The organism is Pelosinus propionicus DSM 13327 (assembly GCF_900114615.1).
Taxonomy (GTDB): Bacteria; Bacillota; Negativicutes; order DSM-13327; family DSM-13327; genus Pelosinus; species Pelosinus propionicus.
Genome location: NZ_FOTS01000034.1, coordinates 1 through 56,051, shown reverse-complemented (window position 1 = coordinate 56,051; position 56,051 = coordinate 1). Strand labels below are relative to the sequence as shown.

Genomic DNA, 56,051 nt, shown 5'->3' with positions numbered 1-56,051 from the left:
GATTCTTGCTGCGTGGCAAGCAAAGCGTTAGGACTGAATTCTTGTTCTTGGCGATGGGCTATAACTTAAATAAACTACATAACAAAATACAGCAACAACGGTGCGGAAAAATGCTACACGAAAAAAAGACCGCCTAAAAGGTTGCAGGCACAGCAATTTATGAGGGGCATAATGCTCCTCTAGCTTTGCTATGCCTACTTTACTCCACTTAATTCGCAAAAAAGAGAAAATACCCTATTCGGTTAGGGATACAAAGAAAGAGCTATCTCAAATAGGTTTTAAAAACCTATTTTGAGACAGCTCCCTTTTCCTTTACTTCGCATTAAAAATAACGTCAACTACTTTTCAGTATTAGTCTTTATAGCAGCTTCTTCAACCATTCAGGCACTAAAAGACCATTATCAATATCTTGGATTCGCTGCTCTTCAGAAGCAAGCTTAGCCTTTGCTGCCAATAAAACATCATACATTGCATGAGAAGGTACTACTACCACTCCATCGTCATCGCCCACAATCAAATCACCCGGTTTGACAGAAATACCACCACATACTATAGGACTATTTAATTCACCATGACCGTTTTTCTTTGCTGCTGACGGTACTGCACCTATCGCAAACAACGGCATGTCCATGTCACGCAACACACTAACATCTCGTACTAAGCCATCCACTACAATACCTGAGATGCCACTCTTTAAAGCTGTTTTCACTAGCATATCTCCAATAACTGCATTACTAGCTTCGCCCTTACCGCTTATAACTAGGATGTGCCCCTGCTGGGCAAGCGCAACAGCAGCTATCACTGCTAATGCGCTTCCCTCCTTTGTGTCTACCGTAAAAGCTGTTCCTGCCAATTTAACACCAGGCTTAATTGACTTGATTTTATAATCCATAACACCAGTACCTGCCATGGCATCACTGATCAAGGTAGTACTAAGTTGACTGAATTCCTCTATCATCTCAGATGATAATAGTAATGGCATTGCATGAGTCTTAAGCTCCATAGAAACCTCCATTCTGGGATGAAATATAACTCGATATAAACGCAGCATATTTTAATGATAAACCGCTGAATGACCTGCCCCTGGATCTTTCCAAAAGCCTTGTTGGTTAAACTTAAAAGCTCATTGTTTCACTGGTAATGTCTTCATCTAACCAGACCAGTAAGACAATAAAAATTTCATTTTAATGTACTATCAACATGAACTTAAATCCATATTTCTAACTACTATTGTGCTAAGTATTTTCGCTACTATAATGCATCACTCTTATTGACCTATAGCGTCACATTTGGGAGCTCCCCATTTTCGAATCGTCCATGCAGTTAACATAGGGCATAAAATTGCTGTAACAATAACAGCTGCTGCAATTTGCACAGATGCAATTACTGCTTCACCTTGCAAGCTAGGAACTACTCCCGCTACAATAGCCGGGGTTGCTACTGCGCTGCCTGCAGTACATGACAAAGCTGCCCCTGCGTACCCTGGCCGTCTCAAGACAAGTTTATCTACAGAAATTAATATTAACCCACTAATCATCATAACGATACATCCTAATAAAATCCCGCTAGCTCCTGCCTGAAACATCAGTTTAACGTCTAATGAAGCACCGATTGAGAAGCCAATCAGAGGAATCAGTGCATGTGCTCCGGCTTTAAAATATTTTTGCACTTCTTCGTATAAATTCCCTAAAATAATACCAACTATCATAGGAAATACAGCTGCAAGTAATTGATGAACCGGGATACTAGAAGCGCCTGAAGCCCCTAATGCTAATAAGGTTAAAAAAGGACCATCTTTAATCGAAAGCATACTGTATGCTCCTAAATCAGCCTGATCTCCATATTCACCAGTGATTGCAAGATAGATTGCACCATTAGAACTCAAAATCGCTGCAAACATTGCTAGCGTTGAAATTCCGAATAATCCTCCATGCCCGAATATGCCCGTTATTACCATAACTCCTATATATCCTGCTGCAAATTTTGCAGCCAGCAACACCCCACCACGTTTAATAGCTGCTGGAGCTTCTTTTATTTTTAATTGTGTACCTGCAAAAAATAGAATGGCTCCTGTTAACGGAACTACAGCTGACTTCGAAAAAAGAGCCGTCGTAAGACTTCCCATATTCACTAAATTTGGGAACAACGTGTTAATGATTACGGAAACAAACATTGGTATAATCATGATGGCCGCCGGTACTTTTCTGAATAAAAATTTCATTTTATTTTCCCCTCTCACTTCTTTAAAATTTAAAAACTCTCGGATCGGTGATTTTCCCTGTGATGGCAGAAGCTGCTGCTACCGCAGGTGAACTTAAATACGTTTTAGCCTTAGCACTCCCCATACGGCCTAAGAAATTTCGATTATTCGTTCCTAACAGAACTTCGTTTTCAGCCATAAGCCCGCTGCTTCTCCCTTGACATAACGAACAATAGGGATGCGTCACCATTGCTCCGGCTTTTACTAAGATTTCAATATAGCCCGCGTCTATTGCATCTTTAAAGATTTTTATTGAAGCAGGTGTTACAATAAACTTTACAAATTTACTGACTTTTTTGTCCTTCAGGATGTTAGCAGCTATCGCTAAATCTTCCAGTCTGCCATTCGTGCAGGAGCCGATAAATACTTCATGTACCTCTACATCCTGCACCTCTGTAATAGGATGTACATTGTCAACATAAGGAGGACAAGCGATATAAGGAACAAAATCTTCCGCCGTATAATGCATTATGCTCTCATATTCTGCATCTTCATCAAAGCAAATCCATTTTACATCTTCATAATTTACACCACTGTATTCTGCCGTTTTTTGATCAACTGCAAATAATCCGGCTTTAGCACCACATTCAACAGCCATATTGGAAATCGTAAGTCTAGAATCGATACTAAGCTCATCAACAGTTGTCCCGCAAAACTCCAAAGATTTATAAGTTCCCCCATCGGCTTTGAGATCACCTAAAATCCGTAAAATAATGTCCTTTGCATAAACGCCTTGCGGCAGTGTTCCATCAATTTGAATTTTGATGGCGCTAGGAATTCTAGCCCATAATTCCCCAGTACCTAGAATAGATGCCATTTCAGTATAGCCAATTCCCGTTGAAAAACAGCTAACGGCACCGTAGGTTGTGGTATGAGAATCTGTCACATACACAACATTTCCCGGTTTCGCATACCGTAGTTCAGGAATTAACTGGTGGCTAATTCCTTCTGCTGCGTGGAAGTTGTCAATATCAAATTCTTCAGCAAATTTGTAACCATACCTCAAATGCCTCGGATCATCCTTTAAGCAGGTAGGCAATAAATGGTCTAACATAATCGCAATCTTACTTTTGTCCCATACCCTAGTAAAGCCCATTTCCTTAAATTTATCATAAACAAATGGTGTATAAATATCGTGAAACATAACCATATCGGGCTTAGTTATTACAATATCTCCTGGTCTACAAGATTTTATTTTTGCATTACGCATAAGAATTTTTTCTGCTAATGTATATCCCATATCACACCTCCTACACTAGGATTTGATTTCTTTTTTTCATACTTTTAACTAAACCGCCATCTTCAATAATCGTGAATAAATTTTCGGGCATTGCAGGAATTGCAAATTCTTTCCCATTACAAATCAACTTATTATTAATGTCTACCATCACCATATCGCCTTCTTCACAATGATCCGCCAAATCTGCACTCTCAATTAAAAGCAGTCCATTATTGATTGCATTTCTAAAAAAGATTCTTGCAAAAGATTTTGCAATAATACACTTTATTTTGAGGGCGCACAGTACTTCCGGCGCTTGTTCCCTCGAAGAGCCACAGCCGAAATTTTTACCTGCTACAATGATGTCACCAGGCGCAATTAAATCTGCTAACTCAGGCCTTAAAGGTTCAAAAGTATATTTTTTCATTTCTTCCATAGTCGGTAAGGAAAGATGTTGGGTCGGTATGATAATATCTGTATCAATATCATTTCCAAACTTCCATATTTTACCTTCAAAATTTCGTTGCATACTTCCACCTCCTTTTTATCTGATTCTGGCCTGAGAAATTATGCCTGTAATGGAGCTTTCTGCTGCTGTTACCGCTGATGAAATATATATTTTTGCATTTTTTGCTCCCGCACATCCCATGCAATTAAAGGATCCAGCTGAAACCAGAACTTCATCAGCATCAATAATTCCTTGGGATTTTCCCCAGCATACACTGCAGCCTTGGTTCATGATAACAGCACCAGCATCGATAAATTCAGTAATTAGTCCTTCTCTAAGTGCTTGAACATAAACACTGCTTGTTATTGGTGCCACCATCAAGCGGATACCTTTTGACACCTTGCGCCCCTTAATTATTTTTGCTGCAAGCCGCAAATCTTCAATTCGTCCTCCTGAGCAACCGCCTATAAATACTTCGTTTACCTTAATATTCCCTACTTGATCAACTTCAAGAATATTATCATAGCTTCCCGGGGTCGCAATAGACGGTTTAACCAAGCCTAAATCATATTGATAAGTTGCTCCATATTCATCACCGTTAGAAGACTCACTAAGATTTACAACTGCACTGGCCGCATTTGTTTTTCCTGCCAAATTGCAAATGGTAATTCTGTCATTAAGCGTAAGCGCTTGTAAAGCCTCTCCTGTAAACTCAAGTATTTTTCCAGCTAATTTTGTTGTTCCTACATCTTTAATAACATGTAAGATAAGATCTTTTGCATACACACCTGGAGACAAATTTCCGGAAAATTCAATTTTTATAAATTCTGGAACTTTCATTTCCAATATTCCGCTTTTTACTACTTCTGCTAATCTCCTCGGACTAACTTTAAAAGCGATAGCCCCTACAGCACCCAAAACAGAAATATGTTCACCACAGCCCGCGATAATTTGTCCATCTTTCACATAGTGGTCGAGCATCAATTGATAGCCAACGCCTTCACCCTCATGATAGATAGTGTCATATTTCTTTGCAAAGTTAATCAGCTTTCTTTGTATGATAGAGACGGCTTCTGATCCACTGGGAGTATCATGATCAATAATCACTGCTACTTTGTTTTTATCAAAAATACTATCCTCATCACAAAGGTAGTCAATACTCAAATTTGATACAGCATCATTAATAATGCAATAATCAATTGCGACTTGAATGGTTTCCTTACTTTTCACGTTCATTGCATTAGCTGCCCGAGCTAATATTTCTTTACCTATTACCATTTGTTTCACCTCTACCACAAGTATTTCACCAATATGGCACATTCTACTATAACGTACAATTTTACTTATATTCTTTGGCTTGTTCTTCCCCTCTTAGGACTCGCAGTGCCCCCTCTGTAAGAGCAATCATTTCGTGTTCTCCTGGAACTATTTTGACTTCAGCAATAAATCGTACGCGTTCAGAAATCATTTTTACAAGCATTTTGTCATACGCCAGTCCGCCAGTTAAGACAATAGCATCGACTCTACCGCATAAAACCGCAGCATCAGCCGCTATTTCTTTTGCAATCTGGTATGCCATTGCTTCATATACCAGTTTTGCTTTCGCATCGCCAGCTTCCACCATTTTTCCAACTTCTCTGCCATCATTTGTCCCCAGATATGCTACTAATCCACCCTTACCAGCAATGATTTTCTTAACCTCACTAAGGGTATATTTCCCGGAAAAACAAAGGGCAAGCATATGTCCTGTTGGTAACCCCCCTGTCCTTTCGGGAGAAAAAGGCCCTTCACCATACAAACCATCATTCACGTCAATAACTTGTCCGCCTTGATGCACTCCGACAGTAATCCCCCCACCCATGTGTGCAATAATTAAATTTGCTGCTTCATAGGATTTACCTATTTCTTTTGAAATTTTCCTTGCAACCGCTTTTTGATTTAAAGCATGGAATGTGCTTAATCGATCATAGCCAGGCAAACCAGAGATTCTTGCGATATCAGCAAGTTCATCAACAACAACAGGATCTACTATGTAGGAAGGAATATTCTGTTTGTTTGCAATTTCCTTGGCAATAACACCACCTAAATTGGATGCATGCTCACCTCGTTCTGCCAGGCGCAAAGCTGTCAGCATGGCATCATTAACTGCATAGGTACCGCCTGCAATAGGCTTTAAAAGTCCACCGCGCCCTACTACAGCATCAAGACTCTCGATGGATACATCTCTTTCGTGCAACATTTGAAGAATTCCGTTTTTTCTAAATTCATATTGCTCAATTACACTCGAAAATGGTGCAAGTTCTTCATTGGAATATCGCACTACCTGCTCAAAAAGAAGTTCTTCGTTGTCATAAACTGCAATTTTAGTAGATGTTGATCCAGGGTTAATAGCTAGCACTCTAAACTTATTTTTCATGGCATTTCTCCTCATAGCGACTTGCCATTAAAATGCCGATGGCAATCGAATTTAGTTTTGCAATATCCGAGTCAGCTCTGGAGGTTAAGACAATAGGGGCTTTTGCACCTACAATAATCCCTGCCAAATTACCTCTGGCAAAAAAAACAATGGATTTATAAAGCATATTACCCGCTTCAATAAAGGGCATGAGCAAGATATCAGCATGTCCTGCCACGGGATTTGTAATCCCTTTATGTCTGGAAGCCTCAATTGATATTGCATTATCCAATGCCAGAGGACCTCCAACCACACAGCCCTTTAACTCATCAGTTTTATTCATTCTTACCAATTCTGCCGCATCAGCAGTAGCTTGCATTTTAGAATTTACTTTCTCAACAGCACAAATGCATGCTACCTTAGGATTTTCATTACCTAACGCATTGGCAACTTGAACCGAATTTTCAACAATTTGTTTTTTTGTATTCAGGTCTGGTGCAATATTCATTGCTGCATCTGTAATATAAAATAATCGGTCATAGCCATCTATATCGGCTACAGCAACATGCGAAAGTACATTATCAGTTCTAAGACCAATTTCTTTATCAAGTACAGACTTAAGAATAATAGCTGTATCAACCAACCCTTTCATCAGAACCTGAGCGTCACCTCTTGAAACAAGCTGCACTGCCGTTCGGCATGCTTCAATATTATCCTTTTGTCCTATAATGGTAAAACCATTCAGGTCGATATGATTATCTTGAGCTATTTGCCTAATTTCTGCTTCATTTCCAACTAATATAGCATTAGCAATTCCTAATTCTTTTGCATTTTTTACTGCAAGCAGTACTTCCAGGTCTTGAGCTACTGCTACTGCAATCGTTTTCGGTCCCTTTAGCTTTGCTGCTTTGATAATTTCTTCAAAATTTTTTATCATTGAGTTACCTCATACTATTCTTTATTTCTATGAGGATGTAGGTTTCTACATCCTCATAGCTTATTTATTTCTTTGCTGCCAATTCTTTATAAACTTCGTATTTTTCTTTCGCAGCTTTTTCAGCGGCTGTAAATAATTCTTCCGCTTCTAAAGGAAAACTTCTCACTAAGGATGAATATCGTACTTCTCCCATCAAGAAATCTCTAAAGCTTGCTTTTGGCTCTTTTGAATCCAGTATAAATGGATTTTTGCCTTCTTTTTTAAGTACAGGGTTATATCGGTATAAATGCCAATAACCAGATTCAACAGCATTTTTTGATTCTAGTTGGGCACACCCCATTCCCTTCGTCAAACCATGGCTAATACATGGCGCGTAGGCAATAACAAGAGACGGTCCTTTGAATTGTTCCGCTTCTTGCAATGCTTTGACTAATTGTGATTGATTAGCCCCCATTGCTACCTGTGCCACATAGACGTAACCATAAGTCATAGCCAGCATTCCAAGATCCTTTTTCTGAATCTTTTTCCCTGATGAAGCAAATTGCGCTACCGCACCAATTGGAGTAGCCTTTGAGGATTGTCCGCCAGTATTAGAATATACTTCCGTATCAACCACTAGAATATTAACGTCTTCTCCAGATGCCAGAACATGATCTAAGCCGCCGTAGCCAATATCATAAGCCCAGCCATCGCCCCCATACATCCACAGGGATTTTTTTACAAGATGTTCTTTGTTGTTTAATACATATTCTTTTAAGGCTAATTCTTCGTCACTAAGATCTGCTGACTCCAAAGCTTTCACCAATGAATCACTTACGACTTTACTTACGCTACCCTCGTCAATATGCTCCAGCCATTTACTAATTGCTGCTTTGAGTGCCTCATTCTTCGTAAGCATTGACAACTCTTCTAACTTCATAGCAAGTCTTTGTCTTTGCTGTTGAACTGCTAGGCACATCCCTAAACTAAATTCTGCATTGTTTTCAAATAAAGAGTTTGACCATGCAGGACCATGCCCATCTTTATTGACGGTATACGGGAAACATGGTGCAGCTGCACCCCAGGCTTGTGTACAGCCAGTTGCATTTGCCACATACATTCGATCTCCATAAAGCTGTGTCATCAGTTTCATATAGGGTGTTTCGCCGCAACCGGCACATGCACCGGAAAACTCAAGAAGCGGCTGTTCAAATTGACTTCCCTTTACACTAAACTTATCTAACGGATTTTCTTTGTGAGAAAGTCTTAACGAATAATTCCAGTTTTCAATTTCTGCTTTTTGACTTTCCAACGGTCTCATCATAAGTGCTTTTTCTTTTGCAGGACAAACTTGTACGCAACTTCCACAGCCATAACAATCTAATACATCCACTTGCATTCTATAGTTATATTTTGCAAAGTTAGGTCCGCCATTGGCCTTTTTATACTTATATCCCTGGGGTGCTGCTTCTGCTTCTTCTTCAGTAACTAAGAAAGGTCTGATAGCCGCATGCGGACATACATAGGAACACTGATTACATTGAATGCAATTTTCGGCAATCCACTCTGGTACATCTACAGCAATCCCTCGCTTATCATACGCAGATGTCCCTAAGGGGAATGTACCATCTGCCATTGCAGCAAATGCACTAACAGGAATATCATCCCCCTTTTGGGCATTGATCGGAATCATGATATTCTTAACAAAATCAGGCAGGTTCTCATTTGCAGTTACAACTGTATCTACGGTATCAAGCCAAGATGCAGGAACTTCAACTTTTTCTGCACCAATTACGCCTTGATCAACAGCAGCATAATTCATATGAATCACTTTATCGCCTTTTTGACCATAGGACTTTAGGATTGCTGCCTTCATATATTCAATAGCCTGAGGCACAGGAATAACATTTGCTAATTTAAAGAAAGCGGCTTGTAATATCGTATTGGTACGATTCCCTAAACCAATTTCTTTTGCAATATGGGTTGCATCAATAATGTAAAACTGAATATTCTTTTTTGCCAAAGCTCTCTTTAAACTTGCTGGCAGGTTTTCTTCTAAGTCCTTGCCCTTCCAGCTACAATTTAATAGGAAGATACCATTCTTCTTGATATCACTTACGATGTCGTATTTATCAATATAAGAAGGATTATGACAGGCTACAAAATCTGCAGTTTTTACATAGTAGCTAGACCGAATGGGTGTATTACCAAAGCGCAAATGTGATTTTGTAACACCTCCTGATTTTTTTGTATCATACTCAAAATAAGCCTGAACATACTTATCTGTATGATCACCAATGATTTTAATCGAGTTTTTATTGGCACCAACAGTACCATCTGAACCAAGTCCCCAGAACTTACAGCTAATGGTTCCTTCTGCGGCAAGATCGATTTCTTCTCCTACTGCTAACGATAAGTATGTAAGATCATCCTGAATACCTACTGTAAAATGATTTTTCGGCTCATCTTTTGTCATATTGTTATAAACAGCGATAATTTGAGCTGGGGTAACATCTTTTGAAGATAGCCCATAGCGTCCTGCAAAAATTTGTGGTCTTGAAGCCTTATCAATAAATGCCGAACAAACATCAAGATACAACGGCTCGCCCAGTGCTCCCGGCTCCTTGGTTCTATCCAATACAGTCACTCTCTTTACTGTACTTGGCAAATCTTTTAAGAAATGCTCTAAGGAAAATGGTCTATACAGATGAACTTGCAGATACCCTGTTTTTTGTCCCTGTTTATTTAACGTATCAACCGTTTCTTGAACGGCTCCACTAACAGAACCCATAGCAACAATTACATATTCGGCATCTTCTGCACCATAATAATTAAATAATTTATAATTTCTGCCTGTCAGCTCATTAATTTTATTCATGTAATTTTCTACAATACCAGGTAGTTTATCATAATAAGGATTGGACGCTTCTCTTGCCTGAAAGAAAATATCTGGATTTTCTACACCGCTTCTCATCACAGGTCTTTCTGGATTCAAGGAATTTTTACGGAATTCTTCCAGAGCTTCTTCATTTAACATACCGTTCAAGTCTTTATAATCAATACATTCTACTTTTTGAATTTCATGAGATGTTCTAAATCCGTCAAAGAAATGCATAAAAGGAACACTGCTCTCAATCGATGCAAGATGGGCAATACCTGATAAATCCATAACTTCTTGAACACTGCCTGTAGATAACATAGCAAAGCCCGTTTGTCTGCAAGCCATCACATCAGAATGATCACCAAAAATGGAAAAAGCATGCGTTCCTACTGTACGTGCCGTTACATGAAGTACGCCCGGCTTCAATTGTCCCGACAATCTATACATGGTTGGTATCATTAAAAGCAGACCTTGGGATGCGGTGTAAGAAGTTGTCAACGTTCCTGCTTCTAATGAACCGTGCATAGCACCAATTGCCCCTGCTTCCGATTGCATTTCTACCAATCTTACTGTTTGACCAAATAAATTCTTCTTACCTTTTGCCGACCATAAATCTACATGTTCTGCCATTGGAGATGACGGCGTGATTGGATAAATGGTTGCTACTTCAGTGAACGCATAAGAAATATACGCTGCTGCTTCATTACCATCCATTGTTTTCATTACTTTCCCCATAAAACTTACCCCTTTCACCTAATCATAATCCATTAAGTATATCGATATACTAACGACACCAGTATATAAGTATATCGATATACTGTCAACCATTTTCTAAATATTCTACTTTATAAAGGCATGTTTTTATCGATCTCACATTGGAAGTCTCATTACATACTCCTATAGAAGAAATAAGTATAAGGAGCTTATCATAGAGTGCTATCATATATCACTCTATGATCTTAGTTTCCATTTATTCAGCACATCGATTTATCAAAGGAAATATTAAAATAAATCACGAATAATTATATAATTTATGTTATAGAGAGGTATTACGCTCTTGAATGTTTAACATCTTGCAGAATAGAGAATATATAATAGTTTTATAAAGAAAGAGGTAATTTAAAATGGCTACGATTAAAGACGTTGCAGCCCTCTCCGGAGTGTCGGTCTCCACGGTTTCAATCATATTAAACGGAAAAGCCAAAGATCGAAAAATATCGGTTGAGACGCAAGACAAGATCATGGAGGCAATTAAGGCACTTAACTATAGACCAAGTGTTTCTGCTAAAAAGCTTAGAAGCCCTAACGCTAAGGAGTATACAATAGCCTTGTACTGGGCATCTGACTTTCGTACTAACTATTTAGCGAGACTGATATCTGGATTCCAATCTGAAATTTCAAACTATCAATACCCCATTAACATTGTGATCTGCCCCTATAGAAGTGGCTCTTTATTTTTGGAAAAAGGACTTCAAAGCGATCACACTTTTAATGCTGCAATTATTGCAAATACATCTATATCAGACATGGAATATTTAAATAATAATTTGCCGAAAATACCAACTGTGCTTTATAATCGTTATTCAGAGCAATACAATACTGTTACCATAGACAATTTTGAGGTCGGTAGAAAAGCAGCTATGTTATTGATAAACAAGGGTATTAAAGATAACATCGGACTGGTGCATTTTAAAGCTCCCTACCTGGCAATGACGCTAAGAAGTCAGGGATTCATTGATACATGTATAAAACATAGTATTCAATTCTCGGATGAAAATGTTATAAATACTGAAGGCTCTATTCAAGGTGGTGTTTTGGCTGCTGAAATTTTTTTAAAGCGTAAACATCTTCCTAAAGCTATTTTTTGTGATTCAGATTCTCTTGCGCAAGGTCTGCTGCATGTTTTTAATAAAAAAAATATAAAAATACCTGAAGACTCTCAAATTATAGCTGTAGGTCTTGGAAGTCCCGAAGCTAGTCAATACAGTACACCACCTCTTACTGTCGTAGAGATACCTCTTGAAAAAATGGCGGCTGAATGTCTTCGGCTTATAATCAACGTATTGGAACATAGAACAGATACATCATTTCATGTCAATTATGAGTCTAAATTAATAATACGAGATTCATGCAGTTAGAGATAACTACTCCTGCTTTTTAAACTACTTAAATTTCCTAGACATACGATTTATTTCGGCTAATACTAAAAAAAGATACTGCTTGCTCATAATGAACAAGTAGTATCTTTTTTAGTAGCTTATTAACGTAAATGACTCGTGAGTACTCCAGGTTTAATAATACTTACGATCTGCCAATCAAGGCTCCCAAAATCGTCTTGCTGCTGGTTAGCACCATATCGCCAAAGCTCTTATTATTAGCAAAAACGTCTTCCAATGCTGCCAGTAATGTATCAAGCTGCTCATAAGAGACAATGAGAGGCGGTTCTAAGCGTATTACATTCGGGTTATTCAGCGTATAAGCCGTAATAATCCGATGCTTATTTAAAAGCTCTCCTGCTACCATAGCGCCTAAATATTCACTGGCTAGTTTTTCTAAAGCTCCCCCAGTCAATCGATTGAGCAGTCCCTTGCCTGGCTGAGCAAATTCTAGCCCAATCAAAAGTCCTCTGCCGCGAACCTCTTTTAAAAAAGGATATTTCTGCTGCAGCTCCCGCAATTTGCCCATGAGATATTTTCCTTTTTCCGCAGCCTGACGAGATACATCATCTCTATACAGAATTTCTAAGGTAGCAATTCCGGCTGCTGCCGCCCTAGAATTTCCACCAAAAGTCGACGTATGCAGTGTTCCTTTTTCTACGCTGCCATAGGCTTTTTTCCATATTTCTTCTGTTGTGGTATAAGCAGCTAATGACGTTGAGCCGCCCCCAAATGATTTGGATAGACATAAAATATCTGGAGCAATGTTATCCTCCTCACAGGCAAACAACCTTCCTGTACGTCCAAACCCAGTTTGGATTTCATCCAAAATCAGCAGTGTATTATAAGTATTGCAAATATCCCTAACTTTTTTCAAATATCCTTCTGGTGGAACGATAATTCCTGCTTCGCCTTGAATCGGCTCTACAATAAAAGCCGCTATATCATTGTGGCATAATGCGTTTTCCAGAGCCTCGGCATCTCCATAAGGAATAAACTCTACACCTGGCAGTAGAGGCTCAAAGGGCTTCCTATACTTCTCCCGACCTGTTACCGACAAAGCCCCGAAGGATTTTCCATGAAAAGAATTCTCACAAGAAATAAATTTAATTCGTCCAGTTGCGGCTCTAGCTAGCTTTAAGGCCCCTTCCACTGCTTCTGCCCCGCTGTTGCAGAAAAATGAGTACTGCAATTCTCCAGGAGTGAATAAAGCTAAATTTCGTCCTAATGCTCCTGCTAAGGGGTTTAAAGATGCTTGCAGCAGATTAGGAAGTCCCTGCACTGCTTCGAGTGCTGCATTAATTTCAGGATGATTGTGCCCCAGATTTAATGCTCCATATCCCCCTAAAAAATCTAAGTATTCGTAGCCTTCTCTATCCCATATCGATACCCCTTGTGCTTTCACAAAGGACTTGTCAAAATTCAAAAGCCCCATGAGATTGACTAACTCTGGATTGATAAATTTCCGATGATTATCCCGATTTTCCTCCCGGGATAATTCCATCGCTTCCCTAAGTCCTAAAAACTCGGGCATTACCTCTCTGATTTGTCTTTCCACTGCTATTCCTCCTTATCTAAAACATGTGCACATATTGTACACATTCATTCATTAAAATATTCTCCATGCTAGCAGTTATTCCCTCTAAATCATACCATCTTCAACTGAAAGAATGATATAGTCCTATCCAACAAATTTAAGTTAACCTTATTAATTTACATGGTTGACTAGATGATCTGATTCATTTATACTTTTTCTTAAGTTATGAATATTAGAACGGCTAAAACGTGTTTTTACGCTGATCATGGAGGAAAAGAATGCCTAGAAGAAATAACGTAACTGATTTTGTTTATTCAGCACTTTTTGCAGCTTTAATCGCAGTACTCGGACTAATCGCCATACCACTGCCAATTAGTCCTGTTCCTATCACAGGACAGTCGCTGGCCATTATGCTGGCAGGCAGCATACTAACAGTAAGACAAGCCGCTTACAGCGTATTAACCTTTCTACTGCTTGGTGCCGTAGGCGTGCCTGTCTTTGCAGGAATGACGGGGGGAATTGGTATTATTGCCGGTCCAAGAGGCGGCTATCTCCTTGGCTACTTAGTGGGAGCCATTGTGATTGCCCTGTTAAAGGGTCAAACCAATAACAAATGGCGTCTAGCTCTCGTAAATGTACTGGGTGGTATCATTATTGTCTATACTTTCGGAGTACTATGGCTGGGTTTTGTTACTGGCATGGGATTGGAAAAGGCTTTCACAGTCGGTGCTCTTCCCTATATACCTGGAGATTTATTTAAAGCCTTTATCGCAACCGTTGTGGGCACAGCTGTGAATCGGCAACTCCAAAAAGCCAGGTTGCGCTGATGAATCCAGTATATATGATTGGCGGGCTGAGAACCCCCATAGGAAAAACGGATGGATTTTTAAAAGATCTGCTGCCTGAGCAACTCGCATCTATTATCTTAAATGAAATAGTTCATAAATACAGACTATCACCAAATGACATTGATCAAGTCATCTTGGGAAATGCGGTAGGTCCAGGCGGTAATATTGCCAGGGTTTCGGTACTTGCAGCAAGCTGGCCGTATAGTATTCCTGCCATTACTGTTGATACCCAGTGTGGTTCCGGATTAAGTGCTATTAATTGGGCCGTTAGCCAAATCCAATCGGGCCAAACGGAACTAGTACTCGCAGGAGGCGTCGAAAGCACCAGTCTCGCTCCTAGACGACAGTTCAATCCCGCTGACCCGCGCTTTCAAGGAGAGCATGTGTATTACGAAAGGGCTCCCTTCTCCACTCCCGCAGTCGGTGATCCAGAAATCGGGGATGCAGCAGAATATCTTGCAGAATCTCTGTCCATTTCACGTGAAGATATGGATGCATTAGCTCTTGAAAGCCATAGAAGAGCCTCTATGACAAAAGAAAAAAAGATATTTAAGGATATCATCGTTCCTATCGAAACAGCAGGAAAACACGTTGATTCTGATGAATGTATCAGAAACCGCATGAGTCTGAAACTCTTAGAGCGAATGCAGCCGGTTTTTAAGGCAGAAGGCAAAATCACAGCGGGAAATACCTGTTTAAAACATGATGGAGCCGCCATAATTCTCCTAGCCTCTTCAAATGCCTTAAAAAAATATAATTTAAAACCACAAGCAATGATCACTGGTACCGCAAGCTGTGGCTGTGACCCCAACCTTTTCCCCTTAGGACCCATTGCCCCTATTCAAAAACTTCTGCACCAAAGCAATTTACGGATGAAAGATATCGATGCCCTTGAAATTAATGAAGCGTTTGCCGTAAAAATCCTGGCCTGCTGCCGTCAGTTAGATTTCAGTCTAGATAAGACCAACATGCTGGGAGGTGCCTTAGCCTATGGTCATCCCTATGGGGCCTCTGGAGCAATTATCTTACTGCACCTAGTAAAAGCCTTGCAGCAAGTAAACGGGCATCACGGAATTGCTGCGATCGGAGCCGTAGGAGGCATGGGAATTGCAACCCTGATTGAAAGGTGTTAAAAAATGCTGATTTATAGTGGTTTATATGAAAAGCCAGAAAATAAAGTTTGTCTCATATATAACAACATGCGTCTTACCTATGGGCAATTTACACAACATGTTGATGATCTTGCCCACCGCCTTGCCATGCACATAAAAAAAGGGGATAAAGTTCTTCTTAAACTTGCTGACCCTCTTTCTCAGCTATGTTATTTTTTAGGAATCGTCAAAGCAGGAGGTACTTGTGTTTTCATCGATCCCGCCACCTCGGAAGAAGTATGTGCAAGTCTTATGAGCAATCACCAGTTAACACTTTCTATCGATGGAAGCTTTCAGCTTTCAGCCGCCTCTGCTCCATTTCTGCCAGAGATTCACCCGGAAGATCTCTTTTTAGGGGCCTTGAGCTCGGGAAGTACTGGAACTCCTAAGTTAATATGGCGAGATCACCAAAGCTGGACTAGGGCTTTTCCAAGTCAAAGCATGGTTTTTCAGCTTTCAAGTGCAGATACTCTCTATGTAGTGAGTTCCCTTGTATATACTGCAAACTTGAATGCCTGCCTGCATATTCTATTTGAAGGCGGCACTGTGATGTTTGCCAGTACTCACATGCCTCGCACCTGGGTGCGAGAAATCGAGTCTTGCGGTATAAGTGCTATTTTTATGGTGCCTGCAAATTATAAAATCTTGCTTAAACATATTAAAGTGCCACTGCCAAAGCTGCACTCACTAGTAACCTGCGGGGCAAAGATGGATCTTTTGACTCTTAAATCCCTTTTATCATTCTTTCCGTCAGCTAAAATCTTTGAATACTATGGTGCGAGCGAACTGGGTCATGTAAGCTACTGCACTGCCAATGATCTTTTAGAACGTCCAGATTCCGTAGGCCAGGCATTTCCTCACGTAATCATCTCAATTGAAGATGATATCATCTGGATTGAAAGTCCCTACATCGCTCCCGCCTACCGACCAAAAGCATCTGTAGAGGATTTAGGCCGGTTAGATGAGAAAGGCTATTTATATTTATTGGGTCGTAAGAATGGCATCATCAATACTGGGGGGATCAAGGTAATTCCAGAGCAGGTAGAAGCAGTTCTGCTCCAATGCCCTGGAATCGCTCAAGCCGTTGTCGGAGGAATTGAGGATTTAATTCGGGGACAAAAAGTCTGTGCATGGATTGTAAAAAATCAGCCTGCTCTCACATCTGGCGATGTTTTAGATTTTTGCCATAAGAAAATGCGTCCCCATTATTGCCCTCAAAAAATTATCTTCCTTGATGAAATACCCTTGAATTCGAATGGAAAAATTGATAGAATCAACGTGAAGAATCAAAACAGTTACATATCATAAAAAAGGTCAGAATCTCTCCCTAGAGAATCTGACCTTTTCATTCCCCAATAGACTGTCAGCAGCGAGTAGACAGATTCTTTTAGGAGGCTTATCGCATGAAAGCTATTGAAACATTGCTCCCACAGCGTTACCCATTTTTATTTGTTGACGAAATTATTTCTGCAAATCGAGATGAGATCATAGGAAGGAAAACCTATGATGCGGCCTTTTTATATTTTCAAGAATATTTCCCTGGCAAAAAAATCGTGCCCCAATCCATTCTGATTGAATCGATCGTGCAATGCGGAGGTGCAGGAGTCAATGACACGGGTCTATTTTCTAAAGCCCTATGGGGATTAGCATCTATCGAAACGGTTCATTTTTTCGATTTTGTTGCACCCGATGTCCCAGTTACCTTGATCGTGAAGAATCTTAAGATTACTGATAAAATACTCAAACAAACCGGATTTGCTTCCTGCGAAGGAAAGAAAATTCTAGAAGCAACTTGGATGTGTCTCAAGTTGTAAGCATAGTCTCTCTACTTTTTGCTGCCTCAAATAAATTCACTGCCTTATATTTGATAAATAGGTGTCACTTAAAAGTGCCTACTTGTGGAAATTCAAAATCGACTATATACTCAACATATAAATGGTATTCTTTAGTAGATATGTAACATGTATTAATAAAAATAGGAGGTCATCGTATTATGGCAAAGAATCTGCAAGACACAGTTACCTTAGCGAATGGAGTAAAAATTCCTTGGCTTGGTTTAGGAGTCTTTAAAGTAAAAGAAGGTTCTGAAGTTGTTGACGCTGTAAGAACTGCCATCAAATATGGTTATCGAAGTATTGATACAGCAGCTATTTACAAAAATGAGGAAGGTGTCGGACAAGGTATTAAAGAGGGTTTGCTGGAAGCTGGTATTGTGAGAGAAGACTTGTTTGTAACCTCAAAAGTCTGGAATGCAGATCAAGGATACGACACCACCTTAGAAGCGTATCAAAAAAGCTTACAAAAACTTGATTTAGAGTATCTGGATTTATATCTGATTCACTGGCCAGTAAAAGGAAAATATAAAGATACATGGAGAGCTTTAGAACGCATCTATCATGATGGGCGGGTCCGCGCCATTGGAGTGAGTAATTTCCATGTTCATCATTTAAAAGATGTATTTCAAGGTGCTACCATAAAACCAATGATCAATCAAGTGGAATTTCATCCCCGCCTCATACAAAAAGAGCTGCGAGCCTTTTGCAGAGAACAAGGTATCCTGTTTGAAGCATGGTCTCCCTTAATGCAGGGCAAACTGTTAGATAATCCTACATTACAAAAGATTGCTGACAAATACGGCAAGTCAATCGCTCAGGTAATCATACGCTGGGACTTGCAGAATGGTGTCGTAACCATTCCCAAATCAATAAAGGAGCATCGTATCATTGAAAATTCAAATGTGTTTGACTTCGAACTAACCAAAGACGATTTGGAACAAATCGATGCTTTAAATCAAAACCAGCGTGTTGGTTCGGATCCAGACAATTTTGATTTTTAATACAAACGATTAGATATAAAACACCACTACACTTTTTATACGGTGGAGCCCACTTCAAAAGAAAGGAATGATATGTATGGAACATCAAGAAAAAGAAAGTTCTCAAGAAAAACTGCAGGAAAGAATATTAAAAACCAGATCAATTATTATTTCCGGTGAAATTACACAAGCTGTCGCGGCAAAAGTTATGGCACAACTATTAATCTTAGAGGAAATGGGAGATCAGCCAATTAAGTTGTTTATCAACAGTCAAGGAGGACATGTTGAGGCTGGCGATACCATTCACGACATGATTAAATTTGTTAAGCCGCGTGTCATCGTAATTGGCACTGGCTGGGTTGCCAGCGCCGGCATCACGATTTACCTGGCAGCAGATAAAGAAAATCGTTATTCTCTGCCAAATACTCGCTATATGATACATCAGCCTCTGGGAGGAGTTCAGGGACAAGCCAGTGACATTCGGATTGAAGCTGATGAAATTATTAAAATGCGCTCTAGAATCAACAAGTTAATTAGTGATGGAACTGACCAGCCTCTGGAAAAAATAGAAAAAGACACACAGAGAAATTACTGGCTTGGCGCACAAGAAGCGATCGAGTACGGTATCGTAAATCAAATTATTACCGAATCGACGGAACTAAAAAATCTCTGATTACGAGAAAATTACAACTAAAAACAACACCTGCAAATTCTCATTTGAGTTCTTGCAGGTGTTGTTCTTTTTTTGGGGATACGCTTACTTCCTATTTTATATATACATCCACACTTGTTATCGTTGCTGTAACAGTTCCAGCTGGAGCAGAAGGATAGAATTCAAAGGTAGCATACTCATCCTTTAAAACATCCCGCAGTATGACAGTGCCGTGATCAAGCTGTACTCCATTAGCATCATAAAAACCGCACCTTAGCCCAATGAATTCGACATCTTTACCAGAAATATTCTTCAATGTTCCAACAAAAATATTCGCCCCTTTAGAATCAAAATTCCATCCTGTTCTTTGAAACTTTATTAAATCCGAACTAATTCTTTCGGAAGCGCTGCACATACCTAGCACTGCATTCAACATAAATAAAGCAGCTAGGAATAAATACAAATATTTTTTTCTATGTATCATGTTAGCCCCCTCTTAGGTAGGATTATTACCCGTATAATGATCATTTGAAACTCAAAAAACCCTGCTACATTCCATATTATCATTTTTTCTTTTATTATAAAAGCAGAAAACTCCCGAAAGATTCTTTAACCTTTCAGGAGTTCCCCTCTTTTAAGAATTCGATTTCGGCTTTACTTTAAACCAGGCAGCATACATAGTAGGCAATACTAATAGTGTTAAAATGGTCGCACCTAGCAATCCGCCGGCAATTGCTACTGCCATCGGTCCCCAGAAAGTGCTGGGAATCAAAGGAACCATACCTAATATGGCAGCTGCTGCAGTAAGCATAATGGGACGGAATCTCAATATAGCAGAGTCTATGATAGCATCCCAAGGGCTTTCACCCGCCTTGATATGCTGTTCAATCTGATCGATTAAGATAACCGAGTTTCGAATGATCATACCGCTAAGGGCAAGAATGCCAAGCTCAGCTACAAATCCCATTGGCCGCATGGTTAGCAGCATAGAAAGGCTGACTCCAATAATCCCTAAAGGTGCTGTGAGGACAGCGAGGATCATAAGTGAAACTTTCTGGAGCTGTATCATCAACAGCGTTACGATGATGAGTATCATTACTGGAACAGGTTTCAGCAGGAACTCCATGGATTCTTGACTGCGCTCTAATGAACCGCCAATCATAATACTATAACCAGGAGGCAGACTCTGACGCAGTGCTGCAAGGTCTTGATACACGTTCTTGGTTGCATCATTTCCTGTTATTTCTGGTCTTACATCGGCTTGAACGGTAATTGTCGGTTTGAGATCGCGCCGCCAAATCATCCCGTCTTCTGCATCATAGCTGATTTTGGCAATTTGTTCGAGAGGAACAAATTTACCACTGCCAATATGAATAGGAAGATCTTTAATGGAAGATAGATCTTTGCGATTTTGCGAATCCATGCGAAAGACAATACCGATCGTTTTATCCTCCTCGTAAAACTCCGCAATGGATGCTCCTGATAACTGCGTCTGCAAGTCAAGGGCTAAGCTTTGGCTGTTAATCCCTAGCAGCCTTGCCTTATCCTGATCAACCGACAAATGCATAACTTTATTTTTTTCATTCCAATCAAAATTAATGTTATGCAGCTTTGGATTTGCATGCATCACATCACTGACCTCTTGGGCAATGTTTCTCACCTTTTCATGATCATAACCGCTAACTCTTAGCATGACAGGATAAGGTGAAGGCGGCCCTGTTTGAATGAATTTTACATGTCCTCGCACATTTGCAAAATCCTCTGCAAAGATCGTATTAATTTTACGATTCAACGCCTCCCGTGCTTCTAAATCCTTGGCAACAATGACAAACTGCGCATAGTTGGCTGCCGGCAGTTTAGGATCAGAAGTTAATACAAAACGCGGTGCTCCTTGCCCCACATAATAACTGTAATTGTTAATGTTAGGATCATCTTGAAGCTGTTCGGCAAGTTTTTGGGCTTCCTGCTGAGTCGCAAGTAAAGAAGATCCTTCCGGTAACGTCATCTCTACAATCAGTTCAGGGCGTACTGAGGGCGGAAAAAATTCTTGTTTTATAAGTGTAAGCAGACCAAGAGAGCCAATAAAACATGCTATAGTAATCCCCAGTACTAGTTTACGATGGTACAAGCACCAAGTAAGAATCTTGCGGAAGAACCGATAAAATCTAGAATCATATGGATCATGAGCTTTCTCTTCTTTACCTTTCAGGTTTATGAGCTTATATCCCAGCAAAGGTGTTACCAGAACGGATACAAACCATGATATCAAAAGTGCAATGGTTACTACCGTAAAAATACTGCTGGTAAATTCGGATGCAGCTCCTTTAGAAAATCCAATAGGAATAAAACCTGCACAAGTGATTAACGTTCCTGTAAGCATCGGAAATGCAGTAGCCGTATAGGCATAGCAAGCAGCATCAAATTTACTCCAGCCTTGCTCTAGCTTTACCGTCATCATCTCTACTGCAATAATGGCATCATCGACTAAGAGACCAAGAGCAATGATAAGCGCTCCTAAAGAAACTTTGTGAAGATCAATTCCAAAAACTTGCATACATGCAAATATCCCTGCTATTACCAAAGGAATACATAGAGCTACAACAATCCCCGCCCTAACACCAAGACTTAAAAAACTGACAACCAACACAATGATGATCGCTTCTTTGAGAGATTTCGTAAATTCGCCAATCGATTCTTTAACGACCTCTGGTTGATTCGAAACCTGATGTATCTCTAGGCCAAGAGGCAGCTCCTGTTTAATTTGTTTTAACGTTTTATCCAAATCTGTTCCTAATGTAAGTACATTGCCGCCCTTATCCATCGCAAGGGCAATACCGATTGCCGGCTGACCATTATAATACATCCTTGGTTCCATCGGCTCAGTATAACTGCGCTGAATCTTTGCTACATCTTCTAGCCGAAAGGTACGATCATTGGCGCGAATCGGCAGATTTTTAAGATTGTCTATATTTTCAAATATTCCGCTAACCCGCAAATACACATTATCTGTTGCCGTTTCTACCATTCCAGACGCCGCCATAGGACTTTGTGTCTTCACCGCATTAATAATCAAATTGGGGTCGACGCCAAGCTGGGCTAATTTGCTATTTTCCATCTCAATATAGATTTTTTCCGTTTGTACACCAATTAAGTCTGCCTTTTTAACATTTTTGACTCCAAGCAGAGTCCTACGCACTTGCTCCGCGTTTTCCCGCATTTCTTCATAACTGTACCCATCAGAAGTGAGGGCATAAATGCAGCCGAATACATCATCAAAGCGGTCATTAAAAGAAGGTCCCACAATGCCCTGAGGCAGTGTGCTTTTCATGTCGTTAACCATATTGCGCACTTCCAGCCAAGTCGGGCGGACGTCTTTTTCATTTACTGTATCTTTTAACGTAACGTAAATAACAGCTTTTCCCGGTTGTGAATAGCTTCTTAAATAGTAAATACCGGGCACATCCTGCAATTTTTTTTCAATTTTGTCAGTAACCTGTTCTTCTACTTGAAGAGCACTGGCTCCAGGCCAAGATACAGATACAATCATTTGGCGAATCACAAAATCAGGATCTTCCATTCTCCCTAGCTGCTGATAGGAAAAGATCCCCATGATAAACGTCACCATTACCAAAAAATAAACTAATTGTTTGTGATTCAGTGCCCACTGGGTTAAATTTAGGTTCTTCATTTGCGCACCTTCTCTCCTTCATGCAGCTTTTGCACCCCTGCCGTAACAATATTATCTCCATCCTGGAGTCCTTCCAGGACTTGAACCTTATTATCGCCGAAAGCACCTACTTTTACAGAACGCAGGGTTACCACATCATTAACAATGACCCATACATGCGGGGCATCTCCAGTCTGGTAAATGGCCGAAAGAGGAATATAGGTGGCCTGCTGACCGCCAGTTTGCGCAACAATCACATTGGCTGTCATACCTAAATTGATGCCAGGAGGAGGATTAACTAAACTAATACGTACTTTATAGGTTCGAGATACTTTATCGGCAATTGGTGAAATTTCTCTAATATTTCCTTGGACTGTCACATTCGGCAAAGCCCAAAAAGTAACCTGAATTTGCTCAGCCTTACGCAACCCATCTACCCGATTTTCAGGAACATTAATTTCAACTTCTCGTTCTCCATCCTTAACGAGTGTAAGCAACGCCTGGCCAGAGCTTACGACTTGCCCTGCTTCCGCACTGACACTGGAAATAACACCTTCGCTATCGGCAACTAGTGTACTGTAACCTAACTGGTTGCTGCCTTGAGTATATTGAGCAGAGGATTGTCGAACAGCTGCCTGAGCAACCTCATAATTATTTTGATATTGATCCAATTGGGCACGACTAACAGCCCCTTGCTCAAAAAGCGTACGATAACGCTCTAGATTTATTGCAGCCAATTGCAACTGAGACTGAGCGGAAGATACTTGAGCTGAAGAAATATTGACATTTTGCTGAATATCCTTAGCATCAATTTCCATTAGTACATCTCCAGGGATGACTTTGCTGCCAAGGTCAACATTTCTTTTTATAATCTTCCCACTGACTTGGAAAGCAAGCTGAGTTTCATAACGGCCGCGAACTTCACCAGAATAGTTTGCATTTTCTCCTAAACTGTTTATTTTTACCGTCTCAGAGCGAACCAGCGGTATTTCCTCTATCGTTGTGGCTGCCTTGGAACAACCAGCTACTAGCAATGATGTAGTACTTAAAATTGCAATGATAATTAAAAGACTTTTTTTCACTTAGATTACCTCCCAATTGTTACTAATAAACTATTTTAGTATTACGGTTTATTTAGGGTAAAATAGAATGCGATGAACCTAATCATAAAATAATATACAGCTTATTTCTTCACAAGTGCATGAACAATAAAATCAATTAATACATCCGTATAGTACCCTTGCTTATCTTGATCTGCAAGAAATTGGCCTGTTTGCATATAACTAAACGATTGAAAAAGCTTAATGCCAGCATAAGCTATCACCTTTTCATCCACTTCCCTAAAAATCCCTTGTTGTTTTCCTTCATTAATAATTTCAGCAATTCGAGAAATAATTTCTTGATCAATCAGTGTATGATATTTTCGGCTTAAAAATGCCGAAAACAAAGCATCGTCATTCTTTAGTATCCTGGTTACAAAGATATCTTCATTGAAGTAAGATATTGCATTCCTAATAAGGTGAATTAATCGCTCTAATGGATCGGCTATCTCACACACTTGGGAAAATATAATTTCTACAGTTTCATGGCATTCTCTTGTTATTAAACAAGTAAATAGATCTTCTTTATCTTTAAAATGTTCATAAATCGTTTTTTTAGAAATTTTACAATCTCTGCTGATTTCGTCCATTGTCGTTTTTTTAAAGCCAAAACGATCCAATCGTTCTTTTGCCTTATCAAGAATATTATTTTTTATATCATCCATAATGATCACCTGCTATTTTATTGATTTCTATAAGAAATTTTCCACAAATCTCCCTACTCATAAACTATTATAGTATTTTAGTTTCCAAAAAGCAATAAAAAAGTCCGAAATACCATTATTCGATTTTGAAGGCTGGTCGGCTATCGTAACTCTTGCCATTATAATGTTTCGTATGTCTTTTTCAATAATAAAGCATCATATTCAACTCTTGGCCCTTCACATATAACGCAGCCTTTTACATCGTAATCTTTTAGTGCTTGCAGGCAAGCTGTAAAGTTGAAATCACTTTCCTCTAGGGGAAGGTGATTTCTCTCACCTTTTTCACTGTACTGAATACCTCCCATATGAATATGAAGATCATGTAAAGCAGCCCGCCCTAATTGATCTGCTATATATTGAAGCAGCTTGGCAAAATCATCATACTTTTTTAAGATGCCATTGTTTCTCGCATGTATGTGAGCGAAATCAACACATAATTTGCAAGAACTGACTTCTTTACACAACGATACTAATTCTTCAAGTGTTCCGAATTGCGTCCCTTTTCCAGTAGTCTCTAGCCGATAATCAATTCCCTTATATGGAAGTTTGGATAAATTTTGTCGTATCGTTTCATACGTCATCTCTTTAGAATCCTTTAAATAAAATCCTGGATGGAAAATAAGGCTTCGCCCTTGGATTTTGGCTAGTGCTTCTGCCGCATTTATGATTCTTTGCATTGACTCCTCTTGTTTCTGCCGCTCATTTGCATTTAAATTTATATAATAGGACCCATGAGCCGATAAATAGAAATCATGTTTGAGTTTGTTTTCTAATATAGCATCTTTGTTCTTATCCGATACATTAACAGACCTGACAAAAAGTAGTTCCATGGCATCCAGACCAACCCCTTTCAAATAGGTTATCCCTGACGCATAGTTAAATTTTTGCCCCTTACCAATAGGAAGACCCGATATTCCAAAAAGAAGTCTATTTATCGTTCTCACCTTCCCAATAAAACATACTATTTCGAATGCCGCCTTAATCAAACACTTTATTCATTTCCGAGGAAATAGTAACTGCCTATATAAAATCACTGCTGCGGCTCTTCGTTAGTCTGATTCACAAATGTTTTTATTATACGTTTTATATCATTCAGCATATCTTCTTCTCGCTCATATTCTCCATCATACAGCAACAATGATAACCACATCTTTTGCAGAAAACCACATTTTCTAATACTTGCAGTACGAATGCCATTCCAGTTATAAAATTAAGCGATCGTATTTGGCCGTTTATCTCATGCTGCTGGTCTAACTTAATTTATAACACATATGCTATATAGATACTAAATTCCCATTTAATGGGGTGCAATTTATTGGAGAAATATAAAGAGGTACCAGATGATTCCTTATTTTATGACCTATCTCCAGAAGAAATAACTTTACTTTTTTATCTATTAGGAATTGCTCTCTCACAGCCCTTAACAGTCGACGAAATTAGTCTTTTAGCAAATGGCTTATTTGAAACCGCACAAGTGATGTTTGTCATTGCCGCCCAAAGATCCTTAGTGAATGACGCTATCAGCGAACAGCAGGACAAGGAAGAAAAAAAATCTACTGAAAAATTGGAGCTGGAAGTCAAGAAACTACAAGACAAAATTGAAAACTTACAAAAACAAATTAATGAATGGAAGAGATAATAGAATAGACCGTGCAAGCTTTTCTGTTCTTGCACGGTCTGTCCTATTTTTGTGCATATGATTACATGTATCGTCATTTAAGGCAACTGAGCGCAGGAAAGTAAACGAGAGAAATAGAATAAGAGCAAAAAAGGGGGGATATTATATGACATCCGAAAATCTATGGACAGCCTTTGGTCTTACTCTATTTGCAGGATTATGCACGGGAATTGGAAGCGCACTAGCATTTTTAACAAAACGAACGAACAAAAAATTTCTTTCACTCGCATTAGGATTTTCAGCAGGTGTAATGATTTATGTCTCCATGATAGAAATCTTTAGAAAAGCGCAGGATTCTCTTATACTAGGGCTTGGCGAGAAAATGGGCTCGTGGATTACTATAGTATCCTTTTTCGGAGGTATGTTATTTATTGCTGCAATTGATAAGCTTATTCCTTCTCATGAAAATCCACATGAAATGCACAGCGTTGAAGAAATTAGCGAATCGGAAAAAACAGCGTATCCCAACGCTGAAAAAAAATTACTTCGTATGGGAATTTTTACAGCATTAGCTGTGGCCATTCACAATTTTCCAGAAGGGTTTGCAACACTCATTGCCTCATTGCAAGACCCTGCCCTAGGAGTAAGCATCGCTATTGCTGTAGCCATTCACAATATTCCAGAAGGAATTGCAGTATCGATTCCTCTTTACTACGCAACAGGCAGTCATAAAAAAGCCTTCTATTACTCTTTTCTCTCCGGACTAGCAGAACCTGCTGGTGCCATTATTGGGTATCTGATCTTAGCGCCTTTTATGACAGATACCCTTTTTGGTATCGTTTTTGCAGGGGTGGGTGGCATCATGGTTTTTATTTCATTAGATCAATTATTACCTACTGCCCGAGAATATGGTGAGCATCATTTGTCCATTTACGGTTTGGTCTTAGGGATGCTGGTCATGGCTGTCAGTCTATTACTATTTATGTGATGAGAAAAATACTATGCATCACTAATTTTTACTTGCACCACTTAATAATGCTGGATGCCCAGGTTAAGCCTCCGCCAAATCCTGCTAACGCAACAATATCACCCGACTGAATTGCTCCTGATTTTACAGCCTCATCAAGAGCGATTGGTATTGAAGCTGCAGAAGTATTTCCATACTTATTAATGTTTACTACTACTTTTTCCATTGGCATACCGAGTCTTTTCGCTGCTGAGTGAATAATGCGAATATTAGCTTGGTGAGGCACAAGATATGTGATGTCACTTGCAGCAAGATTTGCATTCTTCAATGCCTTGAGAATGGTTTCCCCCATTACCTTGACAGCAAATTTAAAAACCTCGTTTCCATTCATATGAATGAAATGTTGTTTCTGCAATATCGTTTCATTTGTTGCAGGGTGACGTGAACCTCCTGCCGGTATTTTCAAAAGTTCTGCACCGCCGCCATCTGCTCCCAAATCCACTCCTAAAATACCATAGCCTTCTGGTGTTTCACCTAAAACAGCAGCTCCTGCTCCATCACCAAATAGCATTCCTGTATTACGATCGCTCCAATCTGTAAATCGTGAAAGGGTTTCTGCGCCAATTACTAACACTTTACGATACATACCTGTTTTTATAAATTGGCTGCCCGTTATAAGGGCATATAGAAATCCGGAACAAACCGCAGAAATATCAAAAGCGGCAGCATTTATCGCTTTTATATTATCCTGCACTACACATGCTGTTGCGGGAAATGTCATATCCGGTGACGCTGTTGCTACAATAATTAAGTCTATTTCTGCTGCTGAAAGCTTCGCATCTTCTAATGCCTTGCGGGCTGCTTTAGTAGCTAAATCTGACGTAGATTCATTCGCTGCTGCAACGCGCCGTTCATGAATCCCTGTACGTTCAACAATCCATTGATCAGAAGTGTCCATTATTTGTTCCAGATCCTTATTCGTCATGATCTTCTGAGGCACATACGATCCTAGTCCAATAATGCCAACGCATTTTTTATTCATACATAAGCCCCTCCTCTTATTTAAAGCATTTAGATCGCTCTTAATAGTAACAGTTTCTACGTTCCATTATAGCACCTGGTATTAATACCAGGCAATATTTTTTAATAAGTTAAGTACGTTATTTTTATGATCGGTGAACACTTTATCATAAAATGACACCAGGTAGATTTCGCCTGGTGCCATCAAAATTTAACTGACTTTATTTAATTCCTTGTTTCTTCTATTCAACAAGCCAGGCTCCCATTCGTCTAGCCTCAGCCACGACCTCCGCTTGTTTATAAAAGTCCTCCGACTTGCGTGTCCCTCCAGCGATGAGGATTTTGTAATTACCAAAACCGAGAAAGGAAAGATTCTTCCCCATATGTTCAAAATAGTTATGAAACATAGACGTGTCAGGTCTGCCCTGTGTGACTGCCAGCAAGACTTTCTTGCTAGGAGCTAAGTAACTGGAATAATCAGGTTTTAAGAAAGGATACAAACGATCAACCGCCTGTTTTAATTGTGCCGTCATCTGCCACATATATACGGGAGTAGCAAAAACAACGCCGCTGGCAGCATCAATTTCATCATATAACTCCTGCATATCATCCTGCAGGATACAGCGGTGGCTTTCTCCTTTACAGGCGTAACAACTCTGACAGCCTTTTATATTCATACCATTAAGGTAATAAGATCGAATCTCAGCCCCTTGCTCACTTGCCCCCTTACTGATTTCTTCTACCATTGCAGCTGTAGAACCTTGCTTACGAGGACTGCCATTAAGAACAAGAATTTTTTGCATACTTATACCTCTATCTTTGAATATCTACATCAATCAGCTAATTTTCTTTGCAGGACATTTTGTGTGGTCAGTAAACCATAAGCATTTCCTAGACGAGCCTCCACAGTTGTGGCACTGCTGGATAGGCTCCTTTGCAAGAACCTTGTTTGCCCAGTTTTCATCAGCATAGATCCCTCTCCCCACTGCCGCGAAATCTACATAGTCATTTTCTAACAAGAAACTTGCCTGCTCCGCAGTAAAAATTTCTGACACAGCAATAACTGGAATTGTTACATGCCTTTTAATCTCGCTGCCGTTAAATACAATTGTACTGCATTTAAAATCAGCAGGAATATCATTTTCGGGCTCTTTCATGCCAAAAGAAACATGAAGGAGATCAATTCCTAGTTCTTCAAAAACCTTAGCAATATCAATTGCCCCTGCTAAATCCGGAATATTGCCTCCCATGCGAACGCTAACAATGGAATCTTCACCAACCGCGTCACGAATTTGCGATATGATCTCTGTTAGAAAGCGCACTCGATTTTCTAAGCTTCCACCATAATTATCATTTCTTTTATTGAAAGTTGGATCTAAAAATCTGCATAACGTGTAACCGTGGGCAAAATGATATTCAAGACCATCAAATCCTGCTTGTACTGCTCTTGCAGCAGCTGCAATACAGTCACTCTGCATCTGGCGAATCTGTTCTACTGATAACTCATTAATGTCTACATCGCCACAAGAAAGCTGCATCATTACGATAGAACCATAATCATGGCATCTCTTAGCAATTTTCTTCAGAGGGTTCATTTGTTCGTCACTCCAAACTCCACTCTGCTTAGCTGCACCTGCAACAGGGGTTGCTTGTACAATGATCAAACCGGTGCCGCCTTTTGCTCTTTTTGCGTAGTGTTCAACATATTGCTCACCATACATTCCTCCATTGTCTCCTTTAAAAGAAAAACACATCATCGGAGGCATAACAATTCTGTTCTTTATTTTCCTTCCTCTTATAACTATTTCATCGGATAAATGACTCATCTATCTATACCTCACTTTACTACTATTCATAAAATGCATTTGATATCATATATAGTATATACTATTGCAATAAATAGCAAGTACGAACTTTTATGTACTATAGTATCATTTTATATACCATGATATAAACAAATTTTTAAAATCGGAATTCAGTTTCTAACTCAAATATGCTGCAAAGATAATCCTTTTTCTCTTCTGGCAGCATGAATTATCTTTTTTATAAATCCAATTTTAGAACGAGTAAATTTTGCAATGCTGCCGCCATTTCTCATATTTATATACCTTTCAACTTTGCTATATTCAAAAGCGACCTCAGGATGATCACGTAAATAATCCCGCAGCAAAAACCCATCACGCATATAAAATTCTTCATCGAAAGGAACAATATGTAAGTTATGTGTCCAAACATCATTTTCATATTTTTTAAATAGATATCGATCATTCATATCGATTTGTATATAGCTATAGTCTTTTAAACTAAACATCGATTGATAAAAGCCAAATCCCCTAAATGGCACAACACCAATCATGATGGATATTACCGATTTTCCTTCCTTCTGGGGAATAGCTGTGCTCCCTACATGTTCAATAGCAACTGCATGAGAACCAAGGATCATCCGTATATTCTTTTTTTCTTTCTCAAACACTTGTACCCAATCCCATTCCATAACTTTTACTGCATTTTTCATATGATCTCCTCCAAGTTGATAACCATTGTAATTTTTTACCATCCCTTTCTTTTGGATATATTTCCCATTTAATAGTAAAACTCCTGCAAAATTAAGATATATTTTGCAGGAGTTTCTCATATTATTTACTTTAACTCGAATTCGGATTTAGCGGTAAAACTAGTAAACTTTTTTTCAGTCTGCTTAACAAGGGACATATCATTTTTGAGACCTTACAGGAGTTTACATTTATAAAAATTACGAATAATGCTGAAAAAATAAGAAATATGAAAACATCAGTGCATCGGGTATTGACAAACGTATGTAAAATCCATTATAATCGTACCAATACCATATGTGATATTGGTGATGACGGAAAAAAGTAATTGTGCCTTTTTCATACAGAGAGCTAGTGGCTGGTGTAAACTAGTTGAAAATACACAATGAAGTTCCTTCCCGAACTGCAGGCTGAAAACATAGTAGGTCTTGCCGTATTGTCTACGTTACAGGCATAGAGCTGATCTGATGATCAAACTAGGGTGGTACCGCGGTGATTCGTCCCTTATACGGTATCGCTTTTTATTTTGTCTGTGATCAAATTTGGGTGGTACCACGGTCACTATCGTCCCTCTTTTTAGAGGGGCGTTTTTTCTTTTATAGCCGGCATAAAAGAAAAAAGATGAAAAATACTCTATACCTTAAGGAGGTTTACCCATGAATATTCCATTTCTAATTGTATGTATATACATTCTGCTGCTCTTTATTATTAGTTTTTTTGCTAGAAGAAGGTCAGCTGGCAATGCCAGCAATTACATCCTGGCAGGCAGACAGCTTACCACTCCGTTGATTACTGTATCCATTGTAGGTCTTGCTGTTGGCGGAGCATCAACCATTGGTGTGGCGGAACAAGCCTATAAAGTCGGTCTCTCTGCAGGCTGGTATACAACGGCTTGGGGGCTCGGAGCCATCACAATGGGAATGTTGGTTGCCCAAAAATATCGTCAGCTGAATATCACCACAATACCTGAACTTCTAGGCAGATTTTATGATAAAAAAGGGATGATCGCAGGTATTTCCTGTCAAATTCTCATTCAACTTGTTGTTATGTCACTTCAATATCTGGCTGGCGGAAGTATCCTTTGTGCTTTAATGCCTGAAATCTTCACACTCACTACCGGCATGCTTACAAGTGCCGTCGTATTTATTAGTGTTACGATGACTGGCGGTATGTGGTCAGCCAGTCTTTCCAATCTTTTAAACGTATCATTAAAATATATTGGTATTATCTTAGCTACCATTGTCAGCGTAACACATGCAGGCGGTCTTAAAAACATTGAAACTCAACTGCCTGCCACTGTACCATATCTCAGCTTTTTTGACGGTGTAGGCATCACCGGTATTATTACTTGGATACTCGTATTAGTAACTGTCAACTTGTCTTTGCAAAGTATCATTCAAATTTCGTTGGGAGCAAAAGACGTTCAAACAGCTCGCCGTGGATTTGTGATTGGCGGCTTGATGATGCTTCCAATCGGTTTTGTCAGTGCGCTACTGGGCATAATAGCAAAAACCATGTTTCCTGATGTGAGTCCTGCTATGGCCCTTCCAATGACCATTATGTCATTGAACCCGGTATTAGCAGGGATTACATTAGCAGCTTTATGGGCTGCTGACGTATCCACAGCTTGTAGCCTGCTGCTCAGCTCAGCAACTTTGTTTTCCCAGGACATTTATAAAAAGTTTGTAAATCCTAATGTGAGCGATAAAACGTTTCTAGTTGTCACCAAGGCATCCGTACTCATTTTAGGGCTCTTAACCCTGATTCTCGCAATGACGATTAGCGGTATTATCACGACTCTTATGATTGGCCTTAGCTTAACAGCTTCCTTTAGTGTGATTGTTCTGTTTACTTTATTCGCCCCTTCTCTTTGCCGCAGAAACGCTGCATTTTATACGATTATGGCAAGCTTAGCAGTTCTAATCCTCTGGCAGACCATTCCTTCCGTTCGCATCTTCCCTCATGTAATTTATCTGGAATGGATTGCTTGTGTCGGAACCTTCTTATTAACGTACCTATTTGATTCAAAGGTTATTTCAGCCTCTGAATGCGCCTAAGAAATCAATAAAAGAACGCCTGCCGGAATTCTCGTATGCAGAATTCCGGCAGGCGTTCTTTTATTTTTAATATATATTACATTATTATTTCTTTTTCAACCTTACAAACTCTCAGCCCAAAGGTACTGTACCATGTGTCTCTGGCATTTTTTTGTGCTTCTTTATGAGCAGCAAGTTCTTTAAACTCTTTTATGGATTCCAATGAATCCCAATAAGAAATAGTAATCCCCAATCCATTTGCTTCTCTTACACTTTCAGCACCTAAAAATCCTGCCTGTTTTTCAGCAAGACATACCATCTTATCTGCAGTTTCACGATATCCGTTATCTCCTTCTGTTCTTTGTGATGTAAAAATTACAGCATAGTAAGGAGGAGGCGGTGTTTTAGAAATTAGCATAAATAATCTCCTTTATTTATAGGATTGCATGATCTTACAAGATCGTTACACAAACCTTTCGCCTTCTAGTACCATCAAATTCACAAAAATAAATCCCCTGCCAAGTGCCTAAATGGAGACTTCCATTCAGTATGGGAATGGTGACGGATGCCCCAATCATAGACGCCTTCACATGAGCACGAGAATTCCCTTCACTATGTTGATAATCTAGCTCGGGTACCATATGATTGAGTGCAAGCAGCATATCCTTTATCACATCGGGGTCAGCATTCTCATTAATTGTTACTCCTGCTGTCGTGTGAGAGACAAAGACTTGACACAAACTCTTCTCGCCTTGATATTGTTTCACTAAATCTGCCACCTGACTCGTAATATCGATAAACCCTTCATGCGGAGTATGAATCGTAAATTCTTTTAGCATACTAGCCTCCATATCGTCATGCTTTATTTTTTAAAAGGCAGCTTATCAAACGCTACGTTTAAAATACGCTTCATTACTGATTCTGGGCCAGAATGATCATATTCTTTTCCAAAAGCACTGGATGCACGGTCCCTTCTATCAGAATACTTCCATACATCTTTCCAAGTGCGAGAATCAACAATTCGAAATCGCAGATCGGCACTATCGTAAATCCGATAACCAGCATCATAGTGTACAACAACGGATCTTGGCACTTCCATCCAGCCGGAGTATGCCTTTCCATCTGCTGTTACTCCTCCATATCGCACTCTATCAATAACAGTTTCCGTAGAATAATAGGAATCATAATGTTCATAGAACCAGCCAAAATCATGAATCTCCGTAAATAGTACGAGATCGGCATACTTGGGTATTGCTTTCATCAAATCTTCCGACAGATCAGAACCGATTGCAGTATCGATTGGGGTATTAGGATCAGCCTTTACTTTTTCTATAATATAGGGCAAAGTAACATAATGAAATCCAGTTACCTTTTCCCATCTACTTGCCAGCATCTTCCCAATCTTTTCTTGCGCATCAGGATAGTTATGAAATTGATTTTTGCCGCTGCTATCAAATCCATCATTAAAAAATTCCGTATTCATAATTAGAATTGTTTTTACTTTTGAAAAGTCATAAGCATTCTCTTGCCACTCAGTCTGTTTCGCTAAGGCTGTTGAAAAAATTCCAGAAAGAATACATATCATTACAATAAAGATCCTTATTGCAGTACGCATATTATATATTCCTCCTCTAAAGTTACTTGCAGGTATTTTTTATTTCTATTATAAGGGAGAAAAGGAATAATTGAAATCATGTTTAGCGAAAACTTGCTGATTATTTTGCTTCATAATATTGAAGTAATTCTGTAACTGTTACAAACTCATAGCCGCGAGACTCCAGACTTTCGATAATAAACCAAAGAGCTTCCGGCGTCGTAGATGGATATTTTCCATCATGAAGAAGAATAATGCTTCCAGGCTTAACCTCTTTAACCACGAAATCCACGATTTCCCCTACTGGAGGAGAAGGAGAGCGCCAATCAATCGGATCAATTGACCAAAGAATAGTGCTGTATTCACTCTCTCTTGCAATCTTGATAATTTTCTTATTGCTAATTCCCCCTGGAGGTCGAAAAAGTGTCGGTTTCGGTGCCACTTCTAAAATTTCTTTTTCTGCCTTTTTTAATTCCTCTTCAACCATCCCTTCTTGTAAGCTCGTCAGCGTGGGATGACTGTAGGTATGGTTACCGACTTCATGACCTTCTGCGATCTCTTGGGATATAAGATTAGGATACCGCTTCACTTGTTCTCCCACTACAAAGAAAGTCGCTTTTATATTTTTTTCTTTCAATATATTTAAAATTTCTGGAGTAGTGGTCTTAACAGGCCCATCATCAAATGTTAATGCGACGACCTTGCGAGAAGTAGGTACTTTCCAGATCACATCAGATATATCAATTAAGTGGTCTTCTACCTTTCCAGCTAACAATACTGTAAAAAAAAAGAAAGCCCCAAATAACATTCCTCTGCGTATTTTCATCAGTAGCTCCTTTATAGTAAAGTAAACTTACTGCAGGCAAAATTTGACTAACTCTACTATCTTTATACGCATGACGATAAAAAAATATACTATGATAGAATGATAAAGTGCTACACCAAAAGCTACTCTTAAGTGAAGCAGCTCTTGATGTAGCACTTTTTTTATCTTTTTTTATCCTTTTTTATGCTTCTACAATTCCTAAGAACTTTAAAAGATATATAACTCCAACAAGGAGTGCTACATTTTTAATTTGATGTAATTCATGAATATTCATCTGCTCACCTAATTCCTTTAGATTTGATTTGTATCTTTCCATTTCTTCCTAATATTAGCATAAATCATTTTGAGAATGATTACCTCTACCGAAAGGTATAGTTTTCCATTTTTTTTGCTGTTCTTTGGTTTCTGCGAACAGAGTGAAGCAACCTCTTTGCAGACTTCATTCATTAGCGCATATAAAATAAATAGGCAAAAAGTTCTGTTAGAACTTTTTGCCTTCAATTTTTTTGATCAGCTGCTTTCCAATATATACTAATTATTTTCACTCGTCAAGAGTAAATTTATTCTATCTTTTTTATCATTTTATTACTTGTTGACATACTTCTTCATTCCCATTACAATAAAATCATCATACGTGCATATACACACGGATAACCATTCAATATTTCATCAAGAAAGGTGACCATTTAATGGAAAATAATCATAAACATTTTAAAACACCCAGCCCTTGCAACTGCTTGAATATTAGGCGTGCCTCTAGAGCGGTTACCCATTTTTATGATAAGATTCTACAACCTAGCGGACTTACCATTAGTCAATTATCCTTATTAAAGCATCTTAAGCAAGTCGAGCCGATTACGATCAGCGAATTGGCTAACATTATGCGTATTGATCGAACAACACTAAATCGAAACATGAAGTCATTAGTCGATCATGGTTTGATAACGATCACTCCTGGTCAAGACCCCCGAACAAGACAAGTGATGATGACCTCAAAAGGAACAGCCACCGTAAACAATGCATCCCAGCTCTGGGATAAAGCTCAAGCCTCTGTTAAAGACTACTTGGGAGAAACCGATTTGGCTATATTAGTTAAATTACTTTCCAAACTAGAAGCATTAGTTCCTTAGTGGAAATAGAATAGAGAATACTTTCTCTTTATTCAAAGGGATAGCGTATTCCCCATCGAGCTCGAACTTCATCCATAATTTCCATGACATCCATTGATAATTCTACGGTATCCATTTTCACTTTGTTCAAAATGCATTGATTCATATCCTCTACTTCATATACGAATGCTTTCTCTGCTTCACCAGCTTCTATCACTTCCACTTTTCCATCTAGATAATGTATTGTAGCCTCCGATGCCCTTGGAAAATTATCAACTATAATAAATCCTAGTTCTCCTGCTATAACACCGCGCTTTGGCATCTTTGCTCTCATCGTTAGAGAAATTACCGCCATTTCGTCCTGGAATTTTTAAGCAGAATACCTGACTGCTCATCTACACCTGTTTCAAACTTTTTCGCAGTAGTCAATACTTCGTAAGGCTGACTGGAAAGGAAGTATCTAGCAAAAGACAAGGCATACGTCCCAATATCAAGTAGTGCGCCCCCTGCCAATTCTTTGCTAAAAAATCGATTGGCAACATCGTATTTTTTGCAACTTCCAAAAGATACCTGAATCATCTTAAGTGTACCAATTTTACCTGAGTCAACAATATGACGCAGCTTCTTAAATAATGGCATATGATATACAGTCATAGCTTCTGCAACCACCAAATTCTTTTGCTCTGCAGCAGCAACAATCTCTCTTAATTGTTTGCTATTCACTGTAATAGACTTTTCACAAAATACATGCTTATTATTAATAAGGCTCTTCATTATAAAGTCATAATGGCTACTATGAGGCGTTGCAATGTAAACTACATCAATTCCAGGATCACTCAGCATTTCTTCGTAATTGCCATAGACCTTTTCAATATGATACATACTTGCAAAGGCCTTTGCTTTTTCAAGATTTCTTGCACCTACTGCGCAGATACTGCCATTCACTTCTTTGATTGCTTTTGCAAACTCTAAAGCAATTGCTCCAGGACCTAAAATTCCCCAATTTAATGTAGTCATATCCTCACCTCAAAAAAGTTTTTTAAACGAATATCTTGCCATATTGCTGCTTTTTTTCCAATTTATACTATTTTACAATACGAAGCAAAACTCCTGCAAAGCAAACAACTTTGCAGGAGTTTTTATAAGAAAGCACCGTTAAAAGGACTACTCCCATCTATTTTTGCATAAAATGAGTCATCTACTACTATGCAGGGAGTGATTGGCTGTGAAAAATCAAAGGAATCATGAACAACACCCAAAACAACTTTATTCCTTGCCTGACCCTTATCCAACTCCCAGAGTTACGGGTAAAAGCCCTTACTATGCATCAATCTTATTAGAAGACTATGCTGGTATTTCTGGAGAATTAACAGCAATTCACCAATACATATATCATTACCTTACAATGGAAGAATGCCATACCAAGATCGCAACGCTTGCACACCAAATCGCCATCGTTGAGATGCATCATTTAACCTTATTGGGTAAAATCATTTGCTTACTTGGTAACTATCCAGTTATGCATAGCAATGATCATGGATTTATGCGATTTTGGAATGCTGATTTTGTCTACTACGGCGATACTGTTTATGATAAACTATCGGCAAATATGAAGCACGAAATGGATGCAATCCAAAATTACAGAAGGCACCAGCATCTCATTGATGATCCTTTTATTCAAGAATTACTGGAACGCATAATTCTCGATGAGGAGCACCATTTCCAATTGTTCAAAACATGCAGAGATGAATTCTGCGCTACTTTTCCCGACTAGCTGTATATTTCTTCTGTACATACTTCTATGCCTTTTTCTTTAAGCATTTTAGCAAAGATGCCATCACCGGAGACTATAGTACCCGAAAATGTACCATCATAGATCCGCCCTGAGCCGCAAGTTGGCGACTTGGATTTCAATACCGCTTTTTTGCACTTGCTAACTACTGCGATTTCTAAACCCATTTGAGCACCCGCCGTATATGGGTCTGTCTGGTCATCACCATTTAAAGAGATGATCTTTCCTTTAATTTGCTCTACGGGAGGACGAGGAGTTGGCAATCCGGCAAGTATTTCTGGACAGATTGGTATAGCCTTACCTTGTATTACCATATCTACAATTTGCGGAACTGAGCATGCCGAGCCATTATATCTACATTCGACACCTGCTAAACAAGCACTTACAATTATCATTGCTATCATGATCCTTTTCATCTTAATTCGTACCTTAATGTACTATTTCCGATTAGAATGATAAACTCCTGCATGGTCTGAGCCGTACAGGAGTTACTATTGTAAAATCTTTTTTTATTTTATAATTCTTTCTTATAGAGCAGTTCATACCTTTTCTGATCGCTGGAACAAGGGACAGCCTCCTCGCTAGGTTGCTGGGGAGAGTAAGACAGAAGTCGTGTAGAGTTCATTACAACTGCCAGGGTACTAGCATTGTGCAAAACAGCTGCTATTAATGGTGAAATTAATTTCGCGGAACCCAGCCCTAATCCTATGATATTCGCCCCAATAGCAAAAAGAAAGTTCTGCCTGATGATTTGTAAGGACTTCTTACCAAGACGAATGATTTCCACAATTTTCTCTGGATTATCTTCTCGCAAAACAATACCAGCGGTCTCAATTGCTGCGTCTGCCCCGCCGATCCCCATCGCAATGCCAACATTGGCAAGAGCTAAAGATGGGGAATCATTAATTCCATCCCCGACCATCCCGACTACATAGCCTTCTTCCTGAAAGGATTTTATGATATTAAACTTATCCTGCGGGAGCATATTGGCCCAGAATTTTTCCACTCTTAAAAGATTGGAAATCTCTTTTACCCCTGTATCTGCATCTCCTGACATAATTCCAATATTCGTAAGCCCTTCTTCTCTAATACTGCGGATTGCTTTCTCTGCATTTGCACGAAGGGAATCTACGATTACAATCACTCCAATAAGCGCCATGTTACCAGCTATGTATACTAACGTTGCACTTTCATTCTTGTTCTGCATTGTAAAAGGATTGCATGAAGGAATCTTTATACCCACCTGGCTTAAATATGAAGAATTGCCAACGTGAACAATCATTCCATCAATCGTGGCCTTCACACCACGGCCAATTGTCATTTCACTGTCAGGAATACAGGATAATTGAATCCCTTGTTCTTTTGCAGCTTCCTTTATTGCACTCGCCAGTGGATGATTTGCATTCGCTTCTGCCCCAGCAGCTATGGCTAAAATAGATTTGCAATCATAACCTTTATGAATCGGGATGACATTCGCAACAGTTGGTTTTCCTTTTGTCAGCGTACCCGTTTTATCAAATAGTAAATAATTTATTTTACCTGCCTCTTCTAGATATCGACCACCCTTTACTAAAATTCCCCGGCTGGCAGCATTCCCAATCGCTGCGCTAAGAGCTGTAGGCGTTGCCAATCCAGCTGCACAAGGGCAGGCAACAATCAAAATCGTCATGGTTCTTCTAATATCTCCTGTTAGCAGAAACATCAGTAAAGCCAAAAGAAAAGAGCTTGGAATGAGACGTGCCGAATAGGCATCTGCCATCTTTTGTATGGGAGCTTTTGAATGAGTCGCTTGCTCTACAAGATGTATCACACGGGCAACGGATGTTTGATCCCCCACTTGCTCAGCTTTAACATATAGGGTCCCCTGTTCAATTGTGGAACCTGCTAATACCTTATCACCAACTTGCTTATGCACAGGCAGAGGCTCTCCAGTCAACGCCGCTTGATTGACTATCGCTTCGCCATTCATAACAGTTCCGTCAACGGGAATTTTACTGCCAAGTTTTATGGATACAAGATCTTCTTGCTTTAGCTGCGAAATAGGGATGATGACTTCTTGACCATTCACAACAATCCAGGCATCTTTTTGACTGCCTTCCAGCATACTCCGAATGGTACGGCGTGATCGATCCAAGGTAAGAGTTTCGATTAATGTACTAAGATTCACCAGCCACACAACTACTAAGCCCGTAGCACCTTCCTTTAGCAATACAGAGAGAATAATAGCCGTTCCTATCAAAATCTCATTATTTAAAATTCGGCGTAAAAATAGATTTTCGATACCACTGCGCAATATGGGAAAAGAGGTAATTAGTGTTGCCAAACTAGTTAGACTCAAAAAATTGGCAGAAAGAGGCCCTAGGCGAAACAGATAACGAAACAGATGATAAAGCAGTGTTAAACCGCCAATAGCCACTAAAGCAATTTGAGTTGGAATAGGCACATCCTCTACTTCAAAAGGCTTTACCTTCTGCCGTTTGAAACTCTGGTGCCCAGAGGTCTGTTTTGTGTGCTGCTGCAAGAAGGACCATACTATGTCTTCAGCAATTATAGCCCTATTATATTGGATCAATATCTTACCCGACTTAGGATTTGCGCTGCATTCCTGAATCCCTTTTTGCTTCCTTAAAAGTACTTCAAGCTGTATAGCAAACTTAGGATTCTGTTTTATTCTAGGATAATAGATACGAATCCGCCCAGGTATTTTGTGAACAATTTTTAGACATGCTGCAGCCAAACAACGTTTCCCCCTTTGATATCGAACTTCCAACTAAGCCACTCGCACTTGGTATTTTCATTGCTTTACTATCCTCTTTGCATTCTCTACGATCTTATACCTTCTAAAAATAAACGCAAAAAAATCCCAGACACTGGGATTTAAGAGTGTCTAGCAGGTTTAGCACCCACTAGAAAGTATTATATGGAATACAACTTTTTATTATACAGCTGCTTCCGTAAGCAACAAGTAGGAATTTTGCTTAATGGTTATCAGCTGTTCACTAATTTGCTTAATGATTAATTTCTCCCAATCATAGAGAAAGTTGAGAATACGTCCTTTGATACGTTCAGAAAGATCAAGCATTGCTTGTTTCATTTGCTGTTTGCTGGAACAACCTAATGTCTCCATGGCCAATGTTGCTACATCCACCTGAAAAGGAAATATACCTTTTGTGACCGATTTCAAAGAATAGCTGCACGCTTTATTGCCCAAGAATTCAACACAGCGAGTAGCACGCAATGTAGAGCGATGTTCTTGAACTACAGGCAGCAAGGATTTCAGAGAAAGAGCAGGAAAAGGTCCTCTTAATGCTAAATTTCTCTCATAAGAAAAACCATGAGCCTTCACTTTTTCATTCAGCTTATTCAGAAGGCGATCTAAAATTCTTCCTTTTTGCAGTTCCAGTAAAATTGCAGGCCACGCAAGAGAGCTTTGGCAAAACAAAGAATCCGCTAACGTATGAATTTCTAAAGAAGAAATTTGGGAACGTATTTGACAGAATTCCCCTCGTATATCATTTATACATTCAAGCTGCAATGCTTCAATTGGTTTTATATATATTGACATAGGCATAATCCGCCTCCTGATGATAGCAATTATCATTATCACTATTATTGATTATACTATAGAAAATTATGCACCGTCAATATGATCTTACAAAAAATCTCATCAAAAAGACGTATACAACATGGATAAACATGGGAACAATACTAATGATTACATCGTATAAATTTAGAAAGGTAGGGTTATAATGTCCGATATCGAAACAGGATCCTATAATGAATATGAGCTAAAATCTAAAGTAAAACAAAGCAGAGGGCAGCTCCTGCGTGCGCGGGCTATGGAAACTTGCTGTGAGGACACGACCTTAGGGCTTGAACAGGTTTTTGAAGCCAAATTAGCCGCCATACGTATATATGAACAGAAATTAAACACAGTTACCGATCCCTATGCACGTAAAGCATTACTGCAGATGATCCGCAAAGAACGTAAGGAACTGCTGGAATTAGCAGAACTAACAGATTTAGTAGAAACAGGCCCGGGAATGAATGGCTTAACTAGAAGAAAACGCTGCTTTAATCATGAAGTTAAAATGCGTACTGGACATAATGTAACCTTTTGGATAGGAGCCATTGTCGTCGCAGCCGCTTTGATGCCAAGTGTTAGAGAAAAACTTCGCCCCTTAGCTGTAAAAGCGGTACAGGGTGTAATCGGATTAACAGAACAGGCACAGGGAGTTTTCAGCGGTGTACGGGAAGACATTGAAGATTTGGTAAGCGAAGCTCAATTTGAACGTTTTAAAGACTCACTTGATGAAGTTGATGATAATCTAGAAGACGCTAGTGAAGAAACATTCGATACTACTAAGACCGATCCTAGCTAATCGATATATCAGGAGGAACAAGTGGCTATTACAATTGAAATGTTACGCCAGAAGATTACAAATGCAAATCGTGAACTGCATGAAGCAATTGATATGAGTATTGAACTTAGACATCACTCACCAGAAATAAAGGGAGAGGTAATTCGCATTTGGGAAGAATTCTTGGGACAGTTTTTTGGTTATATTAAAAAAAGAAGTAAAGAATCAAAAGACAATCTGCTTGCTGGTATCTCCTGGGCGCGTTTAAAGCTTTTTTAGCCAGCAGTGCAGATTTACATTAGCAGCAGGGAATCATTCCTTGCTGTTGTTGCTTTCATTACTGTAGATCGTATCTCGAGGTCTGCGTCTCAGCTTCCTTTTTCTATTAATGGCTATACCTGGTTGTTTTCCAAAGAGTATTGTAAGCACAAAGGAGGATACTTTTCATTGACAGCAGCTAATCTTACAACGAACCAATACAATTTATTGTCAGGACGATTACGAATATCCATCAAATCACTTTTGCAAAATCCGGCTTTTGCTCACTATATAACAACAAAATTAGTAAAAGAAAAATTTATTTATTCCGTGACAGCAAATCCACTAACAGGCCGAGCTCTCATTCATTTTCATCCAACTTATATTTGCCTCGCCGAAATTCAGTCATTGATTTCAGTAATAGAACAGCGCTATTCAATCGAAAAGTCTGCTATCCATAAGAGCGTAAAAATGGGTTGTAATCTTTCCCCGGAGCTTATCAAATCACCAGGGACCTATGCCGTAACAACCGGTATTATTCTAGTTGGACTAATCGCCAAACGCTTTTTTTCAGGGAAATCGCTAAGGTCTTCTTCCCCACAAATTTTCACGTTTGCTGCTCTTGCAACTTTAATGGCCGGCTACCCCCTCTTACGTAATCATTTTGAAACTGCCGCAAAGAAACACAATATGAACTATGAATTTCTTTTGTTTCTGCCTACCTTACTACTGCTTACCATACGAGAAAGCATTACAGGGTTGTCTGTGCTCTGGCTAGTCCAATTAACCTACTTACTTGGCACAACAGCGCAGGAAAATTCCCATAAAAGCATCTCGAATCTTCTAATGAGAAAGCAATTGCAAGCACTAAAAAAAGAGAAAGAAGCAGAAAACACCACCTCCGTACATGAAAATGAGCTGCTTTCTGATTGTAACCAGATTGCAGCAAAAAAACTGCTGCATTACAAAGAAAAAGAATCTTTATCCTCTTTATTGACTGAAAGAATGATATGGTATTCCTTCGCTGTTTCAGGAATTAGCTTTCTTCTTACTAGGAACTTTATGCGAAGCCTCGCGATATTACTTGCCGGGTGCCCCGCTGCGATTTCCTTATCCAAAGAAGCAGCAAGACATTCTGCTGTCAGACAAGCAGCCGAGAGAGGAATTTATATAAAGCAGATTGGAGCTTTAGAACACCTAGGAGATGCTGATACCGTGTTATTTGAACATGAATGCTATACAGGAATAGACCAGCTGCATTCTTTAGGTATCAAGGATGTTCGTGTGATAAAGGGTGATCGTAGTGCTAACCGGCATGCTATGCCCCCTGACGATATAGTAAAAACAATTAACGATTTGCAATCCCTAGGAAAGAAGATTGTTATGATCGGAGACGGGACAAATGACTCTCGCGCTTTTGCTGCCAGCGATGTTGCCATAGCGATGGGCAGAAAAGGAACAGCGCAGGCAATTGACACTGCTGATATCGTCATTGCTAATGATGATCCTCGAAAAGTAGCTGAAGCCATCTATCTTAGCAGGTATATGAATAAGGTTATCCGCCAAAACATATCCTTTGCTGCGGCCTTCAATATAGCCGGTGTGGCGCTAGCTGCCACTTCCTTCATTACGCCAATAACTGCAGGATTACTGCTGAATATCGGTACGCTGGCAATCGTTATGAATTCAAATTGCTCATTGTTCGATAAGAAAGCATTTTCAACCGCTAGTAGTATAAAAACACAATAAAAAAGCGCAGAAACAGAAAAAGCTGAGAGTAATTCAATAAAATTCTCTCAGCCTTTTCTGTACTTCTGCAGCTGCGTTATTATGCGCTCTAAAACATATAATATCCACTTTTAGCGAATGGCACGACGTCTTTTCGCCTCATCTACAATACTTTTAAATTCCGCTTGTGCCGCCTCTTTGAATGTCAATATCTTGGCTGTCGTAGCAACGGCTATCCGATGCCCTTTTTCTCTTGTCGCGCCGCCGCGACAAGAAGAAGTACCTCTCTTTTGACGTGCTTCTTCTATGAAATCAGAAGCTTTAGCACTCACTTTTGCTGCTGCATTTCTCACTTCGTCCTTGGCAATTAAAGCCTTTTTCGTCACCTTTACTGCACTAGACCGTAGATGACGGCGATCTGACAATAACGCCAAAGCAGCACCACCAGCTAACAATAACCAAAAAGAGTTCTTACTAAACATCTTCGCACCAAATTTTAATAAATTCATCACATTACACCTCCTCGCACTTATTCTAATTTTCCCGTAGTATGAAAGCTTTATGTATTTTTAATTAAGGATTCATTCGATACTACATTATCATCAATTATCACTACTTTTAGCATCACTTTTAACCAATATGGAATAAAAAGAATAGGTACATATCGCCACTAGTAATGCTGTCGTTGAAAATAAGACGAAATATCCCAGATGTTCAGCTACACCGCCTAATATAGCAGCAGAAAGAGCCGTTCCAATATCACCGGCTGCAATCATAATTCCTAGAGCGGTTCCTCGATTGGTTTGCTGAATTCGCTCTACTAAAAGTAAAACTAAGGTAGGATAAACCACACCAAATCCCAGTCCAAATAAAAAACCTGAAAGCACCAGTATCATAGGTGAAATTGTAATCATTAGCAGTACAATCCCCAGCAGCATCGTGATGCTCGCGTATATTGTTGCTTTTACTAGTCCTAAAATATGACTAATTTTTTGCACAAAAACTCGGGAAAAGACCACTGAAATGGCAAAAGCAATAAAGAAAAGAGAGTAGAAATTAACCCCTTTATCAATCGCAGCAAGTGGAATGAAGGTTAGGGCTGCACTAAAAGCAAAACTTGTTGCAAATTGAGAAAGAGTCGATGCAAAAACAACATTCGATTTTAGTACATCCATAAATGGTACTCGATCAACATTTCTCACAGATAACTGAATTGGCTGAGTACGCCACTTCATCACATTAAAAGCAATTCCAATTAAAATAACACTAATGCCAACAAGAACATTGAAACCAACATTATCAAAAGCTACTTGAGCCATGCTCATACTAAGACCAAGACCACACATGGTAGTTAACGTATACATGGCAATCGAGTTGGAATTACTTTCTCCAGATCCGATACTGCTGGCAAAAGTGACTGCGCCTGTACCATAAAATGCCTGTCCAATACCGTAAAGAAATCGCAACACAAAAAATCCTAAAAAACTGTTCGCCCACCAATATCCAATCGTTGATAAAATAAGTACGAATTGTCCAAGCAAAATCACCGGTCGACTTCCTCTAGTATCCACCTGAAAGCCGATCCACGGCCTTATAATAAGAGCACTCATTGCCGTAGCACCCATAATAATCCCGATTTGCGTCTCACTTAATCCGCTATTGTGTAAAAAAACAGGTAATACAGGAACAAGTAAAGAAGTACCAAGGATTGTATTGAAATGAGAAATTGCTATACTTTGAAATTGCCTATTCTTAAAAATATGAAATAAACTAGACATGAATAACCCCTTTTAGACAACGCAATATCGTACATGAAATCAAGAAAACGATACCGTTCTTTTTTACTGTGAAATATTCAATCCTGCAAAGTTAAACTACTTTGCAGGATTCTTCTTGCCGTCTTACATTATTATACATCAACATAATGTTTATAACGAATTAATTTTTCTATTAAGACTTTGACTCCATCTGAAAGCGATCAAACTTGCTAATCGTATTAACCAAATGATTATTAAAAATTTGGCGCGCTATCACCAACAGTTCTCGAATCATAGGATCTTGCAGTGAATACGATACTCGTGTCCCGTCTTTGCGAGTTTTAACAATGTTTTTATTTCGAAGAATCGCTAATTGCTGGGAAATAACAGCTCCCCCAACACCACACAGAGACTGCAGCTCATTGACATTCTTATCACCATCACTCAGTATCTCTAAAATATTAATTCGCAATGGATGAGATAAGGCTTTAAAAAATTCAGCCTTAAACTCTTGAATTTCTCTATTCATACGTTGCTCCTTTTAGACCAGAACCTCTTCTGTCCACATTTCATAATAATAACCTATTGATTAATAACTCAAAGATAACTATATAGCATTTATTGAATATATGATACTATATAGTTATCTATATTTCAACATAATAATGTTTCACATTTCCTATATAGAGGTGTATAATAATGAACATATTGTTTTCGGACTGAAAGGGGATTTACATGACACGTGCTATTAGAGTTCCACTCAAGCGTTATTTAACTAGATTTTTTAAGAAAGATTTATTAGCAGGGCTGACGGTAGGTGTAATTTCTCTCCCTTTAGCAATGGCTTTTGCAATTGCTTCTGGTGCCAATCCTGAGAATGGTATTTATACCACAATTATTGCAGCTTGCCTAGTCGCTTTATTTGGTGGAAGCCGATATCAAGTTGCTGGCCCTACGGGTGCTTTCATCCCTATCTTACTCTCCATTGTACTCACCTATGGATTTGATAACCTTTTGATAGCAGGATTCTTATCCGGAATTATTCTTGTTATCATGGGACTTTTAGATATGGGATCTCTCATTAAATTCATTCCTCGCTCTGTTACCATCGGTTTTACTGCCGGTATTGCTGTCAACATTTTTGCCGGTCAAATTTCCAACTTCTTTGGCTTAACCGGACTTGAGCGACATGAAAGCTTTTTACTTAACATGCAGGAAATCATGACCCATTTTGATACAATAAATCTTTATAGTACATTAACAGCATTCATTTGCTTAGCAGTAATTCTCACAACACCTCGTTTTTTACCAAAAGTACCTGGTTCTCTAGTTGGACTCATCCTATCAACAATAATCGCAACTCTATTCTTTCCAAACGATGTAATTACTATCGCTTCTGCTTTTGGCGGGATACCTAGCGGTTTACCTCATATGCAATTTCCTGACATTACACTAGATAAAATACAACTGCTGCTTCAGCCAGCTCTTACAATAGCCATATTAGGTGCCATTGAATCCTTATTATCTGCTGTTGTAGCCGATGGTCTGACTGGCACACATCATAACAGTAATCGCGAATTACTAGGACAAGGACTCGCCAATATGGTGATTCCCTTATTTGGCGGAATCCCAGCCACAGGTGCCATTGCCCGTACAGCAACCAATATTAAATCTGGCGCGGCAACACGATACTCTGTTGTAATTTCCGCCGTCTTTGTACTCCTTACCATGCTCGCTCTTGCACCCTATGCAGGACTTATTCCATTAGCAAGCATGGCTCCTGTTTTAATGGTTGTTTCTTATAATATGAGTCAGCATCAAGCCTTTATTAGCATTGCAAAGGTCAAATCCTTAAGCACCGGAGTTTTACTGATTACCTTCTTCCTGACCGTATTTGCAAACTTAACGGTAGCTGTGGAAATCGGTTTATTGCTTACTATGATGCTATTCGTGAAACGAATGAGTGAAATCATGGTCGTAACACAAGTTGTACCCGATCACGAGAACCATTTAATTGATATCGCAGACCAAAATGCACTTCATACCTATGATTGTTCCCAAATCAGCATTTTTAGTATCGAAGGTCCTTTATTTTTTGGTGCTGCCCAAATGTTTTCGGAAAGCATTATGAGTACAATTCATTATGACCCTAAAATTATTATACTGCGCATGAGTCGAGTCCCCATTATGGACATTACGGGTGAAAACCATTTACGCATGATCGTAGAAAATATCCAAAAAAAAGGCATCACCGTCTTAATGTCGGGTTTAAATGAACAGCCGGAGAAAAAAATGAAAAAAACAGGTCTTTATGCTCAGGTTGGACAAGACCATTTCTTTCCTCACACCAATCATGCAATTGCCTATGCACTTGAACATATTAATAAAACTCATTGCAGCACCTGTCAAAAATTAAATGGAAATGAATGCGTGCTCGATAAAAAATAATGAAAATGGAATGAAACGTCTTACAACAGATCTACGATGTAAGCAGTTTCATTCCATTTTCTATTATTTTTATCAATTATATATTATAAGGATAAATGACCTATTCTGCAGCTGACTGCACTTCACCATTTGCCTGTTCTTCTGGTATGCTTTTTTCTACCTTAACATGCAAGGGAAGAATAATAGAAGATGACACGGCTGTAGTATCACTATATGCAGGAGTAAATACCGACCTCTGAATCGATTCCATCACGGCAGCATCAAAAGCAGCATCTCCAGAACTGGTAATAATCTGTACATCACCATCTATCGATCCAGATACCGATATCGTTGCCTTTACCTTTACAGACACGGTTTGCTCAGCAAACTTTTCTTTCACATCTTGAGGCAAAGAAATTGCCGCCAGCGTAATAATCTGGGGAGGAGTCATTTGAGGTTTCTCCTTAGCTAAAGCAGACACTGACATCCCTGTTGTCAATAATAACATAAGTACCATAATCAATTGCAGTTTTTTCACTCGAATACACCTCTTTACTTTTTTGTATCTAAAGATTAGAACTATCGTCCTACTCCATCGAAACCCTCGTTACCATTATAAGGATAATGAAAATCATTGTCAATTAAAGACTTAAAATTGATTAAAAAAAGATAACAGTTAGCATCATTCAACTCGATGCCATCTGTTATCTTTTTGTTCACTCCAACATACTCAGCGTATTTTATAAGCCGTAATATGTCAGCATTTCTTTTATTTTGGGTATTGTCTCCGCCTTTGGTTCTTGAACCGGAAGACGGCATAAACCAACAGGCATATTGGATAAAACTAAAGATTTTTTTAGTACGGAGGGAACTGTCCCCAATTTTAATACACTACGCAGTACTTCAATGTTTTGCTGCGCTTTTTCAGCTTCTTCCAAATGGCTATTTATAAACTTTTGATAAATCGCAACATCATTCTTCATCAAAAGATTGGCTGTTGCTGCAACCGCTCCTTTAGCACCAATTTTAAGTGCTTTTAAAATCAAGGAATCTGATCCAGAAAGCACAGCAAAATTTTCATCTTTTGTCGCCTTTATATAGCCCTCTATATTGTCAATGCTGCCGCTGCTATCCTTAATGCCGATAATATTGTCAACCTTTGCTAATTCGGCAACCGTTTCAACGCTAATGTTAATGCCTGTGTTTTTAGGAATATTGTACAAAATGATTGGAATCGTTACGGATGCAGCAACTGCTTTGTAATGATAAAGCAATTCTTCCTGAGACGGCACTAAAAAATACGGTGTAATAACCGATAATGCATCAGCACCAATTTGTTCCATGCTTTTAGATAAAGCAATCACATTTGCAGTGCTATTCCCACCGGTACCAACATAAACGGGAACTCTTTTCCCCACTTCATCAATAACACATTTAGCAAACTCTATTTTTTCTTGATTGCTTAGCAGGTGAAATTCACCATTTGTTCCAAGAATGAAAATCCCATAAGCGCCATCAGAAATTAATTTATTAACCAATTGTTTTGTTGCCTGAAAATCAATTTTCTGGTTTTCATCAAAAGGAGTGACCATTGCCACAATAATCCCTTTAACCTCCATTAAAATCCCTCCATTTATTAAACGCGAGATACTACTTGCTCAGTTCCTTGTTTATCTCTTTGCCTAGAGATCCGCCTGGGTGCCACTTTACATACTGTTCTATTGTCAGACCTTTCTCTGTCTGCAATACTACACTCAGCCCCTGTAAGACGATCATTTCTGCCATGATAGAGGCACGAGGCGGTTTATTTAGCACATCGCCTTCTGCCTGTACTCCGGCAAAAAGAAACACATCGCTTTTGGCTGCTAACCAAGAATTTGCATTACCGCTGACAGAAATAATCTTTGCTCCATTTCTTTTTAGGGTTTCTACAGTCGCTTTTAATTCATTCGTTTCACCGCTATTGGAAATCGCAATCACAACATCACCTGGCAGAACTTGACCAGCTGAGCCGTGAATTGCTTCTGTGCCATGTAATTCATAGGTTGGCGTTCCTGTAGATGACAATAAGGATGCAATATAGCCAGCTATATGTCCCGGTTTTCCAATACCTGTCACGTGTACTCTATTCTTATTTTTTTCTGCCGTCAAAATTAAATCTTTTGCAGCATCAATGCTCTTGATATCCAGCTGTTCAACAAAATCATCAACTTCCGTCATAAAAGCTCCCACATACTTTTGCAGAACTTCTTTATTGCTTACACTCATCATTCCCTCTCCTTAGCTATGCTCAACCTGCCGCGGTGCCAATAGTAACACAAAAGCAGATTTGCAGATTCATAATACTAGTTAAAAATTCGTAATACGCTATTGAGAATCATTCCAACAATATTATAATCAACATTTGGGAACGTTGAACCAAGCACACCCATTTCTCCATAGAGCGGATACAATACGCATGGTAAAAACGCTAGTAGTAAACCGACGGTAAAGGAACCTGCCACAGCGCCTCGCCAGCCGCCGAAGGAATTCCCAAACACCCCTGCAGTACCGCCGGAAAAGAAGTGGATATGTGCTGCCGGAATAATGATCACCGAGAAATTAAAAACAACCATGACTACAATAGCAAATAAGCCTGCTGCATAAGAGCAAAGAAATCCAACGATAACGGCAGTCGGTGCATATGGAAATACAGTCGGTACATCCAATGCCGGACGAGACCCAGGAATAAACTTTTCAGAAATAGCAACAAATGCTGCCGTGATTTCTCCTAAGAACATACGTACCCCTGTCATTAATACGGACATACCAGCCGTAAACTGAAATGCTTGTAAGAGAGGGAATACCAACCAATGGGTCGATCCAGCCAGCTTCGCAACAGCATCCTCCCCTGCGGCCAAAGCCGAAACATAGAACAATAATGTCATAACAAATGCGCAGCCCATCAAAAAATCGCGGAAGAAAGATAACCAAGCAGGGAAACTGATATCTTCTGTGGTTTTATCACCCCACTTTGAAAAAAGTAACTTGCCGATATAACCTGATAAAGCATAACCAAGCATGTTGAAATGACCAATAGCTTGATCATCATTACCAGTCAATTTACGCATAAACGGCTGACAAAGCTGTGGCAAAAATGCCGAAAAGAATCCTAAAATGGTGCCTCCTGTAACAATTGCCATGCCATCATTGAAACCATGGAATTTTAGAATCAGCCCCAATACACAAGCGAAAAACAAGCTGTGTCCTCCTGTGAAAAACACATTTTTAAACTTCGTAACACGTGCAAATACAAGATTCATAATAAAACCTACAATTAAAATCGATGAAGTTACAAATCCATATTTGCTCTGCGCTAAAGCGGTAGCAGCTTCCGGAGATGTAATAACTCCCGAAATATGGAAACCAGATTGGAACATCGTATTAAAATTTTTTAATGCTCCTGTCATCGTTCCAGCCCCAATACCAAATACCAAAAAACCGATCGCCGTTTTTGATGCCCCAGTTATAATTTCTGTTCCCGTTTTTTTCTGCGCCAGCAATCCAACAAAAGCAACTAAACCTAGCAGCACAGCCGGATTACTCAATAAACTAACTATAAAATCCATAATTTCTGCCTCCTATATGTAAGAAATATTTTGTCATGTTCCTATTTTCGATGCTTATCATCTATCAGTGCATTGTTATTAAAAAAATATTCCATAAATTCTGATATTGTCGATTTTAGCAGAATACATAGCAGCAATTTCTTGTATTTTGAAATATCAATTGTATAATACTGGCATTTTTATTTTTCATATGCTAGACTGAAACTGTACATTGGAAATGCCTCCTGTTTTGATATTGGCGTAAGGCCCCAATATCATTTTATTACGGGAGGTTTTTTCATGCTTTCATGATGTTTAAAAGCATCACTCCTATGTCAGACTGACATCACGCGTTACGATTTTAATCCGTTTTAACATAGGAGCAGCCTATCTACAATTGTCATCTGTCGCATCTTGTTTTACTTGGCTTCAGCAAGAAAAGCATTTAATTTCGTCAGAATTTCCCCCTTGTTCATAATGTTGTCGATGCCAATAATTTTCTGCGGCAACTTTTTGGATTCCAATTCTTTAGCAACATCGCTCAACGTAATAATTAAAGCTCCAGTAAAACCTGCAACTGAATCTAACGAACCATGTTCAACCTTGATGGGAAGCTTATTTTCGCTAATCACCTGTTTAAGTTTGATATTTAGCATCAAACTTGATCCTACACCTGCACGACAAGCAACTAATCCTTTAAATTCCATTTTTCTATACCCCTTTTCTATATATTTTCAATATATTGCATTACCTCAGACGCATCTTTCGCTTGATCCAAGAACTTGTAAAAATTTTTACTTTCCAACAGTCCTGTCAAATCTGCTAAAGCATTGATGTGACTCTCACTATCCTGAGCACTCAAACAAAATAAATATTTTACTGGATCATTTTCTTTATTTCCAAATACAATCGGCTTTTTTAATGTTGCAATACCGATAGCACTTTCAATTGCCCCGGCCTCTGGCCGAGCATGAGGTAAAGCAACATGTTTCGTAAGAACGAAATAAGGCCCGCCCTCTTTAGCCGTTTTTATGATTGCATCAATATACGATGACTTTATCTTTCCATTCTGCAGCAAGGCATCTGCTGCTTGGCGGATTGCGTCTTCCCAATCTTTCGCATCAATGTTCAGGCGAATCAGCTTCTCACTGGTCAAGTCCTTTAACATCCTACCCTAGCCCCTTTTCCTACTATTCTCCTAGTTTTTCTATCAACACTTCAAATTTGGCATTTTTGATCAATGTATTCACGCCAAAATCACTAATAAAATACCGATATAATCTTTCAAAAACGGGTTCCCACACCCGACATTTGCTTTTTGGAATACTTAACAAAAATACAACCTGTACTTTCTCCTTATCCCAGAGAATGGGCTTTTCTAAAACAGCTACAGCAATGGCCGCCTCCTTGCTATGATTTTCTAAAGCATGGGGAATAGCAATTAAGCTTCCTAATTCCGTTGACGCCATCAGTTCTCTGGAAAATACCGATTTTTTTCCTGCTTGATCGATGTATCCTTTTTTCAGCATCAGATCCGTCATTTTCTCTAGAACATCCATTTTGGAATTTGCCTTTAACCCCGAAAAAAACAAGTCTTCTCTAAAAAAATGCTCTTGGGATTCTACTTCATTTCCATGAATGATCATCTCGATTTTTCCCAAATCCTCTTCGGTCAAAATTGACTCTACCTGAATAATCTTCTCAGAATGAATTCCTCTAATCGGTACAGTTGTAAAGACAAAATCAACACTTTGTATCGTTTCTTCTGTAATCTCATAAAGCGGACTTACCTTCAAAATTTGCAGCTGCCTGCCAAACTTTCTTTGCAGTTTGCTTTTTACAAACATGGCAGTGGAAAGACCTGTTCCACATGCAATGATGGCCGTCAGTGCCGTTTTGGCACTGCATTTTCGCCGCTCTAATGCTGCACCAAAGTGAATGGCAAGAAACCCCATTTCATTTTCATTGGTTCGCAGCTTTTCCTGATTCGTCAATACTTTGCTGGCGATAACCGCCATTTCAAATGCTAAAGGATAATTTTTTTTAATAGGAGCCAAAATTTCATTACGAATGTTCATATTAAATTTTAATCGATTGACGGCTGCTCCTAAATGAATCATAAGCCCAGAAATCAATTCTTCATCAACAGACAAATCAATTCCAATATCCATTTGGATTTTTGATAAAATACTTTCAATCAGTGTCCGGTACTCCAATTGAGCCTGAGTATTTTCGCCGCTTCCTATTAATTTCTTGCTGGAAATAAAATGCTGCGTTAAATAATACACTTCATTTGTAATGTCAATATTAAGTTGATTTAAGATAATATCGATAATTTCCTGAGCTACAGAAAAATCGATCGATTCTTCTAAAATCAGCATTTGGTCTTTGCTATATTCTGTCGTATTCTTTCCATCCGCTCTTTTCAGAGTAATAATGATATGTACTAATAAATTTTTAAAAGCAATATCCGTTAAATGAATGTTGTATTTTAAGATCACTTTCAGGATGATTTGCTTTACTTTTTCAATTTCTTCAAGTGAGAAAAGCTTCCGGTAAAATTCATTCTGCGCCAAATCTACTAAATCATTGCTATTGAAAATATATTCTGAAATACAATAACGGATTTGTGCCTCATCCCCTTTTATACAGATTCCATTCATTCGATCCGCGACAATCTCAACGCCGAAGCGAAATAAACTTTTCTTTATATCTTTCATGTATTTTTTCAAGGTCGAAAGACTAATAAAAAGTTCATCGGCAAGTTCGGACTCTGTAACGACTCTTTCATGTAAGGAGTTTAGCAGAAGCTCAGCAATAATAAAGGAAATTCTATCATTGTGGTCTGAAGGAATGATATGATTCTTCAGCCAGCCTTTCCGGCCTTCATTGCTCTGAGCGTCCTTAAATGCCTCATAACGATTTTCATCATAAATCTTCAGCATATACCCGACACCAGTTTCTGCCTGAATTTGTGCACCATGTTTCTGAATCATAGCATTACATTCTTTGATATCATTGCGAATCGTCCTTGAACTTACACCAATTAAAGCAGCCATACTTGCACTATTAAGTACTTTTTTTTCAATATCAAACAGTTCCAGTATTTTTAAAATCCTTTTGTTTTGAATCTCCAATACCTTACACCTCGCTTGCTACAAATTCATTATAACAGCACCTTATGACCCCACCTAGACATTTAACTTCCACAGCTTGTGGAAGTTAATCTTAAAACCTGCATATTCTCTCAATCGAAGGCACTTGACGCATTGAAAACCGAAACACAGCCCGATAAACAACAACATACTTGTCCGCTCAAACTTATTATAAGTTAAAAGAACCATCACCGCCCTTTTTATCTGATATGCTCCCCTTGTAATAGACAGTTGAAATAATAAAACTGTCTATTGCAAGGAAGGAGCATATTTTTTATGGGAAGCAAATTTACGGTTTCATATGAAGAACGCATTGATGCAGTTGAAAAGTACCTACGGAATGAATACTCCATGAACGATCTGTCAAAGCAATTAAAGGTAGCTAATACAAGCATTAGGCGATGGTTAGCAAGGTATCAGTCTTTAGGACCAGAAGGGCTACAGGAAACCTCGAAAAACCTATCCTATTCTTGGGAGTTGAAAGAAACAGTCGTGATGGATTATCTATCTGGTAG

At 39.0% G+C, this 56,051-nt stretch carries 54 protein-coding genes and 1 other annotated feature; of the genes, 17 read left to right on the top strand and 37 right to left on the bottom strand.

The features are described 5' to 3' along the window. Window positions 1-358: 358 nt before the first annotated feature. The 8 genes from BMZ99_RS17010 to nifJ all read right to left on the bottom strand — a co-directional run bounded on the left by BMZ99_RS17010 (window position 359) and on the right by nifJ (window position 10,854). Window positions 359-1,003, bottom strand: a complete 645-nt coding sequence (locus tag BMZ99_RS17010; protein ID WP_175490593.1) for an RraA family protein — start codon at window positions 1,001-1,003, stop codon at window positions 359-361. 264 nt (window positions 1,004-1,267) lie between these two features. Next, on the bottom strand, window positions 1,268-2,221 hold the full coding sequence (locus BMZ99_RS17005) for a 2-keto-3-deoxygluconate permease (protein ID WP_090939955.1): 954 nt from the start codon (window positions 2,219-2,221) through the stop codon (window positions 1,268-1,270). Window positions 2,222-2,243: 22 nt separating this feature from the next. After that, window positions 2,244-3,500, bottom strand: a complete 1,257-nt coding sequence (locus tag BMZ99_RS17000; RefSeq protein ID WP_090939952.1) for an aconitase/3-isopropylmalate dehydratase large subunit family protein — start codon at window positions 3,498-3,500, stop codon at window positions 2,244-2,246. Window positions 3,501-3,510: 10 nt separating this feature from the next. Further along, complete coding sequence (locus BMZ99_RS16995) at window positions 3,511-4,008, bottom strand: LeuD/DmdB family oxidoreductase small subunit (protein ID WP_090939950.1); 498 nt, start codon at window positions 4,006-4,008, stop codon at window positions 3,511-3,513. 15 nt (window positions 4,009-4,023) lie between these two features. Next, a complete protein-coding gene (locus tag BMZ99_RS16990; RefSeq protein ID WP_090939947.1) occupies window positions 4,024-5,247 on the bottom strand; it encodes an aconitase family protein in 1,224 nt (407 codons plus the stop codon). Between the two features lie 19 nt (window positions 5,248-5,266). Beyond that, window positions 5,267-6,343 (bottom strand): butyrate kinase, encoded by a 1,077-nt coding sequence (buk, locus tag BMZ99_RS16985; RefSeq protein WP_090939945.1) that lies wholly within the window; start codon window positions 6,341-6,343, stop codon window positions 5,267-5,269. After that, window positions 6,333-7,259 carry a phosphate butyryltransferase gene (locus BMZ99_RS16980; RefSeq protein WP_090939942.1) on the bottom strand — a complete coding sequence of 309 codons (927 nt, stop codon included), beginning with the start codon at window positions 7,257-7,259 and terminating at the stop codon, window positions 6,333-6,335. Before BMZ99_RS16980 ends, buk begins: the two co-directional genes overlap by 11 nt. Before the next feature lie 64 nt (window positions 7,260-7,323). Continuing rightward, window positions 7,324-10,854, bottom strand: a complete 3,531-nt coding sequence (gene nifJ, locus BMZ99_RS16975; RefSeq protein ID WP_090939939.1) for a pyruvate:ferredoxin (flavodoxin) oxidoreductase — start codon at window positions 10,852-10,854, stop codon at window positions 7,324-7,326. Window positions 10,855-11,243: 389 nt separating this feature from the next. Here nifJ and BMZ99_RS16970 point away from each other — a divergent pair, with 389 nt between their 5' ends. Then, window positions 11,244-12,257, top strand: coding sequence for a substrate-binding domain-containing protein (locus tag BMZ99_RS16970; protein WP_090939936.1), 1,014 nt, complete (start codon window positions 11,244-11,246; stop codon window positions 12,255-12,257). 163 nt (window positions 12,258-12,420) lie between these two features. Here the strand turns inward: BMZ99_RS16970 and BMZ99_RS16965 are convergent, their stop codons facing one another. Continuing rightward, on the bottom strand, window positions 12,421-13,833 hold the full coding sequence (locus BMZ99_RS16965; RefSeq protein WP_090939933.1) for an aspartate aminotransferase family protein: 1,413 nt from the start codon (window positions 13,831-13,833) through the stop codon (window positions 12,421-12,423). Between the two features lie 257 nt (window positions 13,834-14,090). Between BMZ99_RS16965 and BMZ99_RS16960 the strand changes: the two genes are divergently transcribed. From BMZ99_RS16960 to BMZ99_RS16935, 6 genes are all read left to right on the top strand, one after another. After that, entirely contained in the window at window positions 14,091-14,639 is a 549-nt protein-coding gene (locus BMZ99_RS16960) for a biotin transporter BioY (RefSeq protein ID WP_090939930.1), read from the top strand. Then, the gene (locus BMZ99_RS16955; RefSeq protein WP_090939927.1) at window positions 14,639-15,793 is read left to right on the top strand and encodes a thiolase family protein; all 1,155 of its coding nucleotides are present in this window, start codon (window positions 14,639-14,641) and stop codon (window positions 15,791-15,793) included. The genes BMZ99_RS16960 and BMZ99_RS16955 overlap by 1 nt, the downstream gene beginning before the upstream one ends. A 3-nt stretch (window positions 15,794-15,796) precedes the next feature. Further along, window positions 15,797-17,119 (top strand): class I adenylate-forming enzyme family protein, encoded by a 1,323-nt coding sequence (locus tag BMZ99_RS16950; RefSeq protein WP_090939924.1) that lies wholly within the window; start codon window positions 15,797-15,799, stop codon window positions 17,117-17,119. Window positions 17,120-17,214: 95 nt separating this feature from the next. After that, a complete protein-coding gene (locus BMZ99_RS16945) occupies window positions 17,215-17,625 on the top strand; it encodes a 3-hydroxyacyl-ACP dehydratase FabZ family protein (RefSeq protein ID WP_090939921.1) in 411 nt (136 codons plus the stop codon). A 179-nt stretch (window positions 17,626-17,804) separates the two neighbouring features. Further along, window positions 17,805-18,647 carry an aldo/keto reductase gene (locus BMZ99_RS16940; RefSeq protein ID WP_090939918.1) on the top strand — a complete coding sequence of 281 codons (843 nt, stop codon included), beginning with the start codon at window positions 17,805-17,807 and terminating at the stop codon, window positions 18,645-18,647. A 76-nt stretch (window positions 18,648-18,723) separates the two neighbouring features. Continuing rightward, window positions 18,724-19,299 (top strand): ATP-dependent Clp protease proteolytic subunit, encoded by a 576-nt coding sequence (locus BMZ99_RS16935; RefSeq protein WP_090939914.1) that lies wholly within the window; start codon window positions 18,724-18,726, stop codon window positions 19,297-19,299. Between the two features lie 91 nt (window positions 19,300-19,390). Here the strand turns inward: BMZ99_RS16935 and BMZ99_RS16930 are convergent, their stop codons facing one another. The 5 genes from BMZ99_RS16930 to BMZ99_RS16910 all read right to left on the bottom strand — a co-directional run bounded on the left by BMZ99_RS16930 (window position 19,391) and on the right by BMZ99_RS16910 (window position 25,693). Next, on the bottom strand, window positions 19,391-19,762 hold the full coding sequence (locus BMZ99_RS16930) for an FxLYD domain-containing protein (protein ID WP_090939911.1): 372 nt from the start codon (window positions 19,760-19,762) through the stop codon (window positions 19,391-19,393). A 150-nt stretch (window positions 19,763-19,912) separates the two neighbouring features. Further along, a complete protein-coding gene (locus BMZ99_RS16925; protein WP_090939908.1) occupies window positions 19,913-22,966 on the bottom strand; it encodes an efflux RND transporter permease subunit in 3,054 nt (1,017 codons plus the stop codon). Further along, a complete protein-coding gene (locus BMZ99_RS16920; RefSeq protein WP_090939905.1) occupies window positions 22,963-24,027 on the bottom strand; it encodes an efflux RND transporter periplasmic adaptor subunit in 1,065 nt (354 codons plus the stop codon). The genes BMZ99_RS16925 and BMZ99_RS16920 overlap by 4 nt, the downstream gene beginning before the upstream one ends. 101 nt (window positions 24,028-24,128) lie before the next feature. Further along, on the bottom strand, window positions 24,129-24,710 hold the full coding sequence (locus tag BMZ99_RS16915; protein WP_090939902.1) for a TetR/AcrR family transcriptional regulator: 582 nt from the start codon (window positions 24,708-24,710) through the stop codon (window positions 24,129-24,131). 158 nt (window positions 24,711-24,868) lie between these two features. Continuing rightward, window positions 24,869-25,693, bottom strand: a complete 825-nt coding sequence (locus tag BMZ99_RS16910) for a TIM barrel protein (RefSeq protein WP_090939964.1) — start codon at window positions 25,691-25,693, stop codon at window positions 24,869-24,871. Window positions 25,694-26,064: 371 nt separating this feature from the next. On the opposite strand from BMZ99_RS16910, the gene BMZ99_RS16905 reads away from it, so the two are divergent. Both BMZ99_RS16905 and zupT read left to right on the top strand, forming a co-directional pair. Further along, on the top strand, window positions 26,065-26,388 hold the full coding sequence (locus BMZ99_RS16905) for a hypothetical protein (protein ID WP_245755024.1): 324 nt from the start codon (window positions 26,065-26,067) through the stop codon (window positions 26,386-26,388). 145 nt (window positions 26,389-26,533) lie between these two features. After that, window positions 26,534-27,355: a zinc transporter ZupT gene (zupT, locus tag BMZ99_RS16900; protein WP_090939897.1), complete on the top strand. Its 822-nt coding sequence runs from the start codon at window positions 26,534-26,536 to the stop codon at window positions 27,353-27,355. A 28-nt stretch (window positions 27,356-27,383) separates the two neighbouring features. Here zupT and BMZ99_RS16895 read toward each other — a convergent pair whose 3' ends face one another. The 4 genes from BMZ99_RS16895 to BMZ99_RS16880 form a co-directional block, all read right to left on the bottom strand. Continuing rightward, window positions 27,384-28,376: a beta-ketoacyl-ACP synthase III gene (locus tag BMZ99_RS16895; protein WP_090939894.1), complete on the bottom strand. Its 993-nt coding sequence runs from the start codon at window positions 28,374-28,376 to the stop codon at window positions 27,384-27,386. 220 nt (window positions 28,377-28,596) lie between these two features. Then, window positions 28,597-29,157, bottom strand: coding sequence for a flavodoxin family protein (locus BMZ99_RS16890; protein WP_090939891.1), 561 nt, complete (start codon window positions 29,155-29,157; stop codon window positions 28,597-28,599). 33 nt (window positions 29,158-29,190) lie between these two features. Next, a complete protein-coding gene (locus BMZ99_RS16885) occupies window positions 29,191-30,180 on the bottom strand; it encodes an NADH:flavin oxidoreductase (protein WP_175490592.1) in 990 nt (329 codons plus the stop codon). 161 nt (window positions 30,181-30,341) lie between these two features. Beyond that, on the bottom strand, window positions 30,342-30,869 hold the full coding sequence (locus BMZ99_RS16880; RefSeq protein ID WP_090939889.1) for a GrpB family protein: 528 nt from the start codon (window positions 30,867-30,869) through the stop codon (window positions 30,342-30,344). A gap of 339 nt (window positions 30,870-31,208) precedes the next feature. After that, window positions 31,209-31,414: a binding site (T-box leader), on the top strand. A 148-nt stretch (window positions 31,415-31,562) separates the two neighbouring features. Between BMZ99_RS16880 and BMZ99_RS16875 the strand changes: the two genes are divergently transcribed. Further along, window positions 31,563-32,963, top strand: coding sequence for a sodium:solute symporter family protein (locus BMZ99_RS16875; RefSeq protein WP_090939886.1), 1,401 nt, complete (start codon window positions 31,563-31,565; stop codon window positions 32,961-32,963). A gap of 76 nt (window positions 32,964-33,039) precedes the next feature. Here BMZ99_RS16875 and BMZ99_RS16870 read toward each other — a convergent pair whose 3' ends face one another. The 4 genes from BMZ99_RS16870 to BMZ99_RS16855 form a co-directional block, all read right to left on the bottom strand. Continuing rightward, window positions 33,040-33,360, bottom strand: a complete 321-nt coding sequence (locus BMZ99_RS16870) for an antibiotic biosynthesis monooxygenase family protein (protein WP_090939884.1) — start codon at window positions 33,358-33,360, stop codon at window positions 33,040-33,042. 34 nt (window positions 33,361-33,394) lie between these two features. Next, entirely contained in the window at window positions 33,395-33,781 is a 387-nt protein-coding gene (locus BMZ99_RS16865; protein ID WP_090939879.1) for a secondary thiamine-phosphate synthase enzyme YjbQ, read from the bottom strand. A gap of 23 nt (window positions 33,782-33,804) precedes the next feature. Further along, entirely contained in the window at window positions 33,805-34,557 is a 753-nt protein-coding gene (locus tag BMZ99_RS16860; RefSeq protein WP_090939875.1) for a hypothetical protein, read from the bottom strand. A 100-nt stretch (window positions 34,558-34,657) separates the two neighbouring features. Then, window positions 34,658-35,362, bottom strand: a complete 705-nt coding sequence (locus BMZ99_RS16855) for a polysaccharide deacetylase family protein (protein WP_090939872.1) — start codon at window positions 35,360-35,362, stop codon at window positions 34,658-34,660. A 689-nt stretch (window positions 35,363-36,051) separates the two neighbouring features. Between BMZ99_RS16855 and BMZ99_RS16850 the strand changes: the two genes are divergently transcribed. Further along, the gene (locus BMZ99_RS16850) at window positions 36,052-36,492 is read left to right on the top strand and encodes a MarR family winged helix-turn-helix transcriptional regulator (protein WP_090939869.1); all 441 of its coding nucleotides are present in this window, start codon (window positions 36,052-36,054) and stop codon (window positions 36,490-36,492) included. Window positions 36,493-36,520: 28 nt separating this feature from the next. Here the strand turns inward: BMZ99_RS16850 and BMZ99_RS27090 are convergent, their stop codons facing one another. Both BMZ99_RS27090 and BMZ99_RS16845 read right to left on the bottom strand, forming a co-directional pair. Continuing rightward, entirely contained in the window at window positions 36,521-36,793 is a 273-nt protein-coding gene (locus BMZ99_RS27090; RefSeq protein ID WP_245755023.1) for a hypothetical protein, read from the bottom strand. Between the two features lie 23 nt (window positions 36,794-36,816). Beyond that, a complete protein-coding gene (locus BMZ99_RS16845) occupies window positions 36,817-37,488 on the bottom strand; it encodes a Gfo/Idh/MocA family protein (RefSeq protein WP_245755022.1) in 672 nt (223 codons plus the stop codon). A gap of 208 nt (window positions 37,489-37,696) precedes the next feature. Here BMZ99_RS16845 and BMZ99_RS16840 point away from each other — a divergent pair, with 208 nt between their 5' ends. Continuing rightward, entirely contained in the window at window positions 37,697-38,245 is a 549-nt protein-coding gene (locus BMZ99_RS16840) for a ferritin-like domain-containing protein (protein WP_090939866.1), read from the top strand. On the opposite strand, the gene BMZ99_RS16835 is transcribed toward BMZ99_RS16840, so the two are convergent. The 3 genes from BMZ99_RS16835 to BMZ99_RS16825 all read right to left on the bottom strand — a co-directional run bounded on the left by BMZ99_RS16835 (window position 38,242) and on the right by BMZ99_RS16825 (window position 41,834). After that, window positions 38,242-38,667: a DUF523 domain-containing protein gene (locus BMZ99_RS16835; protein WP_245755021.1), complete on the bottom strand. Its 426-nt coding sequence runs from the start codon at window positions 38,665-38,667 to the stop codon at window positions 38,242-38,244. The two genes, BMZ99_RS16840 and BMZ99_RS16835, sit on opposite strands and share 4 nt — an antisense overlap. Window positions 38,668-38,777: 110 nt before the next feature. Beyond that, window positions 38,778-41,000 carry a heavy metal translocating P-type ATPase gene (locus BMZ99_RS16830; RefSeq protein ID WP_090939863.1) on the bottom strand — a complete coding sequence of 741 codons (2,223 nt, stop codon included), beginning with the start codon at window positions 40,998-41,000 and terminating at the stop codon, window positions 38,778-38,780. Between the two features lie 201 nt (window positions 41,001-41,201). Continuing rightward, entirely contained in the window at window positions 41,202-41,834 is a 633-nt protein-coding gene (locus BMZ99_RS16825) for a hypothetical protein (protein ID WP_090939860.1), read from the bottom strand. 178 nt (window positions 41,835-42,012) lie between these two features. Between BMZ99_RS16825 and BMZ99_RS16820 the strand changes: the two genes are divergently transcribed. From BMZ99_RS16820 to BMZ99_RS16810, 3 genes are all read left to right on the top strand, one after another. After that, the gene (locus tag BMZ99_RS16820) at window positions 42,013-42,645 is read left to right on the top strand and encodes a hypothetical protein (protein WP_090939857.1); all 633 of its coding nucleotides are present in this window, start codon (window positions 42,013-42,015) and stop codon (window positions 42,643-42,645) included. A gap of 21 nt (window positions 42,646-42,666) precedes the next feature. Beyond that, window positions 42,667-42,903 (top strand): hypothetical protein, encoded by a 237-nt coding sequence (locus BMZ99_RS16815; RefSeq protein WP_090939854.1) that lies wholly within the window; start codon window positions 42,667-42,669, stop codon window positions 42,901-42,903. A gap of 168 nt (window positions 42,904-43,071) precedes the next feature. After that, a complete protein-coding gene (locus tag BMZ99_RS16810) occupies window positions 43,072-44,631 on the top strand; it encodes a cation-translocating P-type ATPase (RefSeq protein ID WP_090939851.1) in 1,560 nt (519 codons plus the stop codon). Window positions 44,632-44,741: 110 nt separating this feature from the next. Here the strand turns inward: BMZ99_RS16810 and BMZ99_RS16805 are convergent, their stop codons facing one another. From BMZ99_RS16805 to BMZ99_RS16795, 3 genes are all read right to left on the bottom strand, one after another. Further along, entirely contained in the window at window positions 44,742-45,119 is a 378-nt protein-coding gene (locus tag BMZ99_RS16805; RefSeq protein WP_090939848.1) for a hypothetical protein, read from the bottom strand. Window positions 45,120-45,212: 93 nt separating this feature from the next. Continuing rightward, complete coding sequence (locus BMZ99_RS16800) at window positions 45,213-46,388, bottom strand: MFS transporter (protein ID WP_090939844.1); 1,176 nt, start codon at window positions 46,386-46,388, stop codon at window positions 45,213-45,215. Window positions 46,389-46,560: 172 nt separating this feature from the next. Continuing rightward, entirely contained in the window at window positions 46,561-46,896 is a 336-nt protein-coding gene (locus BMZ99_RS16795; RefSeq protein ID WP_090939841.1) for an ArsR/SmtB family transcription factor, read from the bottom strand. A 206-nt stretch (window positions 46,897-47,102) separates the two neighbouring features. Here BMZ99_RS16795 and BMZ99_RS16790 point away from each other — a divergent pair, with 206 nt between their 5' ends. Beyond that, window positions 47,103-48,815 (top strand): SulP family inorganic anion transporter, encoded by a 1,713-nt coding sequence (locus BMZ99_RS16790; RefSeq protein ID WP_090939839.1) that lies wholly within the window; start codon window positions 47,103-47,105, stop codon window positions 48,813-48,815. Window positions 48,816-48,915: 100 nt separating this feature from the next. On the opposite strand, the gene BMZ99_RS16785 is transcribed toward BMZ99_RS16790, so the two are convergent. From BMZ99_RS16785 to BMZ99_RS16755, 7 genes are all read right to left on the bottom strand, one after another. Continuing rightward, a complete protein-coding gene (locus BMZ99_RS16785) occupies window positions 48,916-49,332 on the bottom strand; it encodes an energy transducer TonB (protein ID WP_090939836.1) in 417 nt (138 codons plus the stop codon). A gap of 202 nt (window positions 49,333-49,534) precedes the next feature. After that, on the bottom strand, window positions 49,535-50,413 hold the full coding sequence (gene dapA, locus BMZ99_RS16780) for a 4-hydroxy-tetrahydrodipicolinate synthase (protein WP_090939833.1): 879 nt from the start codon (window positions 50,411-50,413) through the stop codon (window positions 49,535-49,537). Between the two features lie 31 nt (window positions 50,414-50,444). Further along, the gene (locus BMZ99_RS16775) at window positions 50,445-51,065 is read right to left on the bottom strand and encodes a KpsF/GutQ family sugar-phosphate isomerase (RefSeq protein WP_090939831.1); all 621 of its coding nucleotides are present in this window, start codon (window positions 51,063-51,065) and stop codon (window positions 50,445-50,447) included. 74 nt (window positions 51,066-51,139) lie between these two features. After that, the gene (locus tag BMZ99_RS16770; RefSeq protein ID WP_090939828.1) at window positions 51,140-52,402 is read right to left on the bottom strand and encodes a PTS ascorbate transporter subunit IIC; all 1,263 of its coding nucleotides are present in this window, start codon (window positions 52,400-52,402) and stop codon (window positions 51,140-51,142) included. 398 nt (window positions 52,403-52,800) lie between these two features. Beyond that, window positions 52,801-53,088: a PTS sugar transporter subunit IIB gene (locus BMZ99_RS16765; protein WP_090939826.1), complete on the bottom strand. Its 288-nt coding sequence runs from the start codon at window positions 53,086-53,088 to the stop codon at window positions 52,801-52,803. Between the two features lie 17 nt (window positions 53,089-53,105). Continuing rightward, on the bottom strand, window positions 53,106-53,549 hold the full coding sequence (locus tag BMZ99_RS16760; protein ID WP_090939823.1) for a PTS sugar transporter subunit IIA: 444 nt from the start codon (window positions 53,547-53,549) through the stop codon (window positions 53,106-53,108). A gap of 22 nt (window positions 53,550-53,571) precedes the next feature. Then, complete coding sequence (locus tag BMZ99_RS16755; protein ID WP_090939820.1) at window positions 53,572-55,518, bottom strand: BglG family transcription antiterminator; 1,947 nt, start codon at window positions 55,516-55,518, stop codon at window positions 53,572-53,574. Between the two features lie 294 nt (window positions 55,519-55,812). On the opposite strand from BMZ99_RS16755, the gene BMZ99_RS16750 reads away from it, so the two are divergent. Further along, a partial coding sequence (locus tag BMZ99_RS16750) for a helix-turn-helix domain-containing protein (RefSeq protein ID WP_139214791.1) occupies window positions 55,813-56,051 on the top strand: 239 nt, incomplete at its 3' end.

What these genes read in the sequence shown, in the direction of transcription:
- BMZ99_RS17010 (WP_175490593.1), bottom strand. Translation starts at nt 1,003, where the DNA reads ATGGAGCTTAAGACTCATGCAATGCCATTACTATTATCATCTGAGATG.
- BMZ99_RS17005 (WP_090939955.1), bottom strand. Translation starts at nt 2,221, where the DNA reads ATGAAATTTTTATTCAGAAAAGTACCGGCGGCCATCATGATTATACCA.
- BMZ99_RS17000 (WP_090939952.1), bottom strand. Translation starts at nt 3,500, where the DNA reads ATGGGATATACATTAGCAGAAAAAATTCTTATGCGTAATGCAAAAATA.
- BMZ99_RS16995 (WP_090939950.1), bottom strand. Translation starts at nt 4,008, where the DNA reads ATGCAACGAAATTTTGAAGGTAAAATATGGAAGTTTGGAAATGATATT.
- BMZ99_RS16990 (WP_090939947.1), bottom strand. Translation starts at nt 5,247, where the DNA reads ATGTGCCATATTGGTGAAATACTTGTGGTAGAGGTGAAACAAATGGTA.
- buk (WP_090939945.1), bottom strand. Translation starts at nt 6,343, where the DNA reads ATGAAAAATAAGTTTAGAGTGCTAGCTATTAACCCTGGATCAACATCT.
- BMZ99_RS16980 (WP_090939942.1), bottom strand. Translation starts at nt 7,259, where the DNA reads ATGATAAAAAATTTTGAAGAAATTATCAAAGCAGCAAAGCTAAAGGGA.
- nifJ (WP_090939939.1), bottom strand. Translation starts at nt 10,854, where the DNA reads ATGGGGAAAGTAATGAAAACAATGGATGGTAATGAAGCAGCAGCGTAT.
- BMZ99_RS16970 (WP_090939936.1), top strand. Translation starts at nt 11,244, where the DNA reads ATGGCTACGATTAAAGACGTTGCAGCCCTCTCCGGAGTGTCGGTCTCC.
- BMZ99_RS16960 (WP_090939930.1), top strand. Translation starts at nt 14,091, where the DNA reads ATGCCTAGAAGAAATAACGTAACTGATTTTGTTTATTCAGCACTTTTT.
- BMZ99_RS16955 (WP_090939927.1), top strand. Translation starts at nt 14,639, where the DNA reads ATGAATCCAGTATATATGATTGGCGGGCTGAGAACCCCCATAGGAAAA.
- BMZ99_RS16950 (WP_090939924.1), top strand. Translation starts at nt 15,797, where the DNA reads ATGCTGATTTATAGTGGTTTATATGAAAAGCCAGAAAATAAAGTTTGT.
- BMZ99_RS16945 (WP_090939921.1), top strand. Translation starts at nt 17,215, where the DNA reads ATGAAAGCTATTGAAACATTGCTCCCACAGCGTTACCCATTTTTATTT.
- BMZ99_RS16940 (WP_090939918.1), top strand. Translation starts at nt 17,805, where the DNA reads ATGGCAAAGAATCTGCAAGACACAGTTACCTTAGCGAATGGAGTAAAA.
- BMZ99_RS16935 (WP_090939914.1), top strand. Translation starts at nt 18,724, where the DNA reads ATGGAACATCAAGAAAAAGAAAGTTCTCAAGAAAAACTGCAGGAAAGA.
- BMZ99_RS16930 (WP_090939911.1), bottom strand. Translation starts at nt 19,762, where the DNA reads ATGATACATAGAAAAAAATATTTGTATTTATTCCTAGCTGCTTTATTT.
- BMZ99_RS16925 (WP_090939908.1), bottom strand. Translation starts at nt 22,966, where the DNA reads ATGAAGAACCTAAATTTAACCCAGTGGGCACTGAATCACAAACAATTA.
- BMZ99_RS16915 (WP_090939902.1), bottom strand. Translation starts at nt 24,710, where the DNA reads ATGGATGATATAAAAAATAATATTCTTGATAAGGCAAAAGAACGATTG.
- zupT (WP_090939897.1), top strand. Translation starts at nt 26,534, where the DNA reads ATGACATCCGAAAATCTATGGACAGCCTTTGGTCTTACTCTATTTGCA.
- BMZ99_RS16895 (WP_090939894.1), bottom strand. Translation starts at nt 28,376, where the DNA reads ATGAATAAAAAATGCGTTGGCATTATTGGACTAGGATCGTATGTGCCT.
- BMZ99_RS16890 (WP_090939891.1), bottom strand. Translation starts at nt 29,157, where the DNA reads ATGCAAAAAATTCTTGTTCTTAATGGCAGTCCTCGTAAGCAAGGTTCT.
- BMZ99_RS16885 (WP_175490592.1), bottom strand. Translation starts at nt 30,180, where the DNA reads ATGAGTCATTTATCCGATGAAATAGTTATAAGAGGAAGGAAAATAAAG.
- BMZ99_RS16880 (WP_090939889.1), bottom strand. Translation starts at nt 30,869, where the DNA reads ATGAAAAATGCAGTAAAAGTTATGGAATGGGATTGGGTACAAGTGTTT.
- BMZ99_RS16875 (WP_090939886.1), top strand. Translation starts at nt 31,563, where the DNA reads ATGAATATTCCATTTCTAATTGTATGTATATACATTCTGCTGCTCTTT.
- BMZ99_RS16870 (WP_090939884.1), bottom strand. Translation starts at nt 33,360, where the DNA reads ATGCTAATTTCTAAAACACCGCCTCCTCCTTACTATGCTGTAATTTTT.
- BMZ99_RS16865 (WP_090939879.1), bottom strand. Translation starts at nt 33,781, where the DNA reads ATGCTAAAAGAATTTACGATTCATACTCCGCATGAAGGGTTTATCGAT.
- BMZ99_RS16860 (WP_090939875.1), bottom strand. Translation starts at nt 34,557, where the DNA reads ATGCGTACTGCAATAAGGATCTTTATTGTAATGATATGTATTCTTTCT.
- BMZ99_RS16855 (WP_090939872.1), bottom strand. Translation starts at nt 35,362, where the DNA reads ATGAAAATACGCAGAGGAATGTTATTTGGGGCTTTCTTTTTTTTTACA.
- BMZ99_RS16850 (WP_090939869.1), top strand. Translation starts at nt 36,052, where the DNA reads ATGGAAAATAATCATAAACATTTTAAAACACCCAGCCCTTGCAACTGC.
- BMZ99_RS27090 (WP_245755023.1), bottom strand. Translation starts at nt 36,793, where the DNA reads ATGCCAAAGCGCGGTGTTATAGCAGGAGAACTAGGATTTATTATAGTT.
- BMZ99_RS16845 (WP_245755022.1), bottom strand. Translation starts at nt 37,488, where the DNA reads ATGACTACATTAAATTGGGGAATTTTAGGTCCTGGAGCAATTGCTTTA.
- BMZ99_RS16835 (WP_245755021.1), bottom strand. Translation starts at nt 38,667, where the DNA reads ATGATAGCAATGATAATTGTAAGTGCTTGTTTAGCAGGTGTCGAATGT.
- BMZ99_RS16825 (WP_090939860.1), bottom strand. Translation starts at nt 41,834, where the DNA reads ATGCCTATGTCAATATATATAAAACCAATTGAAGCATTGCAGCTTGAA.
- BMZ99_RS16820 (WP_090939857.1), top strand. Translation starts at nt 42,013, where the DNA reads ATGTCCGATATCGAAACAGGATCCTATAATGAATATGAGCTAAAATCT.
- BMZ99_RS16805 (WP_090939848.1), bottom strand. Translation starts at nt 45,119, where the DNA reads ATGAATTTATTAAAATTTGGTGCGAAGATGTTTAGTAAGAACTCTTTT.
- BMZ99_RS16800 (WP_090939844.1), bottom strand. Translation starts at nt 46,388, where the DNA reads ATGTCTAGTTTATTTCATATTTTTAAGAATAGGCAATTTCAAAGTATA.
- BMZ99_RS16795 (WP_090939841.1), bottom strand. Translation starts at nt 46,896, where the DNA reads ATGAATAGAGAAATTCAAGAGTTTAAGGCTGAATTTTTTAAAGCCTTA.
- BMZ99_RS16790 (WP_090939839.1), top strand. Translation starts at nt 47,103, where the DNA reads ATGACACGTGCTATTAGAGTTCCACTCAAGCGTTATTTAACTAGATTT.
- dapA (WP_090939833.1), bottom strand. Translation starts at nt 50,413, where the DNA reads ATGGAGGTTAAAGGGATTATTGTGGCAATGGTCACTCCTTTTGATGAA.
- BMZ99_RS16775 (WP_090939831.1), bottom strand. Translation starts at nt 51,065, where the DNA reads ATGATGAGTGTAAGCAATAAAGAAGTTCTGCAAAAGTATGTGGGAGCT.
- BMZ99_RS16770 (WP_090939828.1), bottom strand. Translation starts at nt 52,402, where the DNA reads ATGGATTTTATAGTTAGTTTATTGAGTAATCCGGCTGTGCTGCTAGGT.
- BMZ99_RS16765 (WP_090939826.1), bottom strand. Translation starts at nt 53,088, where the DNA reads ATGGAATTTAAAGGATTAGTTGCTTGTCGTGCAGGTGTAGGATCAAGT.
- BMZ99_RS16760 (WP_090939823.1), bottom strand. Translation starts at nt 53,549, where the DNA reads ATGTTAAAGGACTTGACCAGTGAGAAGCTGATTCGCCTGAACATTGAT.